This is a genomic window from Sphingopyxis sp., from assembly GCF_041916015.1.
Classification (GTDB): Bacteria; Pseudomonadota; Alphaproteobacteria; order Sphingomonadales; family Sphingomonadaceae; genus Sphingopyxis.
This window is the reverse complement of the sequence record NZ_JAYSAH010000095.1, coordinates 1-49,896: the sequence shown is the minus strand read 5'-3', so window position 1 is coordinate 49,896 and position 49,896 is coordinate 1. Positions and strand designations below refer to the sequence as shown.

At 66.2% G+C, this 49,896-nt stretch carries 52 protein-coding genes and 3 tRNA genes; 35 read left to right on the top strand and 20 right to left on the bottom strand.

Annotated elements, in window-relative coordinates:
* Nucleotides 1–331 precede the first annotated feature (331 nt).
* Nucleotides 332–2,038 (top strand): caspase family protein, encoded by a 1,707-nt coding sequence (locus ACE3SL_RS14185; RefSeq protein ID WP_374526374.1) that lies wholly within the window; start codon nt 332–334, stop codon nt 2,036–2,038.
* Between the two features lie 172 nt (nt 2,039–2,210).
* On the opposite strand, the gene greB is transcribed toward ACE3SL_RS14185, so the two are convergent.
* Nucleotides 2,211–2,696 (bottom strand): transcription elongation factor GreB, encoded by a 486-nt coding sequence (gene greB / locus ACE3SL_RS14180; RefSeq protein WP_374526373.1) that lies wholly within the window; start codon nt 2,694–2,696, stop codon nt 2,211–2,213.
* A gap of 6 nt (nt 2,697–2,702) precedes the next feature.
* On the bottom strand, nt 2,703–4,688 hold the full coding sequence (locus tag ACE3SL_RS14175) for a transglycosylase SLT domain-containing protein (RefSeq protein ID WP_374526372.1): 1,986 nt from the start codon (nt 4,686–4,688) through the stop codon (nt 2,703–2,705).
* Between the two features lie 142 nt (nt 4,689–4,830).
* Here ACE3SL_RS14175 and dapA point away from each other — a divergent pair, with 142 nt between their 5' ends.
* From dapA to ACE3SL_RS14110, 13 genes are all read left to right on the top strand, one after another.
* On the top strand, nt 4,831–5,712 hold the full coding sequence (gene dapA / locus ACE3SL_RS14170) for a 4-hydroxy-tetrahydrodipicolinate synthase (protein ID WP_374526371.1): 882 nt from the start codon (nt 4,831–4,833) through the stop codon (nt 5,710–5,712).
* A gap of 4 nt (nt 5,713–5,716) precedes the next feature.
* Nucleotides 5,717–6,202: an SsrA-binding protein SmpB gene (gene smpB, locus ACE3SL_RS14165; RefSeq protein ID WP_237838242.1), complete on the top strand. Its 486-nt coding sequence runs from the start codon at nt 5,717–5,719 to the stop codon at nt 6,200–6,202.
* Nucleotides 6,199–6,822: a DUF2062 domain-containing protein gene (locus tag ACE3SL_RS14160; protein WP_374526370.1), complete on the top strand. Its 624-nt coding sequence runs from the start codon at nt 6,199–6,201 to the stop codon at nt 6,820–6,822. The genes smpB and ACE3SL_RS14160 overlap by 4 nt, the downstream gene beginning before the upstream one ends.
* Before the next feature lie 100 nt (nt 6,823–6,922).
* Nucleotides 6,923–8,977 carry a M13 family metallopeptidase gene (locus ACE3SL_RS14155; protein WP_374526369.1) on the top strand — a complete coding sequence of 685 codons (2,055 nt, stop codon included), beginning with the start codon at nt 6,923–6,925 and terminating at the stop codon, nt 8,975–8,977.
* A 110-nt stretch (nt 8,978–9,087) separates the two neighbouring features.
* Nucleotides 9,088–11,448, top strand: a complete 2,361-nt coding sequence (locus ACE3SL_RS14150) for a response regulator (protein ID WP_374526375.1) — start codon at nt 9,088–9,090, stop codon at nt 11,446–11,448.
* A complete protein-coding gene (locus ACE3SL_RS14145; RefSeq protein WP_374526368.1) occupies nt 11,441–11,788 on the top strand; it encodes a response regulator in 348 nt (115 codons plus the stop codon). Before ACE3SL_RS14150 ends, ACE3SL_RS14145 begins: the two co-directional genes overlap by 8 nt.
* Nucleotides 11,789–11,981: 193 nt before the next feature.
* Entirely contained in the window at nt 11,982–13,058 is a 1,077-nt protein-coding gene (recA, locus tag ACE3SL_RS14140) for a recombinase RecA (protein ID WP_374526367.1), read from the top strand.
* Between the two features lie 279 nt (nt 13,059–13,337).
* Nucleotides 13,338–14,153 carry an agmatinase gene (gene speB, locus ACE3SL_RS14135; RefSeq protein WP_374526366.1) on the top strand — a complete coding sequence of 272 codons (816 nt, stop codon included), beginning with the start codon at nt 13,338–13,340 and terminating at the stop codon, nt 14,151–14,153.
* Between the two features lie 18 nt (nt 14,154–14,171).
* On the top strand, nt 14,172–14,798 hold the full coding sequence (locus ACE3SL_RS14130; protein ID WP_374526365.1) for a glutathione S-transferase family protein: 627 nt from the start codon (nt 14,172–14,174) through the stop codon (nt 14,796–14,798).
* Nucleotides 14,788–15,381: a hypothetical protein gene (locus ACE3SL_RS14125; RefSeq protein WP_374526364.1), complete on the top strand. Its 594-nt coding sequence runs from the start codon at nt 14,788–14,790 to the stop codon at nt 15,379–15,381. Before ACE3SL_RS14130 ends, ACE3SL_RS14125 begins: the two co-directional genes overlap by 11 nt.
* An 81-nt stretch (nt 15,382–15,462) precedes the next feature.
* Complete coding sequence (locus tag ACE3SL_RS14120; RefSeq protein WP_374526363.1) at nt 15,463–16,200, top strand: hypothetical protein; 738 nt, start codon at nt 15,463–15,465, stop codon at nt 16,198–16,200.
* 51 nt (nt 16,201–16,251) lie between these two features.
* A complete protein-coding gene (gene alaS / locus ACE3SL_RS14115) occupies nt 16,252–18,906 on the top strand; it encodes an alanine--tRNA ligase (RefSeq protein ID WP_374526362.1) in 2,655 nt (884 codons plus the stop codon).
* Nucleotides 18,903–19,385, top strand: a complete 483-nt coding sequence (locus ACE3SL_RS14110) for an SRPBCC family protein (RefSeq protein WP_374526361.1) — start codon at nt 18,903–18,905, stop codon at nt 19,383–19,385. The genes alaS and ACE3SL_RS14110 overlap by 4 nt, the downstream gene beginning before the upstream one ends.
* Nucleotides 19,386–19,413: 28 nt before the next feature.
* Here ACE3SL_RS14110 and ACE3SL_RS14105 read toward each other — a convergent pair whose 3' ends face one another.
* Both ACE3SL_RS14105 and ACE3SL_RS14100 read right to left on the bottom strand, forming a co-directional pair.
* On the bottom strand, nt 19,414–19,827 hold the full coding sequence (locus ACE3SL_RS14105; protein WP_374526360.1) for a holin family protein: 414 nt from the start codon (nt 19,825–19,827) through the stop codon (nt 19,414–19,416).
* 64 nt (nt 19,828–19,891) lie between these two features.
* Nucleotides 19,892–20,461: a glycoside hydrolase family 108 protein gene (locus ACE3SL_RS14100; RefSeq protein ID WP_374526359.1), complete on the bottom strand. Its 570-nt coding sequence runs from the start codon at nt 20,459–20,461 to the stop codon at nt 19,892–19,894.
* 72 nt (nt 20,462–20,533) lie between these two features.
* Here ACE3SL_RS14100 and ACE3SL_RS14095 point away from each other — a divergent pair, with 72 nt between their 5' ends.
* A complete protein-coding gene (locus ACE3SL_RS14095) occupies nt 20,534–21,511 on the top strand; it encodes an NADPH:quinone oxidoreductase family protein (protein WP_374526358.1) in 978 nt (325 codons plus the stop codon).
* Between the two features lie 100 nt (nt 21,512–21,611).
* Nucleotides 21,612–21,953: a hypothetical protein gene (locus tag ACE3SL_RS14090; protein WP_374526357.1), complete on the top strand. Its 342-nt coding sequence runs from the start codon at nt 21,612–21,614 to the stop codon at nt 21,951–21,953.
* A 33-nt stretch (nt 21,954–21,986) separates the two neighbouring features.
* Here the strand turns inward: ACE3SL_RS14090 and ACE3SL_RS14085 are convergent, their stop codons facing one another.
* Nucleotides 21,987–22,730 (bottom strand): TSUP family transporter, encoded by a 744-nt coding sequence (locus ACE3SL_RS14085; RefSeq protein ID WP_374526356.1) that lies wholly within the window; start codon nt 22,728–22,730, stop codon nt 21,987–21,989.
* A 44-nt stretch (nt 22,731–22,774) separates the two neighbouring features.
* Nucleotides 22,775–22,851 (bottom strand) — tRNA-Pro (locus ACE3SL_RS14080).
* A 244-nt stretch (nt 22,852–23,095) separates the two neighbouring features.
* Between ACE3SL_RS14080 and yajC the strand changes: the two genes are divergently transcribed.
* The 3 genes from yajC to secF are packed head-to-tail and all read left to right on the top strand — an operon-like array spanning nt 23,096 to nt 26,087.
* Nucleotides 23,096–23,425: a preprotein translocase subunit YajC gene (gene yajC, locus ACE3SL_RS14075; RefSeq protein ID WP_374526355.1), complete on the top strand. Its 330-nt coding sequence runs from the start codon at nt 23,096–23,098 to the stop codon at nt 23,423–23,425.
* Between the two features lie 52 nt (nt 23,426–23,477).
* Nucleotides 23,478–25,091 (top strand): protein translocase subunit SecD, encoded by a 1,614-nt coding sequence (gene secD / locus ACE3SL_RS14070; RefSeq protein ID WP_374526354.1) that lies wholly within the window; start codon nt 23,478–23,480, stop codon nt 25,089–25,091.
* A 15-nt stretch (nt 25,092–25,106) separates the two neighbouring features.
* Nucleotides 25,107–26,087 (top strand): protein translocase subunit SecF, encoded by a 981-nt coding sequence (gene secF / locus ACE3SL_RS14065; RefSeq protein WP_374526353.1) that lies wholly within the window; start codon nt 25,107–25,109, stop codon nt 26,085–26,087.
* Between the two features lie 104 nt (nt 26,088–26,191).
* Here the strand turns inward: secF and ACE3SL_RS14060 are convergent, their stop codons facing one another.
* Nucleotides 26,192–27,361, bottom strand: coding sequence for a glycosyltransferase (locus ACE3SL_RS14060; RefSeq protein ID WP_374526352.1), 1,170 nt, complete (start codon nt 27,359–27,361; stop codon nt 26,192–26,194).
* 119 nt (nt 27,362–27,480) lie between these two features.
* A complete protein-coding gene (locus tag ACE3SL_RS14055) occupies nt 27,481–28,041 on the bottom strand; it encodes a helix-turn-helix domain-containing protein (protein ID WP_374526351.1) in 561 nt (186 codons plus the stop codon).
* An 85-nt stretch (nt 28,042–28,126) separates the two neighbouring features.
* Here ACE3SL_RS14055 and ACE3SL_RS14050 point away from each other — a divergent pair, with 85 nt between their 5' ends.
* Nucleotides 28,127–28,609: a DUF6456 domain-containing protein gene (locus ACE3SL_RS14050; RefSeq protein WP_374526350.1), complete on the top strand. Its 483-nt coding sequence runs from the start codon at nt 28,127–28,129 to the stop codon at nt 28,607–28,609.
* A gap of 101 nt (nt 28,610–28,710) precedes the next feature.
* Here ACE3SL_RS14050 and ACE3SL_RS14045 read toward each other — a convergent pair whose 3' ends face one another.
* The 3 genes from ACE3SL_RS14045 to ACE3SL_RS14035 all read right to left on the bottom strand — a co-directional run bounded on the left by ACE3SL_RS14045 (nt 28,711) and on the right by ACE3SL_RS14035 (nt 30,421).
* On the bottom strand, nt 28,711–29,064 hold the full coding sequence (locus ACE3SL_RS14045; protein WP_374526349.1) for a YbaN family protein: 354 nt from the start codon (nt 29,062–29,064) through the stop codon (nt 28,711–28,713).
* A 133-nt stretch (nt 29,065–29,197) separates the two neighbouring features.
* The gene (locus ACE3SL_RS14040; RefSeq protein WP_374526348.1) at nt 29,198–30,247 is read right to left on the bottom strand and encodes a Glu/Leu/Phe/Val dehydrogenase; all 1,050 of its coding nucleotides are present in this window, start codon (nt 30,245–30,247) and stop codon (nt 29,198–29,200) included.
* A 97-nt stretch (nt 30,248–30,344) separates the two neighbouring features.
* Nucleotides 30,345–30,421 (bottom strand) — tRNA-His (locus ACE3SL_RS14035).
* A gap of 103 nt (nt 30,422–30,524) precedes the next feature.
* Here ACE3SL_RS14035 and ACE3SL_RS14030 point away from each other — a divergent pair.
* Nucleotides 30,525–31,205: a prolyl hydroxylase family protein gene (locus ACE3SL_RS14030; protein ID WP_374526347.1), complete on the top strand. Its 681-nt coding sequence runs from the start codon at nt 30,525–30,527 to the stop codon at nt 31,203–31,205.
* Nucleotides 31,206–31,229: 24 nt separating this feature from the next.
* Here ACE3SL_RS14030 and ACE3SL_RS14025 read toward each other — a convergent pair whose 3' ends face one another.
* The gene (locus ACE3SL_RS14025) at nt 31,230–31,976 is read right to left on the bottom strand and encodes an SIMPL domain-containing protein (protein WP_374526346.1); all 747 of its coding nucleotides are present in this window, start codon (nt 31,974–31,976) and stop codon (nt 31,230–31,232) included.
* A gap of 134 nt (nt 31,977–32,110) precedes the next feature.
* Here ACE3SL_RS14025 and ACE3SL_RS14020 point away from each other — a divergent pair, with 134 nt between their 5' ends.
* The 12 genes from ACE3SL_RS14020 (at nt 32,111) to ACE3SL_RS13965 (ending at nt 42,856) form a co-directional block, all read left to right on the top strand.
* On the top strand, nt 32,111–33,892 hold the full coding sequence (locus ACE3SL_RS14020; protein WP_374526345.1) for an ABC-F family ATP-binding cassette domain-containing protein: 1,782 nt from the start codon (nt 32,111–32,113) through the stop codon (nt 33,890–33,892).
* Nucleotides 33,893–34,231: 339 nt separating this feature from the next.
* Nucleotides 34,232–34,318 (top strand) — tRNA-Leu (locus tag ACE3SL_RS14015).
* Nucleotides 34,319–34,551: 233 nt separating this feature from the next.
* On the top strand, nt 34,552–35,289 hold the full coding sequence (ccmC, locus tag ACE3SL_RS14010) for a heme ABC transporter permease CcmC (protein ID WP_374526344.1): 738 nt from the start codon (nt 34,552–34,554) through the stop codon (nt 35,287–35,289).
* A 3-nt stretch (nt 35,290–35,292) separates the two neighbouring features.
* Nucleotides 35,293–35,448, top strand: a complete 156-nt coding sequence (locus ACE3SL_RS14005; RefSeq protein ID WP_374526343.1) for a hypothetical protein — start codon at nt 35,293–35,295, stop codon at nt 35,446–35,448.
* Nucleotides 35,445–35,882 (top strand): cytochrome c maturation protein CcmE, encoded by a 438-nt coding sequence (ccmE, locus tag ACE3SL_RS14000; RefSeq protein WP_374526342.1) that lies wholly within the window; start codon nt 35,445–35,447, stop codon nt 35,880–35,882. The genes ACE3SL_RS14005 and ccmE overlap by 4 nt, the downstream gene beginning before the upstream one ends.
* Nucleotides 35,879–37,846, top strand: a complete 1,968-nt coding sequence (locus ACE3SL_RS13995) for a heme lyase CcmF/NrfE family subunit (RefSeq protein ID WP_374526341.1) — start codon at nt 35,879–35,881, stop codon at nt 37,844–37,846. The genes ccmE and ACE3SL_RS13995 overlap by 4 nt, the downstream gene beginning before the upstream one ends.
* Nucleotides 37,843–38,373, top strand: coding sequence for a DsbE family thiol:disulfide interchange protein (locus ACE3SL_RS13990; RefSeq protein ID WP_374526340.1), 531 nt, complete (start codon nt 37,843–37,845; stop codon nt 38,371–38,373). Before ACE3SL_RS13995 ends, ACE3SL_RS13990 begins: the two co-directional genes overlap by 4 nt.
* A complete protein-coding gene (locus ACE3SL_RS13985) occupies nt 38,370–38,801 on the top strand; it encodes a cytochrome c-type biogenesis protein CcmH (RefSeq protein WP_374526339.1) in 432 nt (143 codons plus the stop codon). The genes ACE3SL_RS13990 and ACE3SL_RS13985 overlap by 4 nt, the downstream gene beginning before the upstream one ends.
* Nucleotides 38,798–39,448, top strand: coding sequence for a tetratricopeptide repeat protein (locus ACE3SL_RS13980; RefSeq protein ID WP_374526338.1), 651 nt, complete (start codon nt 38,798–38,800; stop codon nt 39,446–39,448). The genes ACE3SL_RS13985 and ACE3SL_RS13980 overlap by 4 nt, the downstream gene beginning before the upstream one ends.
* Nucleotides 39,449–39,503: 55 nt before the next feature.
* Complete coding sequence (locus tag ACE3SL_RS13975) at nt 39,504–41,465, top strand: potassium transporter Kup (protein WP_374526337.1); 1,962 nt, start codon at nt 39,504–39,506, stop codon at nt 41,463–41,465.
* Nucleotides 41,466–41,561: 96 nt separating this feature from the next.
* Nucleotides 41,562–42,374, top strand: a complete 813-nt coding sequence (locus tag ACE3SL_RS13970; protein ID WP_374526336.1) for a hypothetical protein — start codon at nt 41,562–41,564, stop codon at nt 42,372–42,374.
* Nucleotides 42,371–42,856, top strand: a complete 486-nt coding sequence (locus ACE3SL_RS13965) for an AHH domain-containing protein (RefSeq protein WP_374526335.1) — start codon at nt 42,371–42,373, stop codon at nt 42,854–42,856. Before ACE3SL_RS13970 ends, ACE3SL_RS13965 begins: the two co-directional genes overlap by 4 nt.
* On the opposite strand, the gene ACE3SL_RS13960 is transcribed toward ACE3SL_RS13965, so the two are convergent.
* Nucleotides 42,846–43,817, bottom strand: coding sequence for an NAD(P)H-dependent flavin oxidoreductase (locus ACE3SL_RS13960; RefSeq protein ID WP_374526334.1), 972 nt, complete (start codon nt 43,815–43,817; stop codon nt 42,846–42,848). The genes ACE3SL_RS13965 and ACE3SL_RS13960 overlap by 11 nt on opposite strands.
* 238 nt (nt 43,818–44,055) lie before the next feature.
* Here ACE3SL_RS13960 and ACE3SL_RS13955 point away from each other — a divergent pair, with 238 nt between their 5' ends.
* The gene (locus tag ACE3SL_RS13955) at nt 44,056–44,667 is read left to right on the top strand and encodes an SRPBCC domain-containing protein (protein ID WP_374526333.1); all 612 of its coding nucleotides are present in this window, start codon (nt 44,056–44,058) and stop codon (nt 44,665–44,667) included.
* Between the two features lie 25 nt (nt 44,668–44,692).
* Here ACE3SL_RS13955 and ACE3SL_RS13950 read toward each other — a convergent pair whose 3' ends face one another.
* Entirely contained in the window at nt 44,693–45,655 is a 963-nt protein-coding gene (locus tag ACE3SL_RS13950) for an SDR family NAD(P)-dependent oxidoreductase (protein WP_374526332.1), read from the bottom strand.
* Between the two features lie 182 nt (nt 45,656–45,837).
* Here ACE3SL_RS13950 and ACE3SL_RS13945 point away from each other — a divergent pair, with 182 nt between their 5' ends.
* Nucleotides 45,838–46,746, top strand: coding sequence for an AraC family transcriptional regulator N-terminal domain-containing protein (locus ACE3SL_RS13945; protein ID WP_374526331.1), 909 nt, complete (start codon nt 45,838–45,840; stop codon nt 46,744–46,746).
* 4 nt (nt 46,747–46,750) lie between these two features.
* Here ACE3SL_RS13945 and ACE3SL_RS13940 read toward each other — a convergent pair whose 3' ends face one another.
* The 6 genes from ACE3SL_RS13940 to ACE3SL_RS13915 all read right to left on the bottom strand — a co-directional run bounded on the left by ACE3SL_RS13940 (nt 46,751) and on the right by ACE3SL_RS13915 (nt 49,716).
* Complete coding sequence (locus tag ACE3SL_RS13940) at nt 46,751–47,317, bottom strand: GNAT family N-acetyltransferase (RefSeq protein ID WP_374526330.1); 567 nt, start codon at nt 47,315–47,317, stop codon at nt 46,751–46,753.
* A gap of 32 nt (nt 47,318–47,349) precedes the next feature.
* Nucleotides 47,350–47,544, bottom strand: a complete 195-nt coding sequence (locus ACE3SL_RS13935; RefSeq protein ID WP_374526329.1) for a hypothetical protein — start codon at nt 47,542–47,544, stop codon at nt 47,350–47,352.
* A 27-nt stretch (nt 47,545–47,571) separates the two neighbouring features.
* A complete protein-coding gene (locus tag ACE3SL_RS13930; RefSeq protein ID WP_374526328.1) occupies nt 47,572–47,718 on the bottom strand; it encodes a hypothetical protein in 147 nt (48 codons plus the stop codon).
* Between the two features lie 71 nt (nt 47,719–47,789).
* Entirely contained in the window at nt 47,790–48,053 is a 264-nt protein-coding gene (gene infA / locus ACE3SL_RS13925) for a translation initiation factor IF-1 (RefSeq protein ID WP_374526327.1), read from the bottom strand.
* A gap of 2 nt (nt 48,054–48,055) precedes the next feature.
* The gene (locus ACE3SL_RS13920; protein ID WP_374526326.1) at nt 48,056–48,262 is read right to left on the bottom strand and encodes a cold-shock protein; all 207 of its coding nucleotides are present in this window, start codon (nt 48,260–48,262) and stop codon (nt 48,056–48,058) included.
* 464 nt (nt 48,263–48,726) lie between these two features.
* Nucleotides 48,727–49,716, bottom strand: coding sequence for a hypothetical protein (locus ACE3SL_RS13915; RefSeq protein WP_374526325.1), 990 nt, complete (start codon nt 49,714–49,716; stop codon nt 48,727–48,729).
* Nucleotides 49,717–49,896 lie beyond the last annotated feature (180 nt).

Here is a 49,896-nt window from a genome sequence, read left to right as displayed (position 1 = left end):
TTTCAGCATCGGACATCGGGGGACTTTGCGGGCGCTGCATCGCCTGCGCGGTCCCCGAAGCCAACAGCAACATTGCCAAAGTCGTCATTCGCATAGGAACCTCCGCGCTGGATCGACGCCCGTTTATGCAATAGGGATGCCATGGTTTGTGACGTGGCTCACAGCAGAAATTGCGCTTTCCTACCGTCGCTCGCAGACTTAGTCTGCAAATGACACACAGCACCCGTCATTGCGAGCGGAGCGAAGCAATCCAGGGCGTGCGTAAACCGCCCTGGATTGCTTCGCTCCGCTCGCAATGACGATCGGCAAGTTTGGGGCGGAGGGAAGGCGAATGAGGGGTGGAAACCGGCTGGGCGCGCTCGTTGCGATCCTTTTTGTTTTCTGTGTTACCCCTCGGGCCTCCGCGCAGGGCCCGTGCGGCACCGCGCCGCTGAACGGCGACCGGGTCGCGCTGCTGATCGGCAACAGCGCCTATAATGACTGGGAATGGCCGTCGCTGAAGAATGCCGTCAACGACATCGATTATGTCTGCGACGCCTTTGCCAAGGCCGGAATATCCCCGCGCATCGTCCGCAACGCCGACAAGGCCACGCTCGACGCGGACCTCGCCCAATTCGCGGACGAGGCGAAGGGCGCCAGGTCGGTGATCCTCTATTATGCCGGGCACGGCTTCGAATATGGCGGACGCAACTGGCTGGTGCCGATGGACGCCCCGCCCGCGACGCGGCGCGCCGATGTCGAGAAGCGCTATCTGTCGATCGAGGCATTGGTAAAGCGCGTCGTCCCGCCGGGCGCCTTCACCTTGCTGTTCGTCGATGCCTGCCGCACCGCCGAGCCCGTCGTCCGCGTCGAGGACGCCGATGTGGCGAAGGGCGAAGCGGGGTCGGCGCCGCTCGGGTTGCTCGACATCGGGCAGGGCGCGGTCTTCTATTCGACGGCGAAAGGTCGCCCCGCGCTCGATTATGCGCCCGTCGGATCGCCGGTCAGCCCCTTTGCGGCGGCGGTGGTCAAGGAACTCGCCATTCCGGGGCTCGAAATTTCCGACTATTTCAAGATCGTCTCGCGCGACGTCTACAAGCGGACCTATGGCATGGACCACGGGCCGCAGCAGCCCTTCCATTACGGCAGCTGGTTCGACGATTATTATCTCGTCGCCCCGCCCGAAGTGCCCGCCGAGACGCGCGGCGGGATGCTCGGGTCGTTGTCGGCGGCGCCTCCCGCTCCGCCCGCGCCTTCGGTCGCGCGCGGCGCGGCGGCAAAGCCGCTCGCGGATATCTCGCTCGACCGGCTTGCGATCGAGGACGAGCCGGTGCTGATCGCCGATGTTCTGTCGCACCATCCGGCGGCGGAGCTGGTCGCGCTCGCCGACGGCGGCGATCCGCTGGCGCAGCATCTCGCGGGCTATATGTTCTCGCTCGGCGTCGGGGTGAAGAAGGATGTGCCGCGCGCCCGTGCCTATCTCGAACGATCGGCGGCGCAGGGCTTTCCGGCGGGGCAGCAGGAACTCGCCTATCTGCTGCTCGAAAACGACCCGACGCCCGAGAATGTGAAGCGTGCCTATGACCTTTATGTCGCTTCGTCGAACGCGGGCTTCTCCAAGGCGAAGACGCATCTTGCCTATCGGCTTGCGGTGGGCACCTTCGGCCCGCCTGATTTCGCCCGGTCGCAGGCGCTTTACGCCGAGGCGGCGGCGAAGGGCCATCCGGCGGCGATCTTCGCGCTGACCGTCTTTCCCGACACGCGCGCCGCGAACATGGCGCGGCTGCGCGCGATCGCCGACGGCGGCAATCCCGAGGGTAATCACTGGCTCTGCGAAGCGCATTTCGCCGACCATACGCTGGCGCAGGCGATCGACGATTGCGGGATCGGCGCGCGCGCGGGCTTCGCGGGATCGCGCGCGATCCTCGCCTGGGCCTATGCCAAGGGCAGCGGCGTCACGGCGGACGCGAAGGAGGCGGCCTATTGGGCCAAGCTCGCGCGCGATCTGCCCGAACTCAGAAAGGATCAGCGCGAGTTGATTGCGGGAATTGGCGAATAAACCCTCTCCCCTTGGGGGAGAGGGATGCGAAGACTTGGCAGCTTGCTGCCTAGTCGAAGCCGGGTGAGGGTGAGGAGGTCGAGATCAAAAGCAACGTCGCGACCCTCATCCAACTGCGCCTAGCACCTGCGGCGCAAGGCTCCGTATCCTTCTCCCTCAAGGGGAGAAGGAATCAGCAGGGATAGCTCACCGCCATCACTTCCCACTCCTTCGGCCCCGCGGGAAGCTGCACGGTGCGAAGGTCGCCGACCGCGGCGCCGCGCAAGGCGCGGGCGAGGGGGCTGTTCCAGCCGATCCGGCCTTCGCCGGCCTCGGCCTCGTCGTCGCCGACCAAAGTGACGATGCGGCGGGCATCGTCGTAATCGGCAAGTTCGACGGTGGCGCCGAACCAGATGCGGCTCTTGTCGGGCTGCTCGGCGGGGTCGACGACGCGCGCCGCCTTCATCCGCCGCGCGAGGAACCCGAGCCGCCGGTCGATCTCGCGCAGCCGCTTGCGGCCGTAGATATAGTCGCCATTCTCGCTGCGGTCGCCATTGCCCGCCGCCCAGCTGATCACCTCGACGAGCTTCGGGCGCTCCTGCCCCAGCAGCGCGTCATATTCGGCGCGCAGCGCGGCGAAGCCCGCGGGCGAAATGATGTTGGTCTTCTCCCCCGCCACCGGCGCCTATCCCGGATTACGGCGGCCGAGGTAGAAGCTGAGCGGCGCCTTGGGCAAGCTGCGCCCGTCGCGCAGCGTATCGTAGACGACGGCATTTTCGAGCACGCGCTGGACATAGTTGCGCGTCTCGAAGATCGGGATCGCTTCGATCCAGTCGACCATGTCGATGCCGCCGCCGCGCGGGTCGCCATTGGCGCGCAGCCATTTGTTCACATTGCCCGGACCGGCGTTGTACGCCGCGACCGCAAGCGGATAGCTGCCGCCGAAATAGCTCAGCATCTGCTGGAAATAGGTCGAGCCGAGGGTCAGATTGTAATTGGTGTCGGCGGTCAGCGACCCGGCATCATAGCTCATGCCGAGCTTGCCTGCGACTTCGCGTGCGGTTCCCGGCATCAGCTGCATCATCCCGCGCGCCCCGGCATGGCTGATCGCCTGCCGGTCGAACTGGCTTTCCTGCCGCGTGATCGCGTGGATGAAGGTCCAGTTGCCTTCGTGACCGCTGGGCACGCGCACGGTCGGGAAGCCCGACACCTCGACCGCGTCGAGGCTGTTCGCCTGCGCGCTGCGCCCGATCATCACGCCGAGGTCAGGGCGTCCGATTGCGGAGGCGAGCTGGCCCGCGAGGACATGGTCGGCGGGCGTCGTCGCGCGTTGTGCGATCGCGCGCAGGAATTGCGACTGCTCGCGCCACGCCCCGATCTCGCCGAGCGCGCGTGCCGCGCGCACCAGCCGGTTGTCGTCGAAGGCCCGCCGCTCGTCGCCGTTGACCGCGATCGTCGGGTTCGGCGTCGGCTTGGGCTGCGGACGGCCGAGGCGTTCGAGCGAGAGCTGGCCGTAGAACTGGTCATAATGCTGCGCGGCATCGTTGAAATAGCGGTTCGCGGTATCGCGGTCGCCCGCCGCGAGCGCCGCCCGGCCCGCCCAGTAAAAGCCCTTGGTCCGCGTCTGCGCCGAGCGCGCCGCTTCGCCATAAGCGGCGTAGAGCCGCACCGCTTCGGCGGGACGGCCGAGGCTCTTGTAGGCAAGCTGGCCGGCAAGCCAGGCGAGCGACGTGTAATCGTCGCGCACGCCGAGCGGCGCTTCGCGGATCACCACGCCGGGCGCGAAGCTGTCGTCGATCTGCTTTGCGATATTATAGGCGGTGAGTCTGTCGCCCGCGGCATCCGCCTGCCGCGCATTGGTGAGCAGCGTCTCGATCCACTCCTCGGTATCGGTCGGCGCCCTTGCGAGCGAACGCGGCGCGGCGAGCAGCGAACGCGCTTCGCCGACGCGGCCCGCCTTGCGCAGCCAGGTCGCCTTGTCGGTGATATAGCCCGCGTCGGTGCGGAGGATCGACGGGTTCTGGCTTTCGACCGCCGACGCCTGAAACGCCGCATCGACCGCGCCGCTGCGCATCGCGAGGCGCGCCGCGAACATCGCGCGCTTTTCGGGCGAGACATAGGCGAGCTGGCGGCCCGCCGCGATCGTCGATCCGGTCCACAGCAGCCGGTCCATCCGCGCGTCATGATCGGCAGGGGTGAAGGCGCCGGGGAAGAAGCTCAGCGCGCGGCTGACCTCCATCTCGTCGATGATGCCGCCCGTCCACGCGCGGCGCGCGGCGGCATTGGCATCCTCGCGGCGGCCGGTCGCGTTGAGCGTGATCGCATAGCGGAGCTCGCCGCTTGGCGTGCGCGGCGGATAGGCCTGAAAGAAGGCGAGGGTGCGCTGCGGATCATAGCTGTCGAGCGCAATCGCCTTTTCGGCGCGCACGCGCAGCTTGTCGGCGTCGGGCCAGTCGCGGTTCGCCATCAGGAAGCGCGAAAGCTGGTCGAAGGATGCGGTGCTGGTCGCGGTCAGCCGCCGCCATTCCATCACCGCATCGCCGACCGAACTGGTCGACGGCGGCGGCCCCGACGAGGCGGCGAGCCCCATCTGGGCGCGATACCAGGCCATTTGTTCGGGGGTGAGTTCGCTGGCTTGAGCGACGGTGGGAAGGGTGAGAGCCAGGGCCAAAGCCAGGCGGGAAATCGAAGGCAGCGAAATCATGCCGGGCATCTTAGTAGCAAACTCCTTGCGGGGCGCTGAATAGGCGTCCAATAGAGAGCGCGCTTCGATCTTCTATCGGTCGAGCGGAGTCCTTGTAAAGGAGCAGAGCATGTTTTCCGGGTCGATTCCCGCCTTGGTGACGCCATTTCGCGACGGTGCGTTCGACGCCCCGGCGTTCAAACGGCTGGTCGAATGGCAGATCGACGCGGGAACGAGCGCACTCGTGCCGTGCGGGACCACCGGCGAAAGCCCGACGCTGAGCTTCGACGAACATTATCGGGTGATCGACGCCTGCATCGAGGCGGCGGCAGGGCGGGTTCCCGTGATCGCGGGCTGCGGGTCGAACGACACCGCGACCGCGATCCGCCATATGCGTTACGCCAAGAAGGCTGGCGCGACTGCGGCGCTCGTCGTCGCGCCTTATTACAACCGGCCGACGCAGGACGGGCTGCTCGCGCATTTCAGGGCGCTGGCCGATGCGAGCGATCTGCCGATCGTCGTCTATAACGTTCCGGCGCGCACCGTCACCGACATCAGCGCTGAGACGATGTGCAGGCTCGCCGAAATTCCGTCGGTCGTCGCGATCAAGGATGCGAGCGGCGACCTCGCGCGCGTTACGATCCAGCGCGCGGGGGCCGGGGCCGATTTCTGCCAGCTCAGCGGCAACGACGACCTGTGGCTGCCGCACGCAGTGCTCGGCGGGGTCGGGTGCATTTCGGTCACCGCCAATGTCGCACCGCGCCTCTGCGCCGATTTCGCCGCGGCTTGCGCGTCGGGCGACTGGTCGGAGGCGCTGGCGCTGCACGACCGGCTGTTCGACCTGCACAAGGCGATGTTCTCCGATGCCTCGCCCGGCCCGGTCAAATATGCGCTGTCGCGCATCCACGACTGGTTTTCGCCCGAAGTGCGCCTACCTATCATTCCGGCGTCCGAAGCATCGCGCAAGGCCGTCGATGCCGCATTGGTCGCGGCGGGAGTAATCCAGGTTTAATTCAATGGCCCGTCCGCAGTCCGCCGCAGAGTTCGACAAGAAGAAGGTCGTCGCCGAGAACCGGCGCGCGCGCTTCGACTATGCCATCGAGCAGGTGTTCGAGGCGGGAATCGCGCTGCAGGGGACCGAGGTCAAATCGCTGCGCTTCGGCGAGGGGACGATCGCCGAAAGCTATGCCGAGGTGACGGGCGGCGAAGTGTGGCTGATCAATGCGAACATCCCCGAATTCAGCCATGGCAACCGCTTCAACCATGAGCCGCGGCGGCCGCGCAAATTGCTGCTCAACGGGCGCGAGATCAACAAGCTGCACGCGGGCGTGATGCGGCAGGGGATGACGCTCGTCCCGCTGTCGGTCTATTTCAACAGCCGCGGCCGCGCCAAGGTCGAACTCGCGCTCGCCAAGGGCAAGAAGGCGCACGACAAGCGCGAGTCGATCAAGGAACGCGACTGGAAGCGCGACAAGGAGCGGCTGATGAAGGACCGCGGATGAGCGGGAAGGCGCCCAGGGACAAAGCGGTCGTGATGAACTGGATCCGCCGCAACTCGCCGACGCGCGAGGAATTGCTCGCGAGCCGCTTCGTCAAACCCTTCGCGCACCGCGTCGCGCACAGCCATTTGTGGCGCTTCACGCGCACGTCGGTGCGCCGCGGCACCGCGCTCGGGCTGTTTGTCGGCATCTTTTTCCTGATCCCCGGCGTCCAGATTTTGGGCGTCGCGCTGCTCGCGCTGCCGTTCCGCGCCAATATCCCGATCGGCGCGGCGATGACCTTTCTGTCGAACCCGCTCACGACGCCGCTGATCCTCGCTGCATCCGTGTGGCTCGGCAACACGCTGTTCGGCCTGCACACGCATGTCGCCGATCTCTACATTCTCTACGACGAGGGTGCGTCGCTCGGCGAATGGTGGAACTGGGTGTCGGCCAACGTCGGCCCGACGCTGCTCGGCGGGCTGGCCGGACTGTTCGTCATATCGGTCGTGTCGGCGGTTGTGGGTTATATCCTCGCCTCGCTGATCTGGGACAACTGGATTCGCCTGCGCTGGCGGCGCAAGATCCGCCGCGCCCGCGACCAACGACTTGAGGCATCGACCAGCGACACCGCCGCCGGTTGAACCCTGCCGGCCGGCGGGCCTATAGTTTACCCATCGTGAAATCGCGCCGCCTGCATCGCGGGGTGCTTTTCGCCTTATCTATTTGGGGAATATCATGATCATGAACCTTTCTGCGCGCCTGCTGGCGACCGCCGCGCTTGGCGCGATGCTGTTCGGCGCCGCGCCCGCCACCTTCGCCAAGGACAAGGCGGCGCCCGCGCCCGCCGCCGATGCCGCCGCCAAGCCCGAAATCGGCGACTTCGGCTTCGACCTTACGGGCATGGACAAGAGCGTCCAGCCGGGCGACGATTTCTATGCCTTCGCCAACGGCACCTGGGCCAAGAATACCGCGATCCCGGCCGACAAGTCGAATTACGGCATGTTCACCGCGCTCGCCGACCTGTCGCAGAAGCGCACGCAGGAGATTCTCGAGGCGGCGAAGGGCGACCCGAACAGCATGATCGGCCGCGCTTACGCCTCCTATCTCGACTCGGCGGCGGTCGAGGCGAAGGGCCTCGCGCCGATCCAGCCGTGGCTGAACAAGGTCCGCGCCGTCGACAAGGCCGGGCTCCCCGCGCTGCTCGCCGAGGCGGACCGCAGCGGCGTGTCGCATTTCTTCGGCGGCTATGTCGGGCAGGACGACAAGAATCCCGACGTCTATATCTACACGATGTTCCAAGGCGGGCTCGGCATGCCCGACCGCGATTTCTATCTGAAGGACGGCGAGCGCAACGCGAAGCTGCAGGCTGCCTACCTCAAGCATCTCGAAAATGTCCTGACGCTCGCGGGCGAAAAGGACGCTGCGGCGCGCGCCAGGGCGATCTATGATTTCGAGAAGCAGGTCGCGACCGTCCACTGGGACAAGAACGACAGCAGCGACGCGACCAAGGTCTATAACAAGATGACCGTCGCCGAGCTCGCCCAGGCGGCGCCGGGCTTCGATTGGGCCGCCTTCATCCGCGGCATCGGGGTCAAGGAAGATTCGATCCTCGTGTCGCAGCCGAGTGCGCTCACCGGCGAGGCGAAACTGATCGCCGACGCGCCGATCGGCGTGCTCCGCGATGCGCTGCTCGTCCGCAGCCTCGACGGCTTCTCGGGCGAGCTGCCCGATGCGGTCGCGCAGGAAGCCTTCTCCTTCTACGGCACAGCCCTCTCGGGCACGCCGCAGATGCAGGAGCGCTGGAAGCGCGCGGTCGATTTCACCACCAACAATATGGGTGAGGCCGTGGGCCAGGATTATGTCGCGAAATATTTCCCGCCCGAGACCAAGGCGGCGATGGACGTGCTCGTGAAGAATGTCCTCGCGGCGCTCGACACCCGCATCGGCAACCTGACCTGGATGCAGCCCGCGACCAAGGTCAAGGCGAAGAAGAAGCTTGCGAACTTCACGACCAAGATCGGCTACCCCGACCGCTGGAAGGACTACAGCAAGCTCGACATCCGCGCCGACGACCTGTTCGGCAATGCGCTGCGCTCGAACCAGTTCCAGCACGACGACAATATCAGCCGCCTCGGCGGGCCGATCCGCCGCTGGGAGTGGGGGATGACCCCGATGGAGGTCAACGCCTACGCCAATTTCGGGATGAACGAGATCGTCTTCCCTGCCGCGATCCTGCAGCCGCCCTTCTTCGATCCGAAGGCCGACGCCGCGATCAACTATGGCGGCATCGGCGCGGTCATCGGTCACGAGATCAGCCACCATTTCGACGATCAGGGCGCGAAATACGACGAGACCGGCAAGCTCGCCGACTGGTGGACGCCCGAGGACGTCAAGGCGTTCGAGGCCGCGGGCAAGGCGCTCGTCGCGCAATATAACGCCTATGAAGTGCTGCCCGGCGAGCATCTCGACGGCACCTTCACGCTCGGCGAGAATATCGGCGACCTTGCCGGCCTGACGATCGCCTACGACGCCTACAAAAAGTCGCTCGGCGGCAAGGACGCGCCGGTGATCGACGGACTGACCGGCGACCAGCGCTTCTTCCTCGGCTGGGCGCAGGTGTGGCGCCGCAACTATCGCGAACAGAATCTGGCGCAGCGGATCACCACCGACCCGCATTCGCCGTCGATCCAGCGCGCTTGGGTCTCGCGTAACCTTGACCCTTGGTATAAGGCCTATAGCGTCAAGCAAGGCCAGAAGCTCTATCTGGCGCCGAAGGATCGTGTCCGCATCTGGTGATGCGCCCATAGAAAGAGTGTCAATTGACCGCGCAAAGCCTGCCCTCCGCTGAGACCGATTTCAGCAGGGGGGCGGGCCCTGCCGCGGGCGCCTTTTCCGGGCGCGCGGCGCTGTCGCAGTTCGATCTCGCGATTCTCGCCGCCCTCGCGCTGCTGTCGGTCGGGCTGCTCTTCTGGGCGACGCGCGACGCCGTGCTGGCAGCGGGTTTCCTCGCCGGGCTCGCGGTCGCGGCGGGCGGCGTCCTGCTGGCGCGGCGGCTGTTTCCCGCGGCGATCGGCGCCGAGACGCCGCTCCCCGACTGGACGATGCTCCGCGCCGCGGTCAATCACGACGATGTCGCGATCGCGGTGACCGACCGCGGCGGGCGCCTGGTCTGCGCCAACGACCTGTTCGCGACGTGGATGGGCGGCTTCGTCACCCCGCCGGGGCTGCCGCTCGACGGGCGCGGCGCCGAGCTGCTCAAAAATGCGGGCCGGACCGCGTGGCGCGATGGTGAGGGCCGGGTCGACGAGATTGCGGTCGGGCCGTTGCAATTGCAGGCGCAGGTGATGCGATCGGGGCAGGCCGAGGATTATCTCGTCTGGCGCTTTTCCGCGCTCGAACGGCTCGACCTCGCGACCGAGGTGATGCGCCATCTCGACGGTCCCGCCGGGCGGACGCTGGGCGGAGCCGGAGTGATGGCGGCGCTGGTCAGCGCCGAAGGGCGGCTGCGCGTCGCCAACCAGGCCTTCCTGCTCCGCGCGCTCGATGAGGGCGGTCAGGCGCATTATGCGGGCCGCGATGTCGCCGCGATGCTGCGCCTCGACGATGCGGGCTCGCTCTATTTCGCGCGCGAGGGCGACCGCGCGACCCCGGTGCGGATGCTGCAAATCCCGCTCGCTCCGGCCGACAGCCACGGCCCGATGCTGCTCGCGATGCTCGACGAGGAGATGGGGCCCGCCGATCGCGGCACCGCGCAGGCCTATGTCGAGACCTTGCTCTCGCTGCTTCCCTTCGGGCTGGCACTCGTCGATCGCGACGGCCGCTTCCTCTACATGAACCGCGCCTTCGGCCGCGCCGCCGGGATCGGCGACGGCAAGCCGCCGCGCTACCCCGGCGATCTGGTGGTCGGCGAAGACAAGGGGCCGCTCGCCGACATGATCCGCCGCCACAGCAGCGGCCAGCAGGTCGGCGGCGACCTGTCGATCCGGCTGATCGGGCAGGGCGACGATCCGGTGTCGATGCGCGTCGTCGGGGTGCGGGGACTCGGCGAGGCGGCGGTGCTGCTCAGCCTCAAGGATTCGAGCGAGGAATCGCGGCTCAAGCGCCAGGTCGCGCAGGCATCGAAGATGCAGGCGGTCGGGCAGCTTGCGGGCGGCGTCGCGCACGACTTCAACAATATATTGACCGCGGTGCTCGGCGCCTGCGACCTGATGCTGATGCGCCACACCCCCGGTGACAGCGACTATGACGACATCCAGCAGATCCGCAGCAACGCCAACCGCGCCGCCAGCCTGACGCGGCAGCTGCTCGCCTTCTCGCGCCAGCAGACCTTGCGTCCGCAAATCCTCCAGCTTCCCGATGTGATTTCGGAAGTATCGCACCTGCTCAAGCGCCTGATCGGCGATACGGTGCAGCTTTCGGTCCATCATGGCCGCGGTCTCGGCGCCGTCCGCGCCGACCCCGGTCAGCTCGAACAGGTGATCATCAACCTCGCGGTCAATGCGCGCGACGCGATGGCGGGTGCGGGCACGCTGACGATCGAGACCTATCCGGTGTCGGCGGCGGACGTGCGCCAGATGGGCAATGAGTTTATGCCCCCCGCCGACTATAGCGCGCTCAAGGTCAGCGATACCGGCAGCGGCATTCCCGCCGAGGTGCTGCCCAAGATCTTCGAGCCCTTCTTCACGACCAAGGATGTCGGAAAGGGGACGGGGCTCGGCCTGTCGACCGTCTATGGCATCATCAAGCAGTCGGCGGGCTTCATCTTCGCCGACAGCAAGCCGGGGCAGACGAGCTTCACCATCTATCTGCCCGTCCACCGCGCGGGCAGCGACGCGCCGGCCACGCCTGCGCCGGCCGCGAAGCCGAAGAAGAGCCAGTGGGGCAGTGGCACGATCCTGCTCGTCGAGGACGAGGATATGGTGCGCGCGGTCGCGGAACGCGCGCTGACCCGAGCGGGTTACAGCGTCGTGACCGCCTCGCAGGGGGAAGAAGGACTGGAGCGCTTTGCTGCGATGGACAAGATCGATCTGGTCGTCAGCGACGTCGTGATGCCGACGATGGACGGCCCCGCGATGGTGCGCGCGATGCGCGCGAAGCGCCCGGCGCTGCCCGTCCTCTTCATGTCGGGATATGCCGAAGAGCAGCTCCGCCAGTCGATCAATATCGACGACGTCGCCTTCCTGCCCAAACCCTTTTCGGTGGCGCAACTGACCGAGGCGGTGTCGGCGGCGCTCGACGAGGCGGCGCATCGGGTGAACCATGGCTGAGGGGCGCATCCTGCTCGTCGAGGACGATGTGCTGATCGGCATGATGCTGGCCGATATGTTCGACGCGCTCGGCCTGCCCGAACCCGCGCAGGCGACCAGCAACGAGGAGGCGCTCGCGATCATCGGGTCCGAATCGCTCGCCGGGGCGCTGGTCGACATCAATCTCGGCGACGAAAAGGGCTGGCCCATTGCCGATGCCTTGGCGGCGCGCGGCATTCCCTTCGCCTTCACCTCGGGCGGCGGCGACGTGATTCCCGCAGACCATGCGCACCGCAAACTGGTGACCAAGCCGTTCCGGATCGGCGATATTGAGGCGGCGATTGAGGAATTCGGGGCCTGAAGCATCGCCCCCGCGCAGGCGGGGGCCGCGGTCGTCCTTGCCCGTCACTGCTGCGTAGACCTCCAGCGGCCCCCGCCTGCGCGGGGGCGACGACTATTTTTGTTCCCCTCTTGTTCCAAGGGAACAAATGTGGCACATGAGGCAGGCGTTGCGATGCTTCCACCGTCGCTCTAGAGCAGGAAAGGGACAGCAAATGGCCGGACAATTGTCACTCGTCGAATCGGGGAAATCAGTGAACGGAACGGACAGGCAGAAGGCGCTCGACGCCGCGCTCGCGCAGATCGATCGCGCGTTCGGCAAGGGCTCGGTAATGAAGCTGGGTTCGAAGGAAGCGATGCAGGTGGAGGCGATCTCGACCGGATCGCTCGGCCTCGACATCGCGCTCGGCGTCGGTGGCCTGCCGCGCGGGCGCGTCATCGAAATCTACGGCCCCGAAAGCTCGGGCAAGACCACGCTCGCTCTGCACACGCTCGCCGAAGCGCAGAAGACGGGCGGCACCGTCGCCTTCGTCGATGCCGAACATGCGCTCGATCCCGTCTATGCCCGCAAGCTCGGGGTGAACATCGACGAACTGATCGTGTCGCAGCCCGACACGGGCGAGCAGGCGCTCGAAATCGTCGACACGCTGGTGCGCTCGAACGCGATCGACGTGCTGGTGGTCGACTCGGTCGCCGCGCTCGTCCCGCGCGCCGAGATCGAGGGTGAGATGGGCGACAGCCATGTCGGCTTGCAGGCGCGCCTGATGTCGCAGAGCCTGCGCAAGCTCACCGGCTCGATCAGCCGTTCGCGCTGCATGGTGATCTTCATCAACCAGCTGCGCATGAAGATCGGCGTGATGTACGGCAATCCCGAAACCACGACGGGCGGCAACGCGCTCAAATTCTACGCCTCGGTTCGCCTCGACATCCGCCGCACCGGCCAGATCAAGAACGGCGACGAGATCGTCGGCAACACCACCCGCGTGAAGGTGGTCAAGAACAAGGTTGCGCCGCCGTTCAAGCAGGTCGAATTCGACATCATGTACGGACAGGGCATTTCGAAGATCGGCGAAATCCTCGACATCGGCGTCAAGGCCGGGCTGGTCGAGAAATCGGGCGCCTGGTTCAGCTATGATTCGATCCGCATCGGGCAGGGCCGTGAAAATGCGAAGAATTTCCTGACCGAGAACCCCGAACTTCGCGAACGGCTGGAAGCCGCGATCCGCGGCCGCACCGATGCGGTGGCCGAGGAGATGATGGCCGGCCCCGATGACGATGACGGCGATATCTGACCGTCCAGACTGACTGCCATCCGGCCGGTTTCCTCTCCTGTGAACCGGCCGGCCGACGGCGGCGGGCCCCGCGGCCTCTTTGCGGCCGCATCGCACCTGCATCAGCCCCTCTCCAGCAGGTCGGCCCGCCCGCCGTTGATCGAGTTTTTCTTGGGTCTAAATCTTTGTTTTCCGGACGTACCAGGTGACAAGTTTGACAAGTTTTCGTTGACGGGCCGGCTTTCGGGGGATCGGATCGATGATCCTTGCGTCGCCTTTGTCAGCGGTTACAAACACGCCATGCCCGCGATCCGCCTTTTCGGCCTGCCGACCGATATCAACAGCAGTTTCGAGCGCGGTGCGGCGGCGGGTCCCGCGGCCATTCGCGCCGCGCTGCGCAGCGATCGCGGCAATCTCGCCAGCGAACTCGGCCCCGAAATCGGCATCGACATCGCCTTTGCCGACGACGGCGACTTGCCGCTGACCGAAGATACCGCCCGCGACGATGCGGCGATCCGCCGCCATGTCGCGATGCTGCGCGAGGATGGCGAGGTGCCGCTCGCGCTCGGCGGCGACCATGCGGTGACCTTTCCGCTCGTCGAGGCTGCGGCTGCCTGTTTCGGCCCGGTGAATATCCTCCATTTCGACGCGCACCCCGACCTTTATGACGATTTCGGCGGCAACCCGCGCAGCCATGCCTCGCCCTTCGCGCGCATCTGCGAAGCGGGCCACGCGGCGCGGCTGGTGCAGGTCGGCATCCGCACGCTGACGCGGCATTGCCGCGAGCAGGCGGCACGATTCGGGGTCGAGATCGTGCCGATGGCGGGCTTCACGCCCGACGCGGTGCCGGCCCTCGACGGCCCGCTCTATATTTCGATCGACCTCGACGGGCTCGACCCGTCGGCGGCGCCCGGCGTCGCGCATCCCGAACCGGGCGGGTTGACGGTCCGCGAGCTGCTGGCCGTCCTCCATAAGCAGACCGCGCCGATCGCCGGTGCCGACATCGTCGAGCTCCACCCGGGCCGCGACGTGGGCGGTGTCACCGCGATCCTCGGCGCCAAGCTGGTGCGCGAACTCGCCGCGCTGATCGACCGCAACGGCCCCTGTCCGTCCTGATATCCGAAGGAGAGCGCCATGTCCCTGATCCTCCATCATCTCAATAACAGCCGCTCGCAGCGCATCCTGTGGCTGCTCGAAGAGATTGGTGCGCCCTATGAGGTCAAATTCTACGACCGCGACCCGGTCACCAATCTCGCGCCGCCCGAGCTGCTCGCCGTCCACCCGCTCGGCAAGTCGCCGGTGCTCGAGGATGAGGGGCGCACCATTATCGAATCGGCGGCGATCGTCGAATATCTTTGCGACTATCATGGCGGTGAGCGGCTGGTCCCGGCGCGCGGTACCGACGATCATGTCCGCCATCTGCAATGGATGCATTTTGCCGAGGGGTCGGCGATGACGCCGATCCTGCTCCGCGTCTACACCGCGCGGCTCGGCGAGGCCGCGGCAGCGCTCGAACCGCGCATCGCGCAGCAGCTCGATTCGCATTTCTCCTATATGGAGAGCGAGGTCGGTGAAGGCGGACATTTCATCGGCGACGAACTGTCCGCGGCCGACGTGATGCTGAGTTTTCCCGCCGAGATCGCGATCATGCAGGGCATGGCGCCGCGCTATCCGAAGCTCGCCAATTTCGTGAACATGTGCCACGACCGACCGGCGTGGCGGCGCGCGCGCGAAAAGGGCGGCGCCTATTATGGCTATTGAACGGGCGGGGCGCCTCGCCGTGCTTGCGGCGGCATTGCTCGCGGGCGTCCAGGCCTCCGCGGGCGCGCCGCCGACACTTGCGCCCGAGATCGAGCGCGAAACCATCGCCCCCGAAGGCGTGGCCTTCAAGCCGGCGCCCGCCGACGAGGAGGGCGCGATCGACCGCTTTGCGGAATATGCGAAAGCACTGGCGCGGCGCGACTTTGCCGCCGCCTATGCGATGCTGCGCCTGTCCTTCCAGGCGTCGAACCCGCGGCTCGAGTGGGAAATGAACATGCGGAAGCGCGCCGCGCTGTGGGCCGACGGCCAGATCCGCATCCTGCGCCTCAGCTGGTATCCCGATCCGCCGGGGCAGCCGGCGGGGCTCTATGCCGCCTTCGACTTCCGCGGCGACCGCACCGATGGGACGATGGATTGCGGCTATGTCGTCGTCCATCGCGCCGATCCGCTGAGCGCCTTCACCGTCGTACGCATCGACACCTCCGAAGTGCCGCCCGAGCTGATCGAGGATGGAGTCCCCAAGGCCGACGTCCTGCGGCAACTCCCATGTTATCTGGGCAAAGGCATCGCGACCGCCTTTTGACGCGCATACCGAAATTGGCCTTGCGCGGCACCGGGGCAGGACGCCATATTCGGCCGGGGTGCCGAAACGGGGGTGGGCGAAATGGTGATGATGACGATGGCGCTGCTCCTGGCGGCGTCGGCTCAGCCCGATATCCATATCGCGGCGGTTTCCGGACAGAGCTATGTCGCGTCGGTCGATACGATCGCAGCCAGCGATCTGACCCCGGTCACCGACCGGATTCGGGCTTCGGCAAAATTGCGCTGCGGCAAGCTCGACGTGCGGTTCGGCCGTTTCAAATATGACAATCGCGTCGACCTGAAGACCAATGTTTCGATGATCGACAATATGAAGCAGAATTTCTTCTGCTTCGACCCGGTGACTGACCCTTACAAGCCGGTGCCCGCCGACTGGACGGCGAGTGCGGCGGAGACGGCGAGCGCCACGGTGTTCGTCACCCGCTTCCTCGACCAGTTCGATACGGGAGATGCAGCCAGGGGGATGGCGATGATGGACCCGCTGATCGAAATCACGCGGGCCGACTGGGATGGGCTTCGCGCCGATGCGATGCGGAATCGCACCGGAGCGGGCACGATGACGCCGAAGTTCATCGCGTGGCTCAACAATCCTGATGGTGCGGCTTATCCCGGCGCCTACGCCTATTTTTCCGTGATCGATGACCATCCGGGCATCGCCGGAACCTGCGGCGGCATCTTGTTGCAGCGCGTGCGGGAGAATGAATATCGTGTCTCGCAATATGACGTGCGCTATATCGCGCAGGCGCTGGTCGAGCAGCAGGGCCTGACCGACGAGCAGCTTAATGGATTGTGCAGGCGCTGACCCCTGTGCGTAACGCTTGAGAAACGCGGCGCTCCGCACTAGATCGCGCGCATGACATCGACCAACGACATTCGCCGCTCGTTCCTCGACTATTTCGGGGAAGCGGGGCATCATATCGAGCCTTCGGCGCCGCTGGTGCCGTACAACGACCCGACGCTGATGTTCGTCAACGCAGGGATGGTGCCATTCAAGAATGTGTTCACGGGGCTGGAGAAGCGCCCGTACAGCACCGCAACCTCGTCGCAGAAGTGCGTGCGCGCGGGCGGAAAGCACAACGACCTCGACAATGTCGGCTATACGGCACGGCACCATACGTTCTTCGAGATGCTGGGGAATTTTTCCTTCGGCGACTATTTCAAGGAACAGGCGATCCACCATGCGTGGACGCTGATCACCAAGACGTGGGGGCTGGCGCCCGAAAAGCTGACCGCGACCGTCTATCATACCGACGACGAGGCGTTCGACCTGTGGCGCAAGATTTCGGGGCTTCCCGAGGAGCGGATCATCCGTATCCCGACCAGCGACAATTTTTGGTCGATGGGCGACACCGGGCCGTGCGGGCCGTGCAGTGAAATCTTCTATGACCATGGCGACCATATCTGGGGCGGCCCGCCGGGATCGCCGGAGGAAGACGGCGACCGCTTCGTCGAGATCTGGAACCTGGTGTTCATGCAGTATGAGCAACTGCCGGGCGGCGAACGGCTCGACCTGCCGCGGCCGAGCATCGACACCGGCATGGGGCTGGAACGCATCGCCGCGGTGCTGCAGGGCGTCCACGACAATTATGACACCGACACGTTCAAGGCGCTGATCGCGGCGTCGGTCGATTTGACCGGGGTGCCCGCCGAAGGGGCGACGCAGGCGAGCCACCGCGTTATCGCCGACCACCTGCGCGCATCGAGCTTTCTCGTCGCCGACGGCGTGCTGCCGTCGAACGAGGGCCGCGGCTATGTGCTGCGCCGGATCATGCGCCGCGCGATGCGCCATGCGCACCTGCTCGGCGCGAAGGACCCGCTGATGCATCGGCTGCTGCCGTCGCTGACCGCCGAGATGGGCGCAGCCTATCCCGAGTTGATCCGCGCGCAGCCCCTGATTTCGGAGACGCTGGAGCGTGAGGAGATCAAGTTCCGTCAGACCCTCGACAAGGGACTGAAGCTCCTTGACGAAGCAACGGTCGGGATGGGCAAGGGCGACACGCTGCCCGGCGATGTGGCGTTCAAGCTCTACGACACCTATGGCTTCCCTTATGATCTGACCGAGGATGCGTTGCGCGCGCACGACATCAATGTCGATCGCGCGGGCTTCGACGCGGCGATGGCGCAGCAGAAGGCGGCGGCGCGCGCGGCGTGGAAGGGGAGCGGCGAGAAGGCGTCGGACGAAATCTGGTTCGACCTCGCCGAGACGAACGGCAGCACCGAGTTCACGGGTTATACCTCGACCGCGGGCGAGGCGACGGTGATCGGGCTGGTCCGCGACGGCAAGCCGGTCGATGAGGCCAAGGCGGGCGACACGGTGGTCGTGCTGACCAACCAGACCCCCTTTTATGGCGAGAGCGGCGGCCAGATGGGCGACGCGGGGACGATCGCGACGCTGGAGGGCGCGAAGGCGAGCGTCAGCGACACCGGCAAGCCGCTCGGCCGTCTGCACACGCATCAGGCGAAGCTCGAGGTGGGGACGCTGAAGGTCGGCGATACGGTTCAGCTTACCGTCGATGCTGCGCGGCGCGACCGCATCCGCGCCAATCATAGCGCAACGCACCTGTTGCACGCGGCGCTGCGCAATCGGCTTGGCGATCATGTGACGCAGAAGGGCAGTCTGGTCGCCGAGGATCGCTTCCGCTTCGACTTTTCGCATCCCAAGGCGCTGACGCCAGAAGAGATTGCGACCATCGAAGCCGATGTGAACGCGCAGATTCGGGCGAACGAGCCGGTTTCGACGCGGCTGATGACCCCCGACGACGCAATTGCAGCGGGGGCGATGGCGCTGTTCGGCGAGAAATATGGCGACGAGGTGCGCGTGCTCAGCATGGGCAAGGCGGACGACCATAGCTATTCAGTCGAGCTTTGCGGCGGCACCCACGTTCGCGCATTGGGCGACATCGCGTTGTTCAAGATCGTCGGCGAAAGTGCGGTCTCCTCGGGTGTGCGGCGTATCGAGGCGCTCACCGGCGAGGCGGCGCGTGCGTGGCTCAACGGCCGCGACGAGGCGCTGAAGGCGGCGGCGGCGGCGCTCAAGACCTCGCCCGACGAAGTGCCGGCGCGTGTTGCCGCACTTGCCGAGCAACTCAGGAAAGCCGAGCGCGAACTGGCCGATGCCAGGAAGGCGCTCGCCATGGGCGGCGGGGCCGGCGCGGCGGCGGGGCCTGCGATCGAACAGGTCGGCGACACCGCCTTCCTTGCGCAGGTCGTCGACGGGCTCGATCCCAAGGAACTGCGCGGCACGGTCGATGGCCTCAAGAAACAGGTCGGCAGCGGCGTCGCGATGCTCGTCGCGGTCAACGACGGGCGCGCGTCGGTCGCGGTCGGAGTAACCGACGACAAGGTTGCGAGCCATAGTGCCGTCGATCTCGTCAAGGCCGCGGTCGCGGCGCTGGGCGGGCAGGGCGGCGGCGGTCGCCCCGACATGGCGCAGGGCGGCGGCCCCGACGGCAAGGCGGCGGACGACGCGGTCGCAGCGGTGATTGCGGCGCTGGCGGCAACGGTTTGAAACCGACCAGGAAAACGCGGCGCACCGATCATGCCGAACGGTTGATCGATGCGCCGCTGGTCGATGTGTTCGCCGCGTTCACCAGCGCGGAGAAGCTGGCACGCTGGTTGCCGCCCGAAGGCGCGACGGGGGAATTCGATCGTTGCGATCTGCACGAGGGCGGCGGTTTCCGGATGCGGTTGACCTTCGACGACGCGCAAGTCGAGACCAAGAGCGACGACGATAGCGATATCGTCGAGGTGCATATTCCGGTGCTCGACGACGGACGGCTGATCGTCTGGGAGGTCGAATTCGAGTCCGACGACCCGCGATTTTCGGGGACGATGGCGATGCACTGGTATCTGTCGCGCAAGGGCGGCGGCACGCTGGTGACGATCGATGCGCATCAGGTGCCGCCGGGAATTTCGGCGAAGGATCATCAGGCGGGGTTGAATTCGTCGCTGGCGAATCTGGCAGCGGTGGTGGAAGCTAGGCGTTAGTCCCTCCCCTTCAGGGGAGGGGATGAATTTAGCCCTCCACGCCCTTTGCTTTCCCCCACGCCCGCGCAGCCGTGTAGCCGAGATAGCCGGTGCCGAAGAGCGCGTAGAGTGGCTCGGGGATGCCAGCGAGATAGGCATTCATGCCGTCGGCGATGCCCTTTGCCATCTCCGGGCGCGCGGCGGCGATCAGGCCCATCGGGATCGCCCAGAGCAACAGGGCGTACATGACATAGAGGAAGCTCGGCCGCGCGCGGCTGGTCCACGGGTCGGCGCTGCCCGCCTCGGCGACGATCGCGGTCATCCGCGTCTTGATTGCCTCCATCTCCTGACTGCCCTCGAGCTTCAGCAGTTCGAGCTTGGCGCGGTCGCGCGCTTCAGGGTCCGGAATGATCTTGTCGATCAGCTTCGCGACGGGGCCGATCAGGCCTTCGATAATGCTCATTTCGATTCTCCATCATGCCAGGAAAACTGCGGAACTTCATTCGCGATTCGCACGTTGGGCGGCATCAGTTCTCGCCGATGCGGTTGGCGAGCCAGCCATAGAGGAAGGCCTCCTGGCTCGGGCGGCGTTCGGCGAGCGCGATGTAGCGTTCGCCCTGCAGCGCCTCCATCGCGCGCAGAAGGACCGTCTCGCCGCCCTTGCCGCGCACCTTCAGGAAGCCATCGAGCGCCGACAAAGTGCGCGGGCCGATCTCGCGATCGACCGCGATGTCGGGATAATCGCGCGCGGTGCGGTTGAGCGCGTTGAGAGCGCGCTGGAGGAAGCCCGCCGCGATGGCGGTGCCCATGTTGACGCCGGTGTCGAACAATTCGGCGGCGATTTTCGGCGCCCGTAGCGCGACGCGGTCGAAGCCGGGGCGCAGCCAATAGAGGCGGCGGTAGATCGACGCGGCCTCGGCGCGCGGCAGGTCGCGCATCGCGCCGGCATAGCCCTGCGCGCGCGCGACCGCCTCGGTGATGCCCCAGCAGGTCGGGCCGCCGCGGTCGGCGGGGTGGTTTACATATCGGCCTTCGCGGTCGATGACGGCATCGATCAGCGCGTCGGCGCCCGAAGTCGATGGGTCGGGTTTTGGCATGATTCGTTCCTTTCGGTTCATTGAATTCATTAAACGGACCATATGGGAACAATGTAGGAAAGGTTTTTCTCGATGCGGGCTTTGCAGGTCAGCGAACTTCTGCCCGGTCATGGCGGGGTCGGGCTGGTCGATCTGCCCGTGCCCGCACCGGAGCCCGGCGAGGTGCGCGTGCGGGTGCGGGCGGCGGCGGTGAATTTTCCCGACCTGTTGATGACGCGCGGGGATTATCAGCTGAAGCCCGATCTCCCCTTCGTCTCCGGTCTCGAATTTTCGGGCGAGGTCGATGCCGTGGACGAGGGCGTTACCGGCTGGCGGGTCGGCGACGCGGTGGTCGGCGGCAACCGCTTCGGGGCGATGGCCGAATATTGCGTGGTTCCCGCCGCGGCGCTCCGGCCGAAGCCCGCGATACTGGGGTGGGACGAAGCCGCCGCTTATCCGGTGGCCTATCTGACCGCCTATGTGGCGCTCGTCCGGTGCGGGCGCGTCGCGCCGGGCGAGTGGGTGCTCGTCCACGGCGCGGCGGGGGGCGTGGGACTGGCGACGGTCGATCTCGCCAACGCGCTCGGCGCGCGGGTGATCGCAGCGGCGAGCAGCGCGGAGAAGCGGGCGGCGGTCGAGCGGCTTTATGCGCCCGATGCTGTGATTGCCGCCGGGCCGAGGTTTCGCGATGCGGTGAAGGCGCTGACCGGCGGCAGGGGCGCCGATGTGATCTTCGATCCGGTCGGCGGCGATGTCTTCGACGAATCGACGCGGTGCATCGCGTTCGACGGGCGGCTGCTCGTCGTGGGCTTCGCATCGGGCCGGATTCCCGAGGTTTCGGTCAACATGCCGCTGATCAAGGGCTTTTCGGTCGTCGGGGTCCGTGCGGGCGAATATGGCCGCCGCTTTCCCGAGCGCGGGATGGAGAATGTCGCGGCGATCGACCGGCTCGCGGCAGAAGGTCGTATCCGGCCGCACGTCCATGCGGCGCTCGACCTCGCCGAGTGGCGCGCCGGGTTCGCGATGCTCGAACGACGCGAGGCGATCGGGAAAGTCGTGCTGCGTCCGTGACGAAGCGAAGGGCGCTGCCATAGTTTTGCGACATCCGCGGCCCCATGTCCGCGCCGGGGTACCCGGCGGTTTCGCCAATGACGATGAAAAAGGACAGATTATGAGGAAATGGACGATGATCGCCGCTGCGTTCGGCGCGGCCTTGCCCGGGCTTGCCGCCGCGCAGCCGCCGCAGGACGGCGGCCGCATCTTCGCGATGATGGACGCGAATGGCGACGGCAAGCTCGACAAGGCCGAGGTGACCAAGATGGCCGAAATGCGCGCCCAGCGGCAGGGCGACCCGTCGCTCGCCGCGCCCGAAAAGGTCGATGCCTTCTTCAAGCATCTCGATGCCAATGGCGACGGCTTCATCGACAAGGGCGAGATGGAAGCGATGCGCAAGGCGCGCGCGATGCCGCCGCCGCAGGAAGAGCCGCAGGACGCCCCGCAGGAGGCGAACTGAGCCGGAGGGGGCGGCGTCGATCGCGACGCCGCCTCAGCCGACTGCGATCCGGATCGCCTGAAAGAGGAAGGTCGCGCCGATCGACGTCACGAGCCAGCGGCGGCTCGTGCGGAAATACGCGTCGCTGATCCGGTCGAGAATGACGCCGCCGACCATGATACCCGCCATCGACGCGAGGATTGCGGTGGCGGTCGCGCCGAGCGGGATCGCGTCGCGCGCCGCGGCACTCAGCAGCACGCCGCCGTAAAAGACGATCTTCGAGGCGTGACCCATCGCCTGCATCACCGCTTTCGTGGCGACGATCTGGTGCCGGCCGAGCCGCGTGTTGATGAACAGCATGTCGGTCACCGGCCCCGAGACCCCCGCGACGAGCGCGATTCCGGTCGAGACGAAACCGCCGCCGAGCGCTTGCCCGCGATTGGCGGCGTCGAGCGGCAGCCAGCCTTCGGGCAGCCAGACGAGGATCGGCATCAGGCCGAGGCCGAGAAAGACGTAGAATTTCGTGGGTGCGAACAGGACGAGTGAGAAAAAGCCGACCGCGGCGGCAGCGCCCGCCCCGAACCACAGGAGAACGGGCCAGACGATATGCCGGCGGTGCAGCAGGGCGCGCCAGCTGTTCGAGGCGAACTGGATCGTGCCGTGCAGTGCCAGCGCGGCGGCGACGGGCAGCAGCCACGCGAGGACGCCCATGAAGACGAGGCCGCCGGCCATGCCAAAAATGCCTGAGAGGATCGATGTCAGAAAGGCGGCGACCACGATCAGGATGCTGGTTTGCATCGTCCGCCGCTTTCCGTCTGAACCGCTTGTATCGCGGTTCGAATTGGTCGGGACGAGAGGATTCGAACCTCCGACCCCCACACCCCCAGTGTGATGCGCTACCAGGCTGCGCTACGTCCCGACCGGCCCGATTGGGCAGGCGAGGCCCCTAGCGCGGGTTGGCGGGGGATGCAAGGCTCTCCTGTGCAATCGTCGCTGCCGCCTTGATCTCTCCGCCCGCACCCCCATGTCTGCCGCGCCTGCATTGGGGGAAGGCGCGCAGCGAGCGGTTGCGTCGAAATTCCTCGCGTGATAGGCGCCGCGCCATTATTTTGCGTGCCCGTTCCGAGGGAAGGGCGATGCTGAAAACAGAAAGTCTTTCATTCATGTCGACCAATCTGCTTCTGACCCAGGCGGCTGGATCCGGGGGCGGGGCCGCCGGTTTCATCATGCTGGTGCCCTATCTGCTGATTTTCGTCGTTTTCTGGTTCTTCCTGATCCGCCCGCAACAGGTGCGGATGAAGGAGCATCGCGCCAAGATCGCGGCGGTGAAGCCGCGCGACCAGGTCGTGACCGGCGGCGGCATCGTCGGCAAGGTGACGCGGGTGGACGATGATTTCGCCGACGTCGAAATCGCGCAGGGCGTGAAGATCAAGGTCGTGAAGTCGACGATCTCCGACGTCCTCGCGCCCGGCGCGAAACCCGCGAACGACTGATGCCTTTGGCGCTGCCGGAAACGGCGGCGCCCAGACCAACCGGAATTTCCCTATGCTCGATTTCCCGCGCTGGAAGACCATCGGCATCAGCATCATCCTGCTGCTCGGCATCCTGTTCGCCATTCCCAGCTTCCTGCCCGAAAAGACCTTCGACAAGCTGCCCTCGATCGCGCAGATCAAGGTCAATCTGGGCCTCGACCTCGCCGGCGGTAGCCACCTGCTGCTCGAAGCCGATGTTTCGGATCTCCAGAAGACGCAGCTCGCCAATATGGAAAAGACCGTGCGCGCCGCGATGCGCGGCGAGCGCGGGCCCGACGACGACATCGCGATCGGCGAACTGTCGACCGCGGGCGGCAAGATCAGCTTCCTCGTCCGCGACCAGGCGAAGCTCGACGAAGCGCGCGACCGTCTGTTCAAGGAGACAGGTGGCGCGGGGATGACGGGCCAGCGCGACTGGCGGATCGATGTCATCGATACGACGCGGATCGTGTTGACGCCAACCAGTGCAGGGCAGGCGCAGGCCATCAAGAACGCGATGGATACCGCGCGCGATATCATCGACAAGCGCGTCAATGCGCTCGGCACACGCGAGCCGACGATCATCCGTCAAGGCGACGACCGGATCGTCGTCCAGGTGCCGGGCCTGCAGGACCCGCAGCAGCTCAAGGATCTGATCGGCAAGACCGCGCGGCTCGAATTCCGCATGGTCGATGCCAATGCCGACCCGAACGAGGCGGCCGCGGGCCGTGTTCCGGTCGGCAGCGAGATCGTCCCCTATGCCGAAGGCGCCAGCGCCGGCGCGCCGTTCGAGGTGCTTCGCCGCCAGGTGATGATCAGCGGCGAGCAGTTGCTCGACGCCAAACAGGGCTATGACGCGCAGTCGGGGCAGCCGGTCGTCAACATCCGCTTTGATTCGGCGGGGTCGGCCGCCTTTGCCAAGGTTACCGCGCAGAATGTCGGCAAGCGCTTTGCGATGGTGCTCGACGGCCGCGTGCTGTCGGCGCCGTCGATCAACGAGCCGATCCTCGGCGGCAGCGCCCAGATTTCGGGCAGCTTCAGCGTCGCGAGCGCGAACAACCTTGCGATCTCGCTGCGTTCGGGCGCGCTGCCGGTGAAGATGACGGTGGTCGAGGAGCGGACGGTGACCCCCGAACTCGGCGCCGACTCGATCCGCAAGGGCGTGATCGCGGGGATCGTCGCCACGGTCTCGGTGCTGACGCTGATGATCCTCGTCTATGGCCGTTTCGGCATTTATGCGAACGTCGCGCTCTTCTTCAACATCTTCCTGATCGTCGCGATCATGGCCTTCTTCAACGCGACGCTGACCCTGCCGGGCATCGCGGGCTTCGTGCTGACGATCGGCGCCGCGGTCGATGCGAACGTGCTGATCAACGAGCGCATACGCGAGGAATTGAAGCGCGGGCGGCGCGTCTTCCAGGCGGTCGAACTCGGCTATTCGGAAGCGAGCCGCGCGATCTTCGACGCGAACGTCACCAACGTCATCGCGGCGTCGCTGATGTTCTGGTTCGGCTCGGGTCCGATCAAGGGCTTTGCGGTGGTGCTCACCATCGGCATCGTCACCAGCGTCTTCACCGCCGTCACCGTCACGCGCCTGTTCGCCTCCCGCTGGCTGCACAAGACGCGTCCGACGACGATCAACATTTAAGGAAAGGGCGACATCATGCGTTTGCTGAAACTCGTCCCCGACGACACGAACATCGACTTTCTGAAGTGGCGCAAGGTTGCGTCCGCGATGAGCTTCATCCTCGTCGCCATCTCGATCGCGCTCGTCGCGGTGAAGGGGCTGAACCTGGGCGTCGATTTCGTCGGCGGCCAGTCGGTTCGCGTCGAATTCCCCGGCGCGATGCCGCCGATCGATGAGATTCGCGAGAAGGTCAGCCACATCGGCCTCGGCGAACCGACGATCCAGCAATTCGGATCGGACAAGGCGGTCTCGATCCGCACCGCGCTGCCCGAAGGCGACAAGACGGTCGCCGACCGCGCGGGCAAGCAGCTCGTCGCGGGCATCCAGAAGGCGTTTCCGGCCGCGCACACCGGCTCGGTCGAAACCGTGTCGGGCAAGGTATCGGGTGAGCTGATCAACACCGGCGCGCTCAGCCTGGCGCTCGCGATGCTCGGCATCTCGATCTATATCTGGATTCGCTTCGAATGGCAGTTCGGCGTCGGCGCGCTCGGCCGCCTGTTTCACGAGGTGGCGCTGACCTTTGGCTTCTTTGCGGTAACGCAGTTGCAGTTCGACCTGAACAGCATCGCCGCGCTGCTGACCATCGTCGGCTATTCGCTGAACGACACGATCGTCGTGTATGACCGCGTGCGCGAAAATCTGAAGAAATACCGCAAGATGGAGATCGTGCCGTTGCTCAATCTCAGCATCAACGAAACGCTGTCGCGTACCGTGATGACCAGCGTGTCGGTGATGCTGGCGCTCGCCATGCTGCTGATCTTCGGTCCTGACGTGATTTTCGGCTTTACCGCCGCGATGCTGTTCGGCGTGTTTGTCGGCACCTATTCGTCGATCCTGATGTCGACGCCGGTACTGGTGTGGCTGAAGGTCGGCCCGCACAGCTTCGTGCCGCGCACCAGTGCGGCGACCGAAGGCGCCGAGCGTGTGACGCGCAAGGATGATGGCGCGGTGGTGTGATTTTATCCGACTGACGTCGGAAGCGGCACCGGCCCGCTCCCCCACCCGGCCTCCCCAATGATAGTAACCTAGGGAGGCCGGGTGGGGAGCGGGCTGGTGCCGCGCTAACTACGCCCCGCGCAGCGGCGGAGATGCTCCGCCAGCTCGCGGCCGTTGCGGTTCCAGTCGAAGCGGCCGGCGAGACTGGCGGCGACGTCCGCCTGCGACGGCGGGACGGCGAGGATCGAGCGCACCGCTTCGGCGATCGCCTCGGGCGTTCGCTCGACGATGCGGCCCGCGGCGGGCGAGGTGACGAGTTCGGCGGCGCCGCCGGCATCGCTGATGACAATCGGGGTCCCGCAGGCGAGCGCCTCGACCCAGGCGTTGGCGAGGCCTTCGCTGGCCGATGGCATGACGACGACGTCGGCGGCGCGATAGAGTTGCGGCAGATCGGCATTCGCGACCGCGCCCATCAGATGGACGCGATCGGCGACGCCGAGACGCTCGGCGAGCGCGCGGTAACGCCCCTCTTCCTCGCCAGTGCCGGCAAGCCAATAATGGACGCCGGGGAGCGCTGGCAACGCTTCGATGACGAGCGCCTGGCCCTTGCGGGGGATCAGCGCGCCGACGGTCGCGATTGCGGGCTGGCCGTCCATGCCGAGCGCCATGCGCGCCGCCGCGCGGTCGCCGGGATGGAAGCGCGCAGTATCGATGCCCGTATAGTGGACCGTGATTTTCGCCGGATCGAGGCCGATCACCGCCATGTCGCGGCGCATCGATTCGGAGACGGCGAGCAGCCCCTCCGCTCGATGTCCCGCTTTGACAAGCCGAACTTTCGTTGCCGCGGCGTGGCCGAAATGGCTGATGTCGGCTCCGCGCGCCTTGACCGAGAAGGGCAGGCCGAGCGTTTCGGCGACGCGCATCGCGGCGGGGCCATCGGGGTAGAAGAATTGCGCATCGACGACGTCGAAGGACTGGCGGCCAACGGCAGACAGCACGGCCTTTGCGACCCGCGCCGGGTTGAAACGCGCGCCATAGCGTGGGACCAGCGCGAAGCGCGGACGGTGGACCGTGAGGCCGTTCCATTGCTCGCGGTGCGGCAGAGCGCGAAGCGCGCGATAGCGCCGATGCAGCGAGAGCGGGAAAGACGGCAGTCCGACCGGCGCCACGACGGTGAGGTCGATTCCGGGCTGCGCCGCGAGCGCGCGCAGACTTTTTTCGACGAACAGGCCGAAGTTCGGGCGCGCGGCGTCGGGGAAAAGGGTAGCGATGGAGAGGATGCGGAGAGGCTTCACGCCACTTGTCCAATTAGAGCGTCATTGCGAGCGAAGCGAAGCAATCCAGAGCAGGCGTAAACCGCTCTGGATTGCTTCGCTTCGCTCGCAATGACGATGGGTTGGGACATAGGATGTGCTTACAAGGAACGGATCAGCCGCACCGCCACGGCGGCCCATGGCGGATTACTGACCACCTGTTGCCGCTGGCCGGTGCCGAGCGGAAGCAGGTGGAGCTTTTCGCCATCGACATTGAGGAGGCGCGCGAAGAAAAAACGGCCGGCGGGGCGGGGGACGAGCAGGTCGCGGTTGAGCGCGCTTGCCCAGTCGCCCTCGATGCGGCGGCACCAGATTTCGTCGCCTGCGCGATAATCGCCGATCGAGGAGGTGACGCGTACCGCCACCATATCCTCGCCCGGACGCGCGGTGAGCGCCTGCTCGATGCGCGTCGGCGCCTGCGCGCCATCGGCGCCGAGGTGCGCGGTGATCGTAAGCTGCGTGTCCTGCGGCAGCTGGACGAGTTCGGCGGCCTCGACTCCGAGCGCCTTGGCGATGCGATTCATCCAGCCGAGCGACAGCGTGCGCGTGCCGGTTTCAAGGCGGCCGATCGTCTGCGCGGTGGTCGGCGGGTCGCAGCGCTGGCCGACGTCCTCGAGCGTCAGCCCCTTGGCGCGGCGCACCGCGCGGATACTGTTGATCATGGCAGGTCTCCGATAACCAAATCGGTTTCTTCTTTCCTACAAAATAATCCAATGTCAAGCGGGTCGTGTGATGAAGGAGAATCGCATGACCGCACGCCGCCTCGAAACGCGCGTTCATCCCGACGACCGACTCGATCCCGGCAAGGCGGGGCCGCAGATGATGCGGCATGTAACGGTCAATGTCGCCGAAAGTCCGATCGCGTGGCTTGCGTCGCGCGGGATGTTGACGCCGGAGCAATTACAGGCGGGGGAGCGGCTGCGCGCCGATTACGAGCGCGCAGGACTGGCGGCGCGCGTGACGATGCGCTGGGATGCGGCGCCGCCGGCGAAAGGCCGCGGCGGAGCACGGGCTTCCGATGCGTCGCTGGCGCGGATCGACGCCCACCGGCGCTTTCATGCGGCGGTCGATCATGTCGGGCCGGGGCTGGCCGATATCTGCTGGCGGGTGATCTGCGCAGGCGAGGGGATTGGCGGGGCGGAAAAGGCGCTCGGCTGGCCGGCGCGGTCTGGGAAGCTGGTGTTGGGACTGGCGCTCGATCGGCTGGCGCGGTTTTACGGGGTGCGGTGATGGGCCCGGCCGACCTCCGGCGATCGGCAGGCGACCTGCCGCGCCTTTCATAACCTCGTGATTCCCGAGAAAACGGGTATGACGAAATCGGGTTTAACCTTTCACCCTTCCGGCCGCGTCCAGATCCAGCTCCCCGTCACCCCGGCCGCAATTACCGGTGCCATCACCCATGGCCAGGGTGAGAAGATCGCCGCCAACAGGATGCTGACCGCGAATGCCGCGGTCGCCGCCATCTTGCCCTTTCGGCTGATCGCGCCCTTCTCGCGCCAGGCGACGATATGATGCCCGAAATGCGGGTGGGTCAGCAGCCACGCTTCGAGACGCGGCGACGAGCGCGCGAAACAGAAAGCCGCGAGGATGACGAACGGGACCGTGGGTAGCAGCGGCAGAAATGCCCCGATCGCGCCGAGTCCCAGCGAAGCCCATCCTGCGACCAGATAGAAATGCCGTTTCATCACGGGCTGGCTTAGCGGATTTGGGTCGTTGCGCCACCTGTATCGTCGCCCCCGCTAAGGCGGGGCCGCTGGAGGCCTTGTCCCCCGCCGGCGACGTAAAACGACTGCGGCCCCCGCCTTCGCGGGGCGGCGCTTACCCCCGGCCGATCAGCTTCTGCGCCATCCGGTCGGCGACGGCCGATGCCGGCGTACCGCTCGCCTTGCTCTCGGCCCAGATCTCGGCCAGCCGGCCGGGGATCAGGCGGATGCGGCTCTCCACTTCCTCGCGGCTGCCCTGCCCCAGATATTCGAGGGCGACGTTGATGATCCCGCCCGCGTTGATCACATAATCGGGAGCATAGACGATGCCGCGGTCGTGGACGCGCTGGCCGTCGGCCGCGGTCGCGAGCTGGTTGTTCGCGCCGCCCGCGACGATCGGGACGCGCAGCTTTTCAATGCTCCGTTCGGTCAGGATCGCGCCGAGCGCGTTGGGGCTCAACACATCGGCCTCGATCTCCATGATCGCCGCCGAATCGGCAAGGTCGGCGCCCAGTTCCTCGGCGAGCGCCTTCGCGCGTGCCAGATTGACGTCGGCGAGGGTCAGCTTCGCGCCTTCGGCAGCCAACCGCCGCGCGACGCCGCCGCCGACGCTGCCGACGCCCTGAATCGCGATCCGCACGCCTGCGGCGCTGTCGGTACCGAGACCTTCCCGAATCGCCGCCTTGATGCCCAGATAGACGCCAAGCGCGGTGAACGGCCCCGGATCGCCGCCCGCTTCGCCGCTCGCCACGGGAAGCCCGCTGACATGCTTCGTCTGCTTGGAAATCTCGACCATGTCGGCATCGGTGATCCCGACATCCTCGGCGGTGACATAGGCCCCGCCCAGCGACTCGACCGCGCGGCCGAATGCCGCGAGCAATTCGGGGGTCTTGGCGCCATTCTCGTCGGCCAGGATCACGCCCTTGCCGCCGCCCATCGGCAGCCCCGCCATCGCATTCTTGTAGGACATGCCGCGCGACAGGCGGAGCGCATCGGTAATCGCCGCCGCCCGCTGCGGATAGTGCCAGTAGCGCACGCCGCCCGCGCCGGGGCCGAGATGCGTCGAATGGACCGCGATAACCGCCGTCAGCCCGCTCGCGCGATCGCGGAACATATGGACATGTTCATGATCGTCGAAATCGGCGAAATCCCAGACAGCAGACATGCGCGCCTCCTCGCGTTAGAAAATTACGTCATTGCGTAATAATCCGTCCGGGTCCGGGTGTCACCCCAAAAGCTGCTATGCGCAAAGATAGAGAAAATGGGGCGACCAATGGGGCTCGAACCCACGACCTCCGGTACCACAAACCGGCGCTCTAACCAACTGAGCTATGATCGCCACACGCCGGGCGAAACCGCCTGCGACAGCGCGCGGCGATAGGCGCGCCCTCTCCCTTCGTCAAGCATTGTTCGCACGCCCCCCGCATCCCTAAAAGCGCACCATGGCTGGCAACGAACATGTCGATATGGCGACCTCGGGCGCCGACCGCACCGCCGGCCGGCTCGCTGCGGTTCCCGGCATCCGGCGCGCGCCCTCGCCGAAGCTCCAGCAATATATGCTCCCGCGATTCCTTGATGCCGAAACCTGCGCCGGGCTGATGGCGCTGATCGATGGCGACGCCCGCCCATCGACGATCGCCGACCCCAATGGCGACGAAGCCTTCCGCACCAGCTCGACCTGCGACCTTGATCACCGCCTGCCCCTGGTCATCGCGGTGAACCGCCGCCTCCACGATCTCACCGGCATTCCGCTCGCCTACGGCGAGCCGCTGCAGGGCCAGCGCTACGATGTCGGCGAGGAGTTCAAGGCGCACACCGATTATTTCGATCCGGACGGCGCGGACTGGGAAACCTATTGCGCGGTGCCCGGCCAGCGCAGCTGGACGCTGATGATCTACCTCAACGAGCCGCCCGCGGGCGGGGCCACGCGCTTCCTCTCGACCGGCAAGATGCACCAGCCCGAAACGGGCAAGCTGCTCGCGTGGAACAATGTCCGCATCGACGGCACGCCGAACCCCGAAACGCTCCACCACGGGATGAAGGTGCGCAAGGGCCGCAAATATATCATCACCAAATGGTTCCGCGAACGGCCCTGGCCGTGGGCGGAGGGGGAGCTGGGCTAAGCCAGCCCCCTTCCTCCGGAAGTTTTAGCGAACCAGCCGATACTGAAAACTCAAGGTCAGCGTGTTCGCGACCTGCCCCGGCTCGACCGGGGTCGCCTTGCCGGCGGCGTCCATCGCCTGCATCCGCACCATCGGCATCGGCGGTTGCGGCCCACCGAAGCTGCCTTCACTGAGCGACACCAACTCGGCGCCGCGATAGCCCGCGAGCCGCGCGTAATCGGCCGCCTTCGCTTCGGCTTCCTTGATCGCCGCGCCGCGTGCGCCGACGAGCTGCGCGTCGGGGTCCTTCATCCCGAACCACGGCCCGTCGACATTGGTCCCGCCCGCGGCGACGAGCGCGTCGAGCAGCGGCCCGATATCGTCGATCTTCGACGTCGTCGCGCGAACACTGTTCGAAACCTGATAGCCCAGGAAGCGCGGCGGCTGGCCGTCGCCGCGGTTGTTGTAATCATATTGCGGCGACAGGTTGATGCCGCTCGTCTGGATATCCTCGGCCTTGATCCCGCGCGCCTTTGCGGCGGCGATCAGCTTGTCCATCGCGGCGGCGTTGGCACGCATCGCTTCGACCGCAGTCGGGGCGGTCGTGGTGACGCCGGCGCCGACGGTCGCCTGATCGGGACGCGAGCGCACTTCCTGGCTGACGCTGAAAGAAAGAATGGGCCCCTGTGCCGTCGCTGTCGTCACCGTCGATCCTCCCTGTTGGGCCGTGGCGGGCACCGCCGCCATCAGCGCGATACCGGCAGCCATAGCGGTGAGCATTTGCTTCGTCATTTCATTCTCCTGTGGACCGGAGTTCCGGCCGTAACTGATGACCACTCCGTAACGCTGACGGAGCGAACCCGTTCCGGCCTTTGCGTGGGATACGCTTGCATGATGCTGAACGCGCCAGTAGCGAGCCGTTCATCATGGCAGCACCGATCTTATCATATGAAGGCCTCGGCCTGGTTCAGGGCAGCGGCTGGCTGTTCCAGGACCTCGACATCTATATCGGCGCGCGCGACCGCCTTGCGCTGATCGGTCGCAACGGCGCGGGCAAGACGACCTTGCTCAAGCTGCTCGCAGGCAGCATCGACGCCGACAAGGGCAAGCGCACGATCGTCCCCGGCACGCACGTCGTCCTGCTGGAACAGGAGCCCGACTTCCGCGGCTTCGCGACGCTGATGGACTATGCCGTCGCGGGCAACGACGGGCCGCCCGAGCATGAGGTCGCCGCCATCGCCGACCAGCTCGGCATCGATATGAGCCGCGAGGCGGCAAGCGCCTCGGGCGGCGAACGCCGCCGCGCCGCCATCGCCCGCGCGCTCGCGCAGAACCCCGACGTGCTGCTGCTCGACGAGCCGACGAACCACCTCGACCTGGCGGCGATCGACTGGCTCGAAAACTGGCTGGCGCGCTACACGGGAGCCTTCGTCGCCATCAGCCACGACCGCACCTTCCTCACCCGCCTGACGCGGCAGACTTTGTGGCTCGACCGCGGCAGCATCCGCCGCAAGGAAATCGGCTTCGGCGGCTTCGATGCCTGGATGGAAGGGGTGTTCGCCGAGGAAGCGCGCGCCGCCGAAAAGCTCGATGCCAAGCTCCGGCTCGAGGCGCACTGGCTCGAACGCGGTGTCACCGCGCGCCGCAAGCGCAACCAGGGCCGGCTTGAGAAGCTGATGGAAATGCGGGCCACCCGCGCATCGATGATCGGCGGCCCCGGCGTCGCCAAGCTCGGCCTCGCCAACGACGATGTCCGCTCGAAATCGGTGATTGTCGCCGATCATATTAGCAAGCGCTTCGGCGATCGCACGATCATCAAGGACTTCGATTTTCGCGTCCAGCGCGGCGATCGCATCGGCATCGTTGGCGCCAATGGCGCGGGCAAATCGACCCTGCTCAAGCTGCTCACCGGCGAAATCCAGCCCGACGAGGGCACGGTCACGCTCGCTCCGACGCTCGACGGCATCGTGATCGACCAGCAGCGCAGCCTCCTCTCGCCCGAAAAGCGCGTCCGCGACATCCTCGCCGACGGCGGCGACTGGATTGAGGTGCGCGGGGTCAAGAAGCATGTTCAGGGCTATTTGAAGGACTTCCTCTTCGATCCCGCCATCGCCGAGGCGAGCGTCGGCGCATTGTCGGGCGGCGAGCGATCGCGCCTGCTGCTTGCACGCGAATTCGCCCGCGAATCGAATCTGCTCGTCCTCGACGAGCCCACGAACGACCTCGACCTCGAAACGCTTGATCTGCTCCAGGAAGTCATCGCCGACTATGAAGGCACGGTGCTGCTCGTCAGCCACGACCGCGACTTCCTCGACCGCACCGTCACCGTGACGCTCGGCCTCGACGGATCAGGCAAGGTCGATATTGTCGCCGGCGGCTATGCCGACTGGGAAGCGAAGCGCGTGAAGCCCGTCGCCGCGAAGGCGAAGACCGCAACCGGCGAAACTATACCTCCTCCGCCGCCACAGGCGCGCAAGAAGCTCAGCTACAAGGACCAGCGCGACTACGATCTGCTGCCCACGCGGATCGAGGAAATCGATACGGAAATGGCAAAGATCGAGGCCGAGTTATCCGACGGCAGCCTTTTCACCCGTGACAATGCGCGCTTCACCGCGCTGACCAAGCAGCTCGATACACTGCGTGACGAGAAGGGCGCCGCCGAGGACCGTTGGCTGGCGCTGGCAGAAGAGGTTGAAGCGCTGGGGTAAACAGCTTTCGGGTGGGAGTAGCATCCTCTCTCTTCGCCATTCCCGCGAAAGCGGGGACCTGAAACATGCGTCGGCCGACCTCGAACACCGGATTCCCGTTTTCACGGGGACGCCGCTGCTGTAATTCGCCGGGAGCCGCCATTTTGGCTTCGAACAAGAGCGGGCATTGCTCATCGGGGTGGCGGGTTAGGGGCGGCTCAGGTGGACGCCGTCGTTGAGGCGGGCTCTCCGGATGGATAATTGTGCGAGCGAAGGTTTGCAAAACAGACTGGAAATCGGCTTCGGTCCTACCTATAGGGCCCCGAAGTCGATGTTTGGCCCGCGAGCGCCAATCGGCACGCGGGTGTGGCGGAATTGGTAGACGCAGCGGATTCAAAATCCGCCTCTGGTAACAGAATGCCGGTTCGAGTCCGGCCACCCGTACCAAATGTTTCCGGCAGATCCTTGCGACTTGCTCAGTTCCAGTTCGGCTCGATACGCATCGGCCACTTCTTTTGCCGGGCCTGAAATTGACTTCGCTCAATGGTTTTTGCGAGACTCCGTGCCAAGGGCGCAAGGGTTGACGGCGTGCGCCCGTCAGGCGACAGGGCGTCGCCGGGTCGCGCCGGGCAATTCACTGGACCGATAAACCGGCCTCACCTAAAGACGACGCGAGACCGATGCACGCTTACGCCAATCCGACCCGCTTTCTGGCGATCGCCAAGCCGCTGACGCCGTGGCTGTTGTGGCTGGGGCTTGCGCTTTTGCTCGCGGGCGCCTGGGCGGGACTTGCAGTGGTGCCGGGCGAATCGAAGCAGGGCGACACCGCGCGCATTCTTTATGTCCATGTGCCCTCGGCGTGGCTCGGCATGGGCGGCTGGACCTCGCTCGCGATCACCGGCCTCGTGCAGCTCGTCTGGCGCCATCCGCTCGCCGGAATCGCGGCGCGCGCGATCGCGGTGCCCGGCATGTTGTTCACCGCGCTTTGCCTCGCGACGGGATCGATCTGGGGCAAGCCGACGTGGGGAACCTGGTGGGAATGGGACGGACGGATGACCTCGATGCTCGTCCTCCTCTTCCTCTATGCGGGCTTCGTCGCGCTGACGACGGGCGACGAAGGGCAAAGACAGGGCGGATCGCTGTCGCGCGGTGCTGCCATTTACGCTCTCGTCGGCGCGATCAACATTCCGATCATCAACCGTAGCGTCGTCTGGTGGAACAGCCTGCATCAGGGGCCGAGCATCACGCTCGGCGGGTCGAGCATCGACGGGGCGCTGCTATGGCCGCTGGGCTTGACTCTGCTCGGCTTTTCGCTGCTGTTCGGCGCCATCGTCCTGATGCGGATGCGGCGGATCATCGCCGACAATCGCGTCGCGGCGCGGCTGCGGCGGCTCGCCGACGACGACGAGGGGCTTTGAGATATGACGGGGGTGATCAGCGGGGGCGGGCAATGGGCCTATGTCGCCGCTGCCTATGGGCTGACCGTGCTGCTGACCGGCAGCGTGCTGTGGGCGAGTTGGCGCGCGATGGCAAAGGCCGAAAAACGTAGCGACGCGCTGCGCGGGAACCGCAAATGAAGGCAAAGCATCAACGATTGATCCTGGCGGCGGTCGCGCTATGCGGTGTCGCGGGCGCGGGCGTACTCGCGGCGAGCGCGCTGCGCGACGAAGCCGCCTATTTCCGCACGCCGGGCGAGGTGAAGGCGGGGAAGGCCGCGGTCGGCGAGCCGATGCGGCTGGGCGGCATGGTCGCCGCAGGCAGCATCAAGCGCCAGAGTGATGGCCTGACGATCGATTTCGTCGCGACCGACGGCAAGGCATCGATCCCCGTGCAATTCAAAGGTATCGTCCCCGACCTGTTCGCCGAGAACTCGGGCATGGTCGCCGACGGCCGGCTGCGTGCTGATGGAGTCTTCGTGGCCGACCGCATCCTCGCCAAGCATGACGAGCGCTACATGCCGCCGCAAATGGGCGAGATGCCCAAGAATATGAAGCTGGTGCCGGGGGAATGATCGCCGAACTCGGTCTTGCCCTGCTGTGGATCGCAGCGGCTCTTGCGTGTCTGTCGCTGGTTGCGGGCATCGTCTATGTGCGCACCGGCAAGGACGAGCTTGCGGCGCTGGTGCGGCCGGCGAGTGTCGCGCAGGGCGTGCTTACCGCCGCCGCCTTCGCATTGCTCATCACGCTATTCGTCCGTTCGGACATGTCGGTCGAACTGGTCGTGCGCAACAGCCACAGCCTGAAACCGATGCTGTTCAAGGTTGCGGGCGCGTGGGGCAATCATGAAGGATCGATGCTGCTTTGGCTGACGATCCTCGGCCTGTCCGGCGCGCTGGTTGCGATCTTCGAGAAACGCCTGCGCAAGGATACGCTCGTCGCGACGCTCGCCGCGCAGGCAGCGCTGAGTCTTGGCTTCTTCGCCTTTTTGCTCTTTGCATCGAACCCGTTCAAGCGGCTGCCGGTCGCGCCGCCCGACGGGCAGGGGCTCAACCCGCTGCTGCAGGACCCCGGCTTGGCGTTTCATCCGCCGACGCTCTATATCGGCTATGTCGGAATTTCGGTCGCTTTCAGCTTCGCGGTCGGTGCGCTGATCACGCGCGAGATCGGTCCGGCCTTCGCGCGCGCGATGCGGCCGTGGGTGCTGGGGAGCTGGATTTTCCTGACGCTCGGCATCACCGCAGGCAGTTACTGGGCCTATTATGAGCTCGGCTGGGGCGGCTGGTGGTTCTGGGACCCGGTCGAAAATGTCTCGCTGATCCCGTGGCTCGCCGGGGCGGCGCTGCTCCATTCGGTGAGCGTCACCGCAACGCGCAACGCGCTAAGGGCGTGGACGGTGATGCTGGCGGTGGTCGCCTTTTCGATGTCGATGGTCGGCACTTTCATCGTCCGCTCGGGCTTGCTGACCAGCGTCCACAGCTTTGCGGTCGATCCCGAGCGCGGGACCTTTCTGCTCGCGTTGATGTTCATCTACATCGGCGGCGCGCTGACCCTGTTTGCCTTTCGCGCCGGCGCGGTCGCCGAGGGCAAGAAATTCGCGCTGATGAGCCGCGAGGGCTCGCTGGTGATCAACAATCTGCTGCTGACTACGATCCTCGCGCTCGTGTTGCTCGGCACCCTCTATCCAATCGTCGCCGAGGCGATGGGTGAGAAGATTTCGGTCGGGCCGCCCTATTACAACAAGGTCGCGGGACCGCTGGCGCTGATCCTGTGCCTGGTGATGGTCGCGGGGCCGCTGCTCAGCTGGCGCAAGGATGACGGCAAGAAGCTCTGGTCGCGCTTGCCGGTCGCGGTGCTGGCGGCGATGATCGTGCTGTTCGCGCTGATCCTGTTCGGCGGCAAGGTCGGCGTGCTGCCCTTGCTCGGCATGACGGTGGCAGGACTGGTCGCGGTCGCAAGTCTGGCGCCCTTGTGGGGCCGCAACCTTCGCCGCACACCGCTGCCGACATGGGGCATGGTGATCGCGCACTTCGGGGTCGCCGTGGCTCTCGCCGGAATGGGAGCGGAAAGCGCTTTCATCAAAGAGAAGCTCGTTGCGGCAGCACCGGGCGAGACTGTGCAGATTGCCGATTTCTCCGTCAAATTCGCGGGCGTAAAACCGATCGCCGGGCCGAATTATACCGCTATCCAGGGCACGCTGATTGCAGCGACCCCCTCGGGTGCGTCCTTTGCGTTGCATCCAGCGGCGCGGACTTTTCCCGGCCTGATGGGCGGGCCGCCGACCGAGACCAACGAGGCGGCGCTGCTGACCCGGCCGGGCGGGCAGCTTTATGCGGTGCTGGGGCAGCCGGTGACCGGTCCCGATGGCCGCGCCGATCGCTATCAGCTTCGTCTGTGGTGGAAGCCGCTGGTGTGGTGGATCTGGCTCGGTGGCGCGCTGATCGCGGTCGGCGCGGCGCTGTCGCTGCTCGGGCGCGCCCAATTGCTCGAAATCTGGCGCGCGCGGCGGGCGCGAAAAGCGCAGGAGCGTTTCGCATGAGGAGCCGCTGGGTCCTGTTCGTGCCGCTGGCGATCATGGCGCTGCTCTTCGGCGCCTTCATCTATCGCCTGACGGTGCCGAACGACACGCTGATCCAGTCGCAATGGATCAACAAGCCGATGCCGCTGTTCGACCTGCCGCCCGCGACCTCGGGCGTGGCGGGGCTCAAGAGCAGCCAGCTTGCCGACGGGCGGCCGCGGCTGGTCAATGTCTTCGCGAGCTGGTGCATCCCGTGCCGCGCCGAGGCGCCGCAGCTGGAAGCCCTGAAGCGGGCGGGCGTGCCGATCGACGGCATCGCGATCCGCGACCGGCCCGAGGATGTCGCACAGTTCCTGCAGGAAAACGGCAATCCCTTCGACCGTATCGGGTCGGATCAACAGAGCAGCGTGCAGATCGCGCTGGGCTCGTCGGGGGTTCCGGAAACCTTCCTGATCGACGGCAAGGGGATTATTCGCGAGCAGATTCAGGGGGTTATCCTGGCCGAGCAGGTGCCCGAGATCGTCGCGAAGCTGGAGAAGATGAAGTGAAGGGGCGGCTGGCTTTTGCCGCGCTGCTCGTGTTGTTCGCGGCGCCGATCGCGGCGCAGGATCGCCTGCCGCCCGCGCCCTATGCCTATCAGCAGCTTCGCGATCCGGTCGAGGAGGCGAAGGCCAAGGAACTGATGGAGACGCTGCGCTGCCTCGTCTGCCAGGGGCAATCGATCGCCGACAGCGACGCCCCGCTCGCGGGCGACATGCGGCACGAGGTGCGGACGAAGATCGCGGCGGGCGAAAGCCCCGATGCGATCCGCAAATGGCTCGTGGCGCGCTATGGCAATTGGGTGAGCTATGATCCGCCGTTCGACGCGGCGACCGCGCTGCTGTGGCTCGGGCCGCTGCTCTTTCTGGCGCTTGGCGGCTGGCTCGCCTTCGGGCGTTTCCGGCGTGGCGGGGATGATGGGGAGGGCGCGGCATGATCTGGCTGTGGATCCTGCTTGCCGCGGTGTTGGCCCTTGGCGGCATCTTCTGGCTCGGCAAGCTGCCTGCTGCATCGCGACCGCTTGCGGGCGCGGCGGTGATGCTGGGGCTCGCGGGCTATGCGCTGCAGGGGAGCCCGGCGCTTCCCGGCCATCCCGTTGCGGTGGCGGCCGAACCCGAAGGCTTTGGAGAGGCGATCACCGACCGACAGCAGGGAATGGCCAATCGCTTCGGCCCGGCGGCGCAGTGGATCGGTATGTCGGACGGTTTCATGCGGACCGGCAAGACCGAACTCGCGGCGCAGACGCTGGAAAAGGGGCTCGACAAATATCCCGACAATGTCGATCTGTGGGTCGGGCTCGGCAATGCGCTCGTCGCGCATGGCGGCGGGGTTATGTCGCCCGCCGCGGCGCTGGCTTTCGACGAGGCTGCGAAGCGCGACCCGAGTCATCCGGGGCCGCCCTTCTTTGCGGGGTTGGCGATGGCGCAGAGCGGTGACTTCAAGGGCGCGGAGGCAGTCTGGAGCCAGCTTTTGGCGCGCTCGCCCGCCGATGCGCCATGGCGCGCGGACCTCGAGCTTCGGCTGTCGCAGCTTCGCGAGGCGATGGGACCCGCGCTGCCGCCTGAGTCGGCGAACGGCCCCTGAATGCGTCCCGATTTGGAACCTGTTTTCTCTTCGCAGGCTCGTCTAAAGGCGCGCAATGACTGCTGAGTCGCACCAGGGGGCGGGCGGCGCGGAAAGCGCTGTCACCGCCGCCGCCGAAACGGCCCATTACGGCCACGGACATCATGGCGATAGCAAGCTGAAGCTTGCCGTCGGCGCGGTCGGCGTCGTGTTCGGCGATATCGGGACCAGCCCGCTTTACGCCTTTCGCGAAACCTTCGCCGGCCATCATTCGATCGAGGCCGACCGGCTGCATATCTATGGCGTGCTGAGCCTCGTCTTCTGGTCGATGATGCTGGTCGTGACGTTCAAATATGTGCTGACGATCATGCGCGCCGACAACAAGGGCGAAGGCGGCAGCCTCGCGCTGCTGGCGCTGATCAGCCGTTCGTCGGAGGGCAAGCGGTGGACGTGGCCGATCATCCTGCTCGGGGTTTTCGCGACCGCGCTCTTCTATGGCGACAGCATGATCACGCCTGCGATGTCGGTGCTCTCAGCGACCGAGGGTCTGCAATATGTGAGCCGCGGATTCGAGCCCTATATCGTGCCGATCGCGCTGACGATCCTGATCGGGCTGTTCGCGATCCAGTCGCGCGGCACGGCGAAGGTTGGGATGCTTTTCGGCCCGATCATGCTGCTCTATTTCACGATGCTCGCGGTGCTGGGAGTGATCCACATCGTCGATCATCCGTCGATCATGATGCACACGCTGAACCCGATCAACGCGCTGCGCTTCTTCCATTATGACGGATTCACGGCCTTCATCGCGCTCGGCGCGGTCGTGCTCGCGGTCACGGGCGCCGAAGCGCTCTATGCCGACATGGGGCATTTCGGGCGCGGACCGATCAGCCTCAGCTGGGGCGCGATCGTCCTGCCCGCGCTGATGCTCAACTATATGGGGCAGGGCGCGATGGTGCTCGCCGCCGAAGTCGCGCCGACCGCGCAACTCGTCCAGGACCCCTTCTTTCTGATGATGCCCGAGGCATGGAAGGTCCCCGTCGTCATCCTCGCGATGCTGGCGACGATCATCGCGAGCCAGGCGGTGATCTCGGGCGCCTTTTCGCTCACGCAGCAGGCGATCCAACTCGGCTTCATGCCTCGCCTGCGCGTCGATCACACCAGCGCTTCGGCGCAGGGGCAGATCTATATCCCCGTGGTCAACTGGGGGTTGATGGTGATGGTCATCCTGCTCGTCCTCTTCTTCGGCTCGTCGAGCAACCTTGCGGCGGCCTATGGCATCGCGGTCACCGGCGCGATGTTCATCGACACCTGTTTGATGAGCGTCGTGCTGTTCGTGCTGTGGCGCTGGCCTGCATGGAAGGCGCTGCCGATCCTCGCGGTCTTCTTCATCGTCGATATCGCCTATTTCGGCGCGAACCTGATCAAGGTGCCTGACGGCGGCTGGGTGCCGCTGGTGATCGGCCTCACCATCTTCACGATGCTGACGACCTGGTCGCGCGGGCGCAAGCTGATGCAGCAGGAAATGGCCGAGGGCGCGATGCCGATTCCGGTGTTCGTGAAGTCGGCAGCGAACAGCGCGACGCGCGTGCCGGGGACTGCGGTGTTCATGACCTCCTCGTCCGACGGCGTACCGCACGCGCTGCTCCATAATCTCAAGCACAACAAGGTGCTGCACGAACGCATCATCCTGCTGACGATCAAGATCGCCGACGTGCCCTTCGTGCAGGAAGAGCGGCTGTGCCAGCTCGACGATCTGGGGCAGGGGTTCCACCGGCTGGTGCTGAACTATGGCTTTATGCAGCCGGTCGATGTTCCCGAAGCGCTGAAGCGCGTCACCGGCTGCGGCGGTGAGTTCAAGATGCTCGAGACGAGTTTCTTCCTGTCGCGACAGACGCTGATCGCGGCAAGCAAACCGGGGATGCCGATCTGGCGCGAGAAACTGTTCGCGTGGATGCTGCGCAACTCGGAAAGCGCGATGGAATATTTCCGCCTGCCAACGAACCGCGTGGTCGAGCTGGGAAGCCAGGTCGCGATCTGATCCCGATCATTAACTTACCGAAATGTCAGAATAAGCGTTTGAACATTCCGGTAAGTATTGCGATGCAGGGTCGATCCCTCAGGGAGGGCGACCAGCATGCAAGCCGACACCAGCACCCCCTCGATCGTCCCGGCTGTGCCGGACCCCTACATCCTGATCGTCGGGCGGCTGGCGGGCGGCGATGCGGAAACGTGCTTCCGGCGGATAGGGCTGCGCCCCTGTTCGATCGAGGCTGAAGGAAAAGCGGGAGCCGCCGGGCTGGCCTTTCGGTTGCATTTCGGAGCAGTCTCGGCCCGGATCGATCTCGCCTCGGCCGATGCTCTCGACGAGGCCGATCCCGGGCATCCGGCGACGAGCTCGCTCGCCGCGCGTCTTCCCGCCGATTGGCGGTCGGCGCAACAGGCGTGGATGCTGATACCCGAAGAGGTCGACAGCGGCGGTCCGCCCGATGTGCGGGCGACATATCTCCGCGAATTCTTCAAGATGGCGGTGCTGCTGGTCGACCTGTTGGACGCCAGCCATATCTTCTGGTCGCCGGCGCGCCTGTGGTCCGACGCGCCGCAATATCGGAGCGCCGTCGCCGAGATGCTGTCGAGCGGGATGCCGCCGGTTCTGCATCTGGTCGCATTTCGCCGCATTGAAGGTCCGAGCAGCGAGCTGGTTCGGACACGCGGGCTGGCCCTGTTCGGGGGACAGGAGATCGAGAGTCCGATTCCTCCCGGCTGGACCGTGGCGGAAATGGTCAAGCGGCTGGCGCGGCTGGCGCTCGATATCATATTGAACGGGCCGGTTCTGGATGCGCGAGGTCTGCGCGGGCTGGGACCCGGAGAATGGGTGTCGCTCGTCCCGATCCCCGATGGTGCCGGAGCGCGGAAGACGGTCCGGGTGGAATTCGGCAGCGATCGTTGACGATCTGGCGGTGGCAAGGCGCGCCGCCGCCGCCCATCGGCTATCAGCGGCATCATCTCGTCCCCGTTGCGTTGCTTCGCCGACCGCAGATGACCGCGATGTTCGATCGGCTGGTCGCCGAGGGCTTCTCGCTCCATCGCTTCGCGCAGAACGGACAAATGCTGCCGGCTTGCGAAAGGGCGGCGCTTTCGTCGGGGCATGCGCTGCATCGGGGGCCGCATCACGGTTATAATGACGTGATCGCGGCGCGCGTCGAACAGATTCGCGTACATTTTGCGCTGCATGCGCCGGCCGATTTGCGGGCTGCGCGGCGCACCGCGGTGATGCGGCTACGGCTCTTGCAGGACACGACGCGGCGCGCCCTGACCGACCGGCACGGCGGTGCCTTCTGCCTCAACCGGCGCGACCCGATGCGGCTGTTCGCCGACCGGCCCTATCTCGACGATGCGATCGAGCGGCTGTTCGGCGACGCTACAGCCTGACCTTGCCCTGCAGCTCGGCCCAGGCGTCCTTGTACTGGGCTTCGAGCTCGGCGACGAATTCGGAGACCGGGCGCACGCCGCGGACCGCGCCGATGCCCTGGCCCGAGCCCCAGATGTCCTTCCACGCCTTCGCCTTGGTGTTGCCGCCCGAACCGAAGTTCATCGTCTTGAGATCGCCTTCGGGCAGATTGTCGGGGTCCATTCCGGCCGAGACGATCGACTGGCGGAGATAATTGCCGTGGACGCCGGTGAAGAGGTTCGAATAGACAATGTCTGCGGCGCGCCCTTCGACGATGCCGTTCTTGTAGCCGTCCTCGGCATTGGCCTCGGCGGTCGCGATGAAGGCGCTGCCGATATAGGCGAGGTCGGCGCCGCATGCCTGCGCGGCGAGGATCGAGCGGCCGTGGCCGATCGCGCCCGACAGCGCGACGGGGCCGTCGAACCATTCGCGGATTTCCTGCACCAGCGCGAAGGGCGATTGCCGCCCGGCGTGGCCGCCCGCACCGGCAGCGACGGGGATCAGGCCGTCGGCGCCCTTTTCGACTGCCTTGCGCGCGAAGCGGTCGTCAATGACGTCGTGGAGCGTGATGCCGCCCCAACCGTGCACCGCCTGATTGAGCTCCTCGCGCGCGCCGAGCGAGGTGATGGTGATCGGCACCTTCCATTTTTCGCAGGTCGCGATGTCCTGCTCGAGCCGGTCGTTCGATTTGTGAACGATCTGGTTGACCGCGAAGGGGGCCGACAGGCGATCAGGATTGTCGCGGTCCCAGGCTGCCAGTTCCTCGGTGATCCGGTGCAGCCATTCGTCGAGCAAAGATTGCGGGCGCGCGTTGAGCGCTGGGAAGCTGCCGACGACGCCGGCCTTGCACTGGGCGATGACGAGATCGGGCCCCGACACGATGAATAGCGGCGAGCCGATAACGGGCAGGCGCAGGCGGTCGAAGATCGGGGGAAGGGCCATGAATCAGTCTCTCCGGTTGCGGCTTGAAACTTACCTTAACGTAAAGGGAAGGTCGCGCAAGAGGGATCGATCGGCCTCTGGGTTCGCCCGTCGCCGCTTGCAGCCGACGGGCGGACGCGACATTGTACGAGACGGTTCCGATGGAGAAGCGACAATGGCTGGATCGATAGGGCCTCGTTCGAAGATAGGCGGCGTCCCGCCAGCTTGCGCCGCTCATCGGTGGTTGCGGGGAGGGCGCTTGCTGTTCGCCGCTGCGCTCCTTTCGGCGACACCAGCGATTGCACAGGAGGCCCCCGCCGAGGCGGCGGCCGATGAGGTGCCTGCGCCGCTTGCTGCCGTCGAAACGGTGACGAAGATTGAGGCCGGCGGCACCGTGACGATGACCCATAATATTGTCCTCGCGGCGCCGGCTGAGGAGGTGTGGGCTGCCATTTCGACCCCTGAGGGATGGGAGGGCTGGGCCGCGCCCCTGGCTCGCTGGGCCGAGGGCGAGGCCGACATTCTGGAGACGAGCTATAATCCCGACGAGCTGCCTGGCGGGCCCGGCGCGATCTGGCAGCAGTTCGTCGCACGCATTCCCGGGCGGCTGCTGGTGTTCCGGACGATCAAGGTGCCCGACGATTTTCCGAACGGTGAGGCGTATAAGCGGGTCACATCCTTTCTGGAGCTCGAAGCCGACGGCGCGCGGACGCGGCTGAGGCTGACCTCGACGGGCTATCCCGGCAGCGAAGGCGGCCGAGCGCTTCTCGGCTTCTTTGCCAAGGGCAATATAGTGGCGCTGCAAGCGCTTCAGCGCCATCTCGCCGAGCCGGTAGAGCCCGAACCTGCCGCCGATCCGCCGTCCGGATGACGGCGGATCGGGCGGACGGCGTGTCTCAGAAGCGCTCGCCAACCATTTCCTCGCTCTTTGCCCACAGCGCCTTCGCATTGTCGGGGTCGAGCGCGTAGGAGCGGAAGCCGGCGCGCAGACCCTCGCCGTCTGCCAACTCGGCGACATGGCAATCCTCGAGGTAGCGGCCGCCGATTTCATCGGGCTCGGCGACGGTGGCGGCCCAGACCGAGGTCGCGGCACCCTGCGGGATCGATTTGAATTCGAAGGCATCGCCGCCCGCCGCTTGCGCCGATGCGTTGATCTGCTCGACGAGCGCCGCGAGCGCGCCGTCGTCGAGGTGGCGGGAAAGCTCGGTCTGGATGCCGCCGGGATGGAGCGCGGCGGCGCGGATGCCGCGGCCCCGGTGGCGCCGGTCGAACTCGACAGCGAAAAGGATGTTCGCGGTCTTGGCGCGGCCATAGGCGATCCACGGGTCATAATCGCCCCGGTCGAAGTTCGGATCATCGAGGTCGATGTTCGAGAAGCGATGCCCCGACGAGGCGAGGCTGACGAGCCGGCCGCCGTCCTTGATCAAGGGCGCGATGCGGTTGACGAAGGTGAAATGACCGAGATGGTTGGTGCCGAACTGGGTCTCAAAGCCATCGGCGGTCTTGCCGAATGGCGCGGCCATCACGCCGGCGTTGGTGATGATCACGTCGAATGGCCGCCCGTCGGCGAGGAGACGATCGGCGGCGGCGCGGACGCTGGCGAGCGAGGCAAGGTCGAGAGCGATCAGCTCGAAGCTGCCGCCGCTCGCCGCTGCCGCTTCGCGGATCGCGCCGGTCGCGGCTTCGGCTTTGGCAAGATCGCGCGCCGCGCCGACGACATCGGCGCCGTGGGCGACGAGCGCCCGCGCCGTTTCGACGCCGAGCCCGGCGGAAACGCCGGTGACGAGAAAGCGCTGGCCCGCAAGGTAGACGCCCGCAAGCACGTCGTCGGTGGTCGATTTGGCATTGAACCGGGTCATGAGGGACTCCTTGGATTGCAGGGCGAGGGGGAAGAGGGGAATGCCCTGTCCCGGCCATGATAGGCGGCCGCGGCGATTTCGCGCTGCCCGATCATGGCGTTCGCTTGCCTATTTCTATCAATGCAAATAGCCGGAGCGGCGGGCGGCTTGCACATCGAACGCGCCGGGCCGATGGTCCCCTCATGCAGGAAACGCTCGACTCGATCCGCACACAGGTGATGCGGCACGTGGATTCCTCTTATTATGAGGCGCCGATCCCGCGCGTCATCATCAGCACCATGACCGAACCGACGAGCGGCATGGTCACGATCTACGAACCCGTCACCTGCCTGATCCTGCAAGGGACGAAGCAGGTCGCGATCGGCGACGCGGTGATCGATTATGATGCGTCGAGCTATTTCGTCGCTTCGCTCGACCTGCCCGCGGTCGGCCGCGTCCTCGAGGCGAGCCCCGAAAAGCCCTATGTCGCGGCGGCGCTGCGGATCGACCGCGCGATCCTCGCCGATCTGATCGCCAGCATGGATGCGGGAGCGATCGGCAGCGAACCGCCCGCAAGCGGGCAGGCGGGTTTCGCGGTTGCCGCGGTGACCGCCGAATTGCTCGACGCCTGGGGCGGGCTCCTGGCGTTGCTCGACCGGCCGGGCGATATCGCGATGCTGGCGCCGATGCGCGAGCGCGAAATCCTCTATCGCCTGCTGCAGGGGCCGCTCGGTCATCAGCTCTGCCAGATTGCGATCGAGGACAGCCGCCTGTCGCGGGTACGGCGCGCGATTGCATGGATGCGGGCGCATTATGATCAGGCGCTGCGCACCGCCGCGCTCGCCGAGATTGCCGGGATGAGCGGCGCCTCCTTCCATCGCCATTTCAAGGCCGCGACCGCGATGAGCCCGCTGCAATATCAGAAGACGTTGCGCCTGCATGCCGCGCGCCGCCTGCTGGCGGGCGGGGCCGAGGCGAGCCGCACCGCTTATTCGGTCGGCTATGAGAGCGCCTCGCAGTTCAGCCGCGAATATGCCCGGGCGTTCGGGGCGCCGCCGTCGCGCGATGCCGAACGGCTGCGCGGCATGGGGGCGCTCGGCGCGGCGATTTGAGGCATCAGCCGGGAACAAGCGCCTTGCCCATGCGGATCAGCGGCACGCTAATGCCGTTCGGGCCGGGCGCCTCGACGCGCTCGATCGGGGTATAGCCGCAGGCGCGGTAGAGCGGTTCGCCCGACAGCGTCGCCATCATCTCGGCGCGGCGGAAGCCCGCGGCGCGCGCCGCATCCTCGCAGAGCGTCATGACCAGCCGCCCGACGCCGCGGCGGGCGAAATCGGGGTGGGTGTACATGGCGCGGATGCGCGCCGCGTCGGTGGCCGGGTCGAGCGGGGCGGGGTCGCGGAGGCCGGTGCTGTGGTCGCCGCCATAGAGGGTGGCGCGGTGCGACCAGCCGCCGCAACCGGCGATGCGCTTGCTGCCCCCGGCCGCATCCTCGACGATGAAATAGGTGCCGTCGGCGATGAGCTGGGTATCGAGCCCCATGACGGCCTTGCTCGCGGCGATCTGGGCGTCGCTCAGAAAGCCCTTTTGCAGTTCGGCGATGGCGAGCGCCATCACGGCGCGGAGAGCGTCGAGGTCGGCGGGGGTGGCGATGCGGTGCGTGAAGGGGCGGTAGGTCGGCATGGCGTCGCCATGGCCAGCGCCTGCCGTCACGGTCAACCGCGCGCCGCCGCGGCGTGCCGGTCCTTTTCGGCGCGCAGCTTTTCGGTGTGGAGCAGCTTGTCGGCCATCGCCTGCCACGCCGCGGCGGCGCGCAGATTGCGGTCGCGGACCTGGGTCAGCGGCGAGGCGTCAGCCTCTGCGGTGCATTTTTCGGCCTGCGCGATGTAGAAGTCGATGGTGGCCGACATGGCTGCTCCTTTGAAGAATCGGGTCGATCAATCGACCATATCGGCGATCAGGCGCCGAAGCTCGCGGCGCGACAGCGTCGGACGGCGGCGGCGCGGCGGGGTCGCCGTCTGCGCCTTGCCGGCCAGCGACAGCGCGGGCAGAGCGGGGAAAATCGAATTGTTGTTATGAAACATAGTCATCATCTTTATCTTTGATTTGAGTGTTCTGGTTGTTGGAAGCCGGCGCGGTTCGCCGGCTCCTGCGGTCAGAGCCCGCGCCTCTTGCGCTGGCTCGGGGGAACCGGCCCGCCCCCGCGTTCGCGGTAGACGAGGCGGCCCTTGCTGAGGTCATAGGGCGTCATCTCGACGCGCACGGCGTCGCCGACGACCGACCGGATGCGGAAACGCCGCATCCGGCCCGCCGTATAGACGATCACCCGATGACCGTTTTCGAGTATGACGCCGAAGCGTCCGTCGGGCAGGATCTCGTCGATCTGCCCCTCGAAGGTCATGAGTTCCTCTTTAGCCAAGATCAGGCCGACTGGAGGTTCACGGCCGACACCTTGCCGTTGCGGCCGGTTTCGAGTTCGTAGGAGACGCGCTGATCCTTGTTCAGCGTGCCCATTCCGGCGGCCTGGACGGCGGTGATGTGGACGAAGCTGTCGCCCGAGCCGTCTTCATTCTCGATGAAGCCATAGCCCTTGTCGGTGTTGAAGAATTTTACGGTGCCGATCGGCATGGGGTGTTTCCTTTCACGAGAAACGGGAATCCGCCGGCAAAAGCACCGGCGAAGCTGGTAGCGTGTGAAGGGAAGATAGTGCCCCGGAAGGGCCGTAAATTTCCGTCGCAGGCGACGATAGCGTCCCGGATATGGGCGGTTTTCCCAGAAAAGTCAAGGTTGGCGGATTTTGAGGCCTTCTCTTCGCTCTGTGGAATTGCGGAAATTTGCGCGCAGAGGCGCAGAGAGCAAGGCAATCGGGTTCACGCGGAGACGCGGAGCCGCGGAGGAGATCGCGCGGGGCCGAATGGCCCTTCCAGTCCTGCCGCGGTCGGGCTTGGCGCGAGGGGCGGGAGAGAAGCCGCTTCGCGGCAAGCACGATCTCTCCGCGCCTCCGCGCCTCCGCGTCTCCGCGTGAACCAATTTCTTGCCCTCCGCGGTCTCTGCGCCTCTGCGTGAAACAGGAATGGCGCCCACCGCGGGGTTCAGCCCGTCGCGGATTTGCGGGTCCCCGCGCTCTCCGGTGCCGGATCATTGGCGGGGCTGGGGAGGCCGAAGAAGGCGCGGCGGGCGGCTTCGCCGGCGCGGCGCAAGGGGGCATGGGCCTCGGCGAGCGCGGCCTCCCAGGCGATTTCCTCCTCGGCATCGAGCGTGCGTTCATAGTCGGCATCGCCGAACCGGCCTTCCTCGAGGCCCAGGAAGCCTTCGGGCGGCGGGAAGTTGGTGCGCAGCTCGCCGGTTTCATCGTCGTGCCAGACGGTCATCGCCTCGGCTTCTTCCTCGGGGGTCGGTTCGGCTTCGGGAGCCTCGCCAGAATCGTCGGAAAACTGCGCAACTTCATTCGCGATTCGGGTGTCGCGCCAGAGGGTGGCGAGGGGGTTGGTGCGGTTGTCGCGGCCGGCGAGCCAGAGCGCGAGCGCGGCGGCCATTCCGTTTGCCGGGGTGCCTTGGGGCGCCGCTTCGGAGGTCCCCTCGGCCTCGGCGGAGCTGCGAGCGGCCTCGGCCCTGCCGCTTGCGGCGTCTGCAACGTCGAACAGCGACAGGAAGCCCGGCCAGTCGCCGGCGATGACTTGTGCGAACATCTCTTCCCCCGCGCGTGCCCGCGTTTCGACCATGCGGTCGAGCCGCGCGAGCATCGCGAGGCCAAGGCGGCTGTCGATGCGGCGGCGTTTATAGAGGCTGCGGTCCTCCTCGCGCATCACGGTGGTCGTCTCGTCATGCCCCCAGATCGCGCGGTCGAGCAGTTCGTCCACCAGCCGCCCGCGCGCGATCAGCAGCGCCGCGGCACAGCCGAGCCGGAACGCCGCGCCCTCCGCGCGCTGCTTGAGCTGATAGACGGCGGCGGGCGACATCGAGACCCTTGCCGCTGAAATCTTCACCGATCCGGTCGTGGCGAAGCTTTCGAGAAAGTCGCGCTGGAGCCGCGGCGTCCAGTGGTAGCTGCCGGGGGCGGAACTGTAGCAGGCGTCGTCCATCGATTCGTCCTTTCGGTGAGGTGAAACCGATTGAATGAACCATATGGGTACAATGTAGGAAAGGGGGTGGACGTCCTATTTTAATCGATTGCCAACCTACATCGCATCGTCATCCCGGTTCAAGTCCGGGATGACGAAGGCCTGAAAGCGACCGGGAGGGGACAAGCCAAAGCTATACTC

Bases quoted from the DNA above. Each gene is read 5' to 3' on its own strand.
- ACE3SL_RS13975 (WP_374526337.1), top strand. From the start codon at position 39,504: ATGACTGCTGAGTCGCACCAGGGGGCGGGCGGCGCGGAAAGCGCTGTC.
- smpB (WP_237838242.1), top strand. From the start codon at position 5,717: ATGGCCCGTCCGCAGTCCGCCGCAGAGTTCGACAAGAAGAAGGTCGTC.
- ACE3SL_RS13915 (WP_374526325.1), bottom strand. From the start codon at position 49,716: ATGGACGACGCCTGCTACAGTTCCGCCCCCGGCAGCTACCACTGGACG.
- ACE3SL_RS14045 (WP_374526349.1), bottom strand. From the start codon at position 29,064: ATGAAACGGCATTTCTATCTGGTCGCAGGATGGGCTTCGCTGGGACTC.
- ACE3SL_RS14100 (WP_374526359.1), bottom strand. From the start codon at position 20,461: ATGCCAAAACCCGACCCATCGACTTCGGGCGCCGACGCGCTGATCGAT.
- ACE3SL_RS14155 (WP_374526369.1), top strand. From the start codon at position 6,923: ATGAACCTTTCTGCGCGCCTGCTGGCGACCGCCGCGCTTGGCGCGATG.
- ACE3SL_RS13920 (WP_374526326.1), bottom strand. From the start codon at position 48,262: ATGCCGATCGGCACCGTAAAATTCTTCAACACCGACAAGGGCTATGGC.
- ACE3SL_RS14090 (WP_374526357.1), top strand. From the start codon at position 21,612: ATGAGGAAATGGACGATGATCGCCGCTGCGTTCGGCGCGGCCTTGCCC.
- ACE3SL_RS14105 (WP_374526360.1), bottom strand. From the start codon at position 19,827: ATGAGCATTATCGAAGGCCTGATCGGCCCCGTCGCGAAGCTGATCGAC.
- yajC (WP_374526355.1), top strand. From the start codon at position 23,096: ATGTCGACCAATCTGCTTCTGACCCAGGCGGCTGGATCCGGGGGCGGG.
- ACE3SL_RS14005 (WP_374526343.1), top strand. From the start codon at position 35,293: ATGACGGGGGTGATCAGCGGGGGCGGGCAATGGGCCTATGTCGCCGCT.
- ACE3SL_RS13945 (WP_374526331.1), top strand. From the start codon at position 45,838: ATGCAGGAAACGCTCGACTCGATCCGCACACAGGTGATGCGGCACGTG.
- ACE3SL_RS14050 (WP_374526350.1), top strand. From the start codon at position 28,127: ATGACCGCACGCCGCCTCGAAACGCGCGTTCATCCCGACGACCGACTC.
- ACE3SL_RS13960 (WP_374526334.1), bottom strand. From the start codon at position 43,817: ATGGCCCTTCCCCCGATCTTCGACCGCCTGCGCCTGCCCGTTATCGGC.
- ACE3SL_RS14055 (WP_374526351.1), bottom strand. From the start codon at position 28,041: ATGATCAACAGTATCCGCGCGGTGCGCCGCGCCAAGGGGCTGACGCTC.
- ACE3SL_RS14025 (WP_374526346.1), bottom strand. From the start codon at position 31,976: ATGACGAAGCAAATGCTCACCGCTATGGCTGCCGGTATCGCGCTGATG.
- speB (WP_374526366.1), top strand. From the start codon at position 13,338: ATGCCCGCGATCCGCCTTTTCGGCCTGCCGACCGATATCAACAGCAGT.
- ACE3SL_RS13970 (WP_374526336.1), top strand. From the start codon at position 41,562: ATGCAAGCCGACACCAGCACCCCCTCGATCGTCCCGGCTGTGCCGGAC.
- ACE3SL_RS13935 (WP_374526329.1), bottom strand. From the start codon at position 47,544: ATGTCGGCCACCATCGACTTCTACATCGCGCAGGCCGAAAAATGCACC.
- ACE3SL_RS14020 (WP_374526345.1), top strand. From the start codon at position 32,111: ATGGCAGCACCGATCTTATCATATGAAGGCCTCGGCCTGGTTCAGGGC.
- alaS (WP_374526362.1), top strand. From the start codon at position 16,252: ATGACATCGACCAACGACATTCGCCGCTCGTTCCTCGACTATTTCGGG.
- secD (WP_374526354.1), top strand. From the start codon at position 23,478: ATGCTCGATTTCCCGCGCTGGAAGACCATCGGCATCAGCATCATCCTG.
- ACE3SL_RS14095 (WP_374526358.1), top strand. From the start codon at position 20,534: ATGCGGGCTTTGCAGGTCAGCGAACTTCTGCCCGGTCATGGCGGGGTC.
- ACE3SL_RS14120 (WP_374526363.1), top strand. From the start codon at position 15,463: ATGGTGATGATGACGATGGCGCTGCTCCTGGCGGCGTCGGCTCAGCCC.
- ACE3SL_RS14040 (WP_374526348.1), bottom strand. From the start codon at position 30,247: ATGTCTGCTGTCTGGGATTTCGCCGATTTCGACGATCATGAACATGTC.
- ACE3SL_RS14125 (WP_374526364.1), top strand. From the start codon at position 14,788: ATGGCTATTGAACGGGCGGGGCGCCTCGCCGTGCTTGCGGCGGCATTG.
- ACE3SL_RS13995 (WP_374526341.1), top strand. From the start codon at position 35,879: ATGATCGCCGAACTCGGTCTTGCCCTGCTGTGGATCGCAGCGGCTCTT.
- ACE3SL_RS14030 (WP_374526347.1), top strand. From the start codon at position 30,525: ATGGCTGGCAACGAACATGTCGATATGGCGACCTCGGGCGCCGACCGC.
- secF (WP_374526353.1), top strand. From the start codon at position 25,107: ATGCGTTTGCTGAAACTCGTCCCCGACGACACGAACATCGACTTTCTG.
- ACE3SL_RS14145 (WP_374526368.1), top strand. From the start codon at position 11,441: ATGGCTGAGGGGCGCATCCTGCTCGTCGAGGACGATGTGCTGATCGGC.
- ACE3SL_RS14185 (WP_374526374.1), top strand. From the start codon at position 332: ATGAGGGGTGGAAACCGGCTGGGCGCGCTCGTTGCGATCCTTTTTGTT.
- ACE3SL_RS14160 (WP_374526370.1), top strand. From the start codon at position 6,199: ATGAGCGGGAAGGCGCCCAGGGACAAAGCGGTCGTGATGAACTGGATC.
- dapA (WP_374526371.1), top strand. From the start codon at position 4,831: ATGTTTTCCGGGTCGATTCCCGCCTTGGTGACGCCATTTCGCGACGGT.
- ACE3SL_RS13990 (WP_374526340.1), top strand. From the start codon at position 37,843: ATGAGGAGCCGCTGGGTCCTGTTCGTGCCGCTGGCGATCATGGCGCTG.
- ACE3SL_RS13930 (WP_374526328.1), bottom strand. From the start codon at position 47,718: ATGTTTCATAACAACAATTCGATTTTCCCCGCTCTGCCCGCGCTGTCG.
- ACE3SL_RS13940 (WP_374526330.1), bottom strand. From the start codon at position 47,317: ATGCCGACCTACCGCCCCTTCACGCACCGCATCGCCACCCCCGCCGAC.
- recA (WP_374526367.1), top strand. From the start codon at position 11,982: ATGGCCGGACAATTGTCACTCGTCGAATCGGGGAAATCAGTGAACGGA.
- ACE3SL_RS13950 (WP_374526332.1), bottom strand. From the start codon at position 45,655: ATGACCCGGTTCAATGCCAAATCGACCACCGACGACGTGCTTGCGGGC.
- ccmE (WP_374526342.1), top strand. From the start codon at position 35,445: ATGAAGGCAAAGCATCAACGATTGATCCTGGCGGCGGTCGCGCTATGC.
- ACE3SL_RS14085 (WP_374526356.1), bottom strand. From the start codon at position 22,730: ATGCAAACCAGCATCCTGATCGTGGTCGCCGCCTTTCTGACATCGATC.
- ccmC (WP_374526344.1), top strand. From the start codon at position 34,552: ATGCACGCTTACGCCAATCCGACCCGCTTTCTGGCGATCGCCAAGCCG.
- ACE3SL_RS13980 (WP_374526338.1), top strand. From the start codon at position 38,798: ATGATCTGGCTGTGGATCCTGCTTGCCGCGGTGTTGGCCCTTGGCGGC.
- ACE3SL_RS14130 (WP_374526365.1), top strand. From the start codon at position 14,172: ATGTCCCTGATCCTCCATCATCTCAATAACAGCCGCTCGCAGCGCATC.